Annotated in this window: 54 protein-coding genes, 6 tRNA genes and 3 rRNA genes (2 of these 63 running past the window's edge); 4 read left to right on the top strand and 59 right to left on the bottom strand. The window is 60.9% G+C overall.

From position 1 onward, the window contains the following. The 4 genes from msrP to BBJ41_RS11625 form a co-directional block, all read right to left on the bottom strand. Positions 1-849: the 5' portion of a protein-methionine-sulfoxide reductase catalytic subunit MsrP gene (gene msrP / locus BBJ41_RS11640; protein ID WP_069747668.1), read on the bottom strand. The gene continues 147 nt to the left of window position 1, outside the view; only the first 849 of its 996 coding nucleotides appear in the window; its start codon is at positions 847-849; its stop codon lies beyond the left edge, outside the window. A 159-nt stretch (positions 850-1008) separates the two neighbouring features. Next, complete coding sequence (ccsB, locus tag BBJ41_RS11635) at positions 1009-2199, bottom strand: c-type cytochrome biogenesis protein CcsB (protein WP_069746525.1); 1191 nt, start codon at positions 2197-2199, stop codon at positions 1009-1011. A gap of 4 nt (positions 2200-2203) precedes the next feature. Beyond that, on the bottom strand, positions 2204-4420 hold the full coding sequence (locus BBJ41_RS11630; protein ID WP_069746524.1) for a cytochrome c biogenesis protein ResB: 2217 nt from the start codon (positions 4418-4420) through the stop codon (positions 2204-2206). Positions 4421-4623: 203 nt separating this feature from the next. After that, positions 4624-5277, bottom strand: coding sequence for a c-type cytochrome (locus BBJ41_RS11625; RefSeq protein ID WP_069746523.1), 654 nt, complete (start codon positions 5275-5277; stop codon positions 4624-4626). 213 nt (positions 5278-5490) lie between these two features. On the opposite strand from BBJ41_RS11625, the gene yihA reads away from it, so the two are divergent. Further along, complete coding sequence (gene yihA / locus BBJ41_RS11620; RefSeq protein WP_069746522.1) at positions 5491-6150, top strand: ribosome biogenesis GTP-binding protein YihA/YsxC; 660 nt, start codon at positions 5491-5493, stop codon at positions 6148-6150. A 253-nt stretch (positions 6151-6403) separates the two neighbouring features. Beyond that, complete coding sequence (gene hemB / locus BBJ41_RS11615) at positions 6404-7402, top strand: porphobilinogen synthase (protein WP_069746521.1); 999 nt, start codon at positions 6404-6406, stop codon at positions 7400-7402. Positions 7403-7537: 135 nt separating this feature from the next. Here the strand turns inward: hemB and dsbD are convergent, their stop codons facing one another. The 49 genes from dsbD to BBJ41_RS11370 all read right to left on the bottom strand — a co-directional run bounded on the left by dsbD (position 7538) and on the right by BBJ41_RS11370 (position 45623). Next, on the bottom strand, positions 7538-9379 hold the full coding sequence (dsbD, locus tag BBJ41_RS11610; RefSeq protein WP_069746520.1) for a protein-disulfide reductase DsbD: 1842 nt from the start codon (positions 9377-9379) through the stop codon (positions 7538-7540). Further along, a complete protein-coding gene (gene cutA, locus BBJ41_RS11605) occupies positions 9372-9698 on the bottom strand; it encodes a divalent-cation tolerance protein CutA (protein ID WP_069746519.1) in 327 nt (108 codons plus the stop codon). Before cutA ends, dsbD begins: the two co-directional genes overlap by 8 nt. Positions 9699-9899: 201 nt before the next feature. Beyond that, positions 9900-10295 (bottom strand): 50S ribosomal protein L17, encoded by a 396-nt coding sequence (gene rplQ, locus BBJ41_RS11600; RefSeq protein WP_006477175.1) that lies wholly within the window; start codon positions 10293-10295, stop codon positions 9900-9902. 137 nt (positions 10296-10432) lie between these two features. Continuing rightward, positions 10433-11410 (bottom strand): DNA-directed RNA polymerase subunit alpha, encoded by a 978-nt coding sequence (locus BBJ41_RS11595; protein ID WP_006477176.1) that lies wholly within the window; start codon positions 11408-11410, stop codon positions 10433-10435. A 124-nt stretch (positions 11411-11534) separates the two neighbouring features. Next, on the bottom strand, positions 11535-12158 hold the full coding sequence (rpsD, locus tag BBJ41_RS11590) for a 30S ribosomal protein S4 (RefSeq protein ID WP_006752934.1): 624 nt from the start codon (positions 12156-12158) through the stop codon (positions 11535-11537). Positions 12159-12312: 154 nt separating this feature from the next. After that, positions 12313-12714, bottom strand: coding sequence for a 30S ribosomal protein S11 (gene rpsK / locus BBJ41_RS11585; RefSeq protein WP_069746518.1), 402 nt, complete (start codon positions 12712-12714; stop codon positions 12313-12315). 28 nt (positions 12715-12742) lie between these two features. Continuing rightward, positions 12743-13108: a 30S ribosomal protein S13 gene (gene rpsM, locus BBJ41_RS11580; RefSeq protein ID WP_006477178.1), complete on the bottom strand. Its 366-nt coding sequence runs from the start codon at positions 13106-13108 to the stop codon at positions 12743-12745. Positions 13109-13146: 38 nt separating this feature from the next. Continuing rightward, positions 13147-13263 (bottom strand): 50S ribosomal protein L36, encoded by a 117-nt coding sequence (gene rpmJ / locus BBJ41_RS11575; RefSeq protein WP_004199844.1) that lies wholly within the window; start codon positions 13261-13263, stop codon positions 13147-13149. Between the two features lie 20 nt (positions 13264-13283). Continuing rightward, positions 13284-13502, bottom strand: coding sequence for a translation initiation factor IF-1 (gene infA / locus BBJ41_RS11570; RefSeq protein WP_004521905.1), 219 nt, complete (start codon positions 13500-13502; stop codon positions 13284-13286). Between the two features lie 5 nt (positions 13503-13507). Next, positions 13508-14857: a preprotein translocase subunit SecY gene (gene secY, locus BBJ41_RS11565; RefSeq protein WP_006482915.1), complete on the bottom strand. Its 1350-nt coding sequence runs from the start codon at positions 14855-14857 to the stop codon at positions 13508-13510. A gap of 42 nt (positions 14858-14899) precedes the next feature. Then, a complete protein-coding gene (gene rplO, locus BBJ41_RS11560; protein WP_006482880.1) occupies positions 14900-15334 on the bottom strand; it encodes a 50S ribosomal protein L15 in 435 nt (144 codons plus the stop codon). A gap of 26 nt (positions 15335-15360) precedes the next feature. Further along, a complete protein-coding gene (gene rpmD / locus BBJ41_RS11555) occupies positions 15361-15543 on the bottom strand; it encodes a 50S ribosomal protein L30 (protein WP_006400644.1) in 183 nt (60 codons plus the stop codon). Positions 15544-15558: 15 nt separating this feature from the next. Further along, positions 15559-16077 (bottom strand): 30S ribosomal protein S5, encoded by a 519-nt coding sequence (rpsE, locus tag BBJ41_RS11550; protein WP_006482895.1) that lies wholly within the window; start codon positions 16075-16077, stop codon positions 15559-15561. A 14-nt stretch (positions 16078-16091) separates the two neighbouring features. Continuing rightward, the gene (gene rplR, locus BBJ41_RS11545) at positions 16092-16457 is read right to left on the bottom strand and encodes a 50S ribosomal protein L18 (RefSeq protein ID WP_006477183.1); all 366 of its coding nucleotides are present in this window, start codon (positions 16455-16457) and stop codon (positions 16092-16094) included. A 12-nt stretch (positions 16458-16469) separates the two neighbouring features. Continuing rightward, positions 16470-17000 carry a 50S ribosomal protein L6 gene (rplF, locus tag BBJ41_RS11540; protein ID WP_011350678.1) on the bottom strand — a complete coding sequence of 177 codons (531 nt, stop codon included), beginning with the start codon at positions 16998-17000 and terminating at the stop codon, positions 16470-16472. Positions 17001-17018: 18 nt separating this feature from the next. Further along, positions 17019-17414 (bottom strand): 30S ribosomal protein S8, encoded by a 396-nt coding sequence (rpsH, locus tag BBJ41_RS11535; protein ID WP_034183605.1) that lies wholly within the window; start codon positions 17412-17414, stop codon positions 17019-17021. A gap of 14 nt (positions 17415-17428) precedes the next feature. Continuing rightward, positions 17429-17734, bottom strand: a complete 306-nt coding sequence (rpsN, locus tag BBJ41_RS11530; RefSeq protein ID WP_011350676.1) for a 30S ribosomal protein S14 — start codon at positions 17732-17734, stop codon at positions 17429-17431. Between the two features lie 7 nt (positions 17735-17741). Further along, entirely contained in the window at positions 17742-18281 is a 540-nt protein-coding gene (gene rplE / locus BBJ41_RS11525; RefSeq protein WP_006477186.1) for a 50S ribosomal protein L5, read from the bottom strand. 16 nt (positions 18282-18297) lie between these two features. Then, positions 18298-18606, bottom strand: a complete 309-nt coding sequence (gene rplX, locus BBJ41_RS11520) for a 50S ribosomal protein L24 (RefSeq protein WP_006477187.1) — start codon at positions 18604-18606, stop codon at positions 18298-18300. 9 nt (positions 18607-18615) lie between these two features. Beyond that, the gene (rplN, locus tag BBJ41_RS11515) at positions 18616-18984 is read right to left on the bottom strand and encodes a 50S ribosomal protein L14 (RefSeq protein ID WP_006482918.1); all 369 of its coding nucleotides are present in this window, start codon (positions 18982-18984) and stop codon (positions 18616-18618) included. Between the two features lie 310 nt (positions 18985-19294). Further along, positions 19295-19567 (bottom strand): 30S ribosomal protein S17, encoded by a 273-nt coding sequence (gene rpsQ, locus BBJ41_RS11510; protein ID WP_006477189.1) that lies wholly within the window; start codon positions 19565-19567, stop codon positions 19295-19297. Continuing rightward, positions 19564-19758, bottom strand: coding sequence for a 50S ribosomal protein L29 (gene rpmC, locus BBJ41_RS11505; RefSeq protein ID WP_006400652.1), 195 nt, complete (start codon positions 19756-19758; stop codon positions 19564-19566). Before rpmC ends, rpsQ begins: the two co-directional genes overlap by 4 nt. A 9-nt stretch (positions 19759-19767) precedes the next feature. Then, positions 19768-20184 (bottom strand): 50S ribosomal protein L16, encoded by a 417-nt coding sequence (gene rplP / locus BBJ41_RS11500; RefSeq protein ID WP_006752927.1) that lies wholly within the window; start codon positions 20182-20184, stop codon positions 19768-19770. A 2-nt stretch (positions 20185-20186) separates the two neighbouring features. Beyond that, a complete protein-coding gene (gene rpsC / locus BBJ41_RS11495) occupies positions 20187-20987 on the bottom strand; it encodes a 30S ribosomal protein S3 (protein ID WP_006482899.1) in 801 nt (266 codons plus the stop codon). An 11-nt stretch (positions 20988-20998) separates the two neighbouring features. Further along, complete coding sequence (rplV, locus tag BBJ41_RS11490; protein ID WP_004199272.1) at positions 20999-21328, bottom strand: 50S ribosomal protein L22; 330 nt, start codon at positions 21326-21328, stop codon at positions 20999-21001. Positions 21329-21340: 12 nt separating this feature from the next. Continuing rightward, entirely contained in the window at positions 21341-21616 is a 276-nt protein-coding gene (rpsS, locus tag BBJ41_RS11485; protein ID WP_004199273.1) for a 30S ribosomal protein S19, read from the bottom strand. Positions 21617-21626: 10 nt separating this feature from the next. Then, a complete protein-coding gene (gene rplB, locus BBJ41_RS11480; protein ID WP_006482900.1) occupies positions 21627-22454 on the bottom strand; it encodes a 50S ribosomal protein L2 in 828 nt (275 codons plus the stop codon). A gap of 2 nt (positions 22455-22456) precedes the next feature. Beyond that, positions 22457-22771 carry a 50S ribosomal protein L23 gene (gene rplW / locus BBJ41_RS11475; RefSeq protein ID WP_004199275.1) on the bottom strand — a complete coding sequence of 105 codons (315 nt, stop codon included), beginning with the start codon at positions 22769-22771 and terminating at the stop codon, positions 22457-22459. After that, positions 22768-23388, bottom strand: coding sequence for a 50S ribosomal protein L4 (gene rplD / locus BBJ41_RS11470; protein WP_011350675.1), 621 nt, complete (start codon positions 23386-23388; stop codon positions 22768-22770). Before rplD ends, rplW begins: the two co-directional genes overlap by 4 nt. Next, positions 23388-24038, bottom strand: a complete 651-nt coding sequence (gene rplC, locus BBJ41_RS11465) for a 50S ribosomal protein L3 (protein ID WP_006482922.1) — start codon at positions 24036-24038, stop codon at positions 23388-23390. Before rplC ends, rplD begins: the two co-directional genes overlap by 1 nt. 177 nt (positions 24039-24215) lie before the next feature. Then, positions 24216-24527, bottom strand: coding sequence for a 30S ribosomal protein S10 (rpsJ, locus tag BBJ41_RS11460; RefSeq protein ID WP_004199280.1), 312 nt, complete (start codon positions 24525-24527; stop codon positions 24216-24218). A 287-nt stretch (positions 24528-24814) separates the two neighbouring features. Beyond that, a complete protein-coding gene (gene tuf, locus BBJ41_RS11455; RefSeq protein ID WP_011350666.1) occupies positions 24815-26005 on the bottom strand; it encodes an elongation factor Tu in 1191 nt (396 codons plus the stop codon). A gap of 39 nt (positions 26006-26044) precedes the next feature. Further along, complete coding sequence (gene fusA, locus BBJ41_RS11450) at positions 26045-28147, bottom strand: elongation factor G (protein WP_069746517.1); 2103 nt, start codon at positions 28145-28147, stop codon at positions 26045-26047. Positions 28148-28270: 123 nt separating this feature from the next. Then, on the bottom strand, positions 28271-28741 hold the full coding sequence (rpsG, locus tag BBJ41_RS11445; RefSeq protein ID WP_006477195.1) for a 30S ribosomal protein S7: 471 nt from the start codon (positions 28739-28741) through the stop codon (positions 28271-28273). A gap of 172 nt (positions 28742-28913) precedes the next feature. Beyond that, a complete protein-coding gene (gene rpsL, locus BBJ41_RS11440; RefSeq protein ID WP_006400662.1) occupies positions 28914-29294 on the bottom strand; it encodes a 30S ribosomal protein S12 in 381 nt (126 codons plus the stop codon). 227 nt (positions 29295-29521) lie between these two features. Next, positions 29522-31369 (bottom strand): DNA helicase RecQ, encoded by a 1848-nt coding sequence (recQ, locus tag BBJ41_RS11435; protein ID WP_069746516.1) that lies wholly within the window; start codon positions 31367-31369, stop codon positions 29522-29524. 318 nt (positions 31370-31687) lie between these two features. After that, the gene (gene rpoC / locus BBJ41_RS11430) at positions 31688-35935 is read right to left on the bottom strand and encodes a DNA-directed RNA polymerase subunit beta' (protein WP_069746515.1); all 4248 of its coding nucleotides are present in this window, start codon (positions 35933-35935) and stop codon (positions 31688-31690) included. Between the two features lie 21 nt (positions 35936-35956). Beyond that, on the bottom strand, positions 35957-40063 hold the full coding sequence (gene rpoB / locus BBJ41_RS11425; RefSeq protein ID WP_069746514.1) for a DNA-directed RNA polymerase subunit beta: 4107 nt from the start codon (positions 40061-40063) through the stop codon (positions 35957-35959). A gap of 377 nt (positions 40064-40440) precedes the next feature. Next, positions 40441-40815: a 50S ribosomal protein L7/L12 gene (gene rplL / locus BBJ41_RS11420; protein WP_069746513.1), complete on the bottom strand. Its 375-nt coding sequence runs from the start codon at positions 40813-40815 to the stop codon at positions 40441-40443. Between the two features lie 63 nt (positions 40816-40878). Beyond that, positions 40879-41376 (bottom strand): 50S ribosomal protein L10, encoded by a 498-nt coding sequence (rplJ, locus tag BBJ41_RS11415; RefSeq protein WP_040143029.1) that lies wholly within the window; start codon positions 41374-41376, stop codon positions 40879-40881. 295 nt (positions 41377-41671) lie between these two features. Further along, complete coding sequence (gene rplA, locus BBJ41_RS11410; RefSeq protein ID WP_006482906.1) at positions 41672-42370, bottom strand: 50S ribosomal protein L1; 699 nt, start codon at positions 42368-42370, stop codon at positions 41672-41674. Beyond that, positions 42371-42802, bottom strand: a complete 432-nt coding sequence (gene rplK, locus BBJ41_RS11405) for a 50S ribosomal protein L11 (RefSeq protein WP_006753591.1) — start codon at positions 42800-42802, stop codon at positions 42371-42373. A 140-nt stretch (positions 42803-42942) separates the two neighbouring features. Then, on the bottom strand, positions 42943-43500 hold the full coding sequence (nusG, locus tag BBJ41_RS11400) for a transcription termination/antitermination protein NusG (protein WP_006400672.1): 558 nt from the start codon (positions 43498-43500) through the stop codon (positions 42943-42945). 1 nt (position 43501) lies between these two features. Continuing rightward, complete coding sequence (secE, locus tag BBJ41_RS11395; RefSeq protein WP_006482892.1) at positions 43502-43882, bottom strand: preprotein translocase subunit SecE; 381 nt, start codon at positions 43880-43882, stop codon at positions 43502-43504. 43 nt (positions 43883-43925) lie between these two features. After that, positions 43926-44001, bottom strand: a tRNA-Trp gene (locus BBJ41_RS11390). A 59-nt stretch (positions 44002-44060) separates the two neighbouring features. Continuing rightward, positions 44061-45251, bottom strand: coding sequence for an elongation factor Tu (gene tuf, locus BBJ41_RS11385; protein ID WP_011350666.1), 1191 nt, complete (start codon positions 45249-45251; stop codon positions 44061-44063). Between the two features lie 65 nt (positions 45252-45316). Next, positions 45317-45391 (bottom strand) — tRNA-Thr (locus BBJ41_RS11380). 28 nt (positions 45392-45419) lie between these two features. After that, positions 45420-45493, bottom strand: a tRNA-Gly gene (locus BBJ41_RS11375). A 44-nt stretch (positions 45494-45537) separates the two neighbouring features. Then, positions 45538-45623 (bottom strand) — tRNA-Tyr (locus BBJ41_RS11370). A gap of 2068 nt (positions 45624-47691) precedes the next feature. Here BBJ41_RS11370 and BBJ41_RS11350 point away from each other — a divergent pair. After that, positions 47692-48809 (top strand): IS3 family transposase gene (locus BBJ41_RS11350; RefSeq protein ID WP_370512851.1). Its coding sequence is split into 2 segments (ribosomal slippage): positions 47692-47950 and positions 47950-48809, totalling 1119 coding nucleotides; the frame shifts between segments, so codons are not numbered across the junction. A 276-nt stretch (positions 48810-49085) separates the two neighbouring features. Here the strand turns inward: BBJ41_RS11350 and rrf are convergent. From rrf to BBJ41_RS11320, 6 genes are all read right to left on the bottom strand, one after another. Further along, positions 49086-49198: ribosomal RNA gene (gene rrf / locus BBJ41_RS11345) — 5S ribosomal RNA — on the bottom strand. 121 nt (positions 49199-49319) lie between these two features. Continuing rightward, positions 49320-52200 (bottom strand): 23S ribosomal RNA (locus BBJ41_RS11340). A gap of 299 nt (positions 52201-52499) precedes the next feature. Further along, positions 52500-52575 (bottom strand) — tRNA-Ala (locus BBJ41_RS11335). Positions 52576-52616: 41 nt separating this feature from the next. Next, positions 52617-52693: transfer RNA gene (locus BBJ41_RS11330), tRNA-Ile, on the bottom strand. Positions 52694-52756: 63 nt separating this feature from the next. Further along, positions 52757-54289 (bottom strand): 16S ribosomal RNA (locus tag BBJ41_RS11325). The 16S, 23S and 5S rRNA genes sit together here with 2 tRNA genes alongside, the layout of an rRNA operon. Before the next feature lie 572 nt (positions 54290-54861). Next, positions 54862-56127, bottom strand: a complete 1266-nt coding sequence (locus tag BBJ41_RS11320) for an SGNH/GDSL hydrolase family protein (protein ID WP_069746510.1) — start codon at positions 56125-56127, stop codon at positions 54862-54864. A gap of 199 nt (positions 56128-56326) precedes the next feature. Here BBJ41_RS11320 and paaA point away from each other — a divergent pair, with 199 nt between their 5' ends. Further along, positions 56327-57069, top strand: partial view of a 1,2-phenylacetyl-CoA epoxidase subunit PaaA gene (gene paaA / locus BBJ41_RS11315; RefSeq protein ID WP_069746509.1) — the 5' portion only. The gene runs 256 nt beyond the window's last position; the window shows 743 of its 999 coding nt (coding positions 1-743); its start codon is at positions 56327-56329; the stop codon falls past the right edge of the window.

Genomic DNA, 57069 nt, shown 5'->3' with positions numbered 1-57069 from the left:
GACGTTCGGGTTCACGTTCGAATAAAAGCCGTACTCGTTCGACGCGTACGTGTTCCAGCTCGTCTTCGGCTGCTTGTCGACGAAGCGGATCTTCACCAGCGACTTCGCGCTCTTGAAGCCGTATTTCCACGGCACGACGATCCGCACCGGCGCGCCGTTCTGGTTCGGCAGCACCTGCCCGTAGACGCCCATCGTCAGCAGCGTCAGCGGATTCATCGCCTCGTCCATCCGCAGCCCCTCCGAGTACGGCCAGTCGAGCACGGGCGTGGAGAGGCCCGGCATCTGCGACGGATCGGCCAGCGTGACGAACTGCACGTATTTCGCGTTGCCGGTCGGCTGCACGCGCTTGATCAGCTCGGACAGCGGCACGCCGATCCACGGGATCACCATCGACCATCCCTCGACGCAGCGCAGCCGGTACACGCGCTCCTCGAGCGGTGCGAGCTTCAGCAGTTCGTCGAGATCGAACACCTTCGGGTGCAGCACCTCGCCCTCGACGCTCACCCGCCACGGGCGCGGCCGCAGCGTACCGGCGTTCTGCGCCGGGTCGCTCTTGTCGGTACCGAATTCGTAGAAGTTGTTGTAGGACGTGATGTCCTTGAACGGCGTCACCTTGTCGGCCGCGACGAACTTCGGGTTCGTTTTCGCCGCGAGCTTCGCCGCTCGCGCATCAGGCGACGCATACGCGGCAAATGCCGCGCCGCTGCCGCCGAGCAGCCCGCCCGCCGCCGCGAGGCCGGCCGCCTGCAATACGCGCCGCCGGTTCTCGAACACCGCGCGCGGCGTGATCTCGCTGTGTGCGATATCGCCGCCGGTCAGTACGTTCCGCAAAGGGTGTTTGATCCACATCGTGCTGCTCCTCCTGCATGCGCCGCGCGCACGCTTCATGAGCGTTCGACCCGACCCGTCTTGCGCCGTTCGACGCCCGGCTCGCCCGCCCGTTACAAACAAAAACCGCCGGGCACGCAGTGCACCGGCGGTCTTGTAGTCGGACGAGCGGCGGAAATCTTACAGCTTGCCGTAGCTGTGCAGTCCGGACAGGAACATGTTGACGCCGAGGAACGCGAAGGTCGTCACGAGCAGGCCGGTGAGCGCCCACCAGGCGGCAACCGCGCCGCGCAGGCCCTTCATCAACCGCATGTGCAGCCACGCCGCGTAGTTGAGCCACACGATCAGCGCCCAGGTTTCCTTCGGGTCCCAGCTCCAGTAGCCGCCCCATGCTTCGGCCGCCCACAACGCGCCGAGGATCGTCGCGATCGTGAAGAAGGCGAACCCGACGGCGATCGACTTGTACATCACGTCGTCGAGCACTTCGAGCGTCGGCAGGCGATCGGCGAGCACGCCGCGTTCCTTCATCAGGTACGCGACCGACACCATCGCCGACAGCGCAAAGCTGCCGTAGCCGATGAAGTTCGCCGGCACGTGGATCTTCATCCACCAGCTCTGCAGCGCCGGCACGAGCGGCTGGATCTGCTGCGCATCGCGTGCGACCGAGTACCACATCAGGAAACCGACCGCCGCGCTGATGACCAGCAGCACGAACGCGCCGAGCGAGCGTGTGCCGTAGTGGCCTTCGTAATACAGATAAAGCAGCGCAGTGATCAGGCTGAACAGCACGAACACTTCGTAGAGGTTCGATACGGGGATATGCCCGACGTCGGCGCCGATCAGATAGGACTCGTACCAGCGCACCATCAGCCCCGTGAAGCCCATCAGCACGGCGACCCAGGTGAGCTTCTGGCCGATCGCGGCACCAGTTTCCGAGCGCGCGAGCAGGCCGATCCAGTAGAAGATCGTCGCGAGCACGAACAGCGCGCTCATCCACAGGATCGCCGACTGGCTCGACAGGAAGTACTTGAGGAAGAACGCCGAATCGGCGCGCGCGAGATCGCCCTGATAGATCTGGATCGACAGCAGCGAGAACACGGCGATCGACGCCATCATCAGCCGGGCCGGCTTCCAGCGCCAGCCGAGCGTGATGAGCGCCGGCACAGCGCCGATCATCACCGCCTTGTCGTAGTAATCCATGTGCGCGTTGTAGTGCACGAGCGCATAGCCCGCGCCCACCACGAGCGCCAGTGCGAACAGCCAGTCGACCAGCGACAGGCGCGCGAGGAACGGACGATCGTCGAACAGCGGCGCCGAAACCGGAGCCTGGGCCGACGCCCGATGGGAAGAGGAAACTTGCGTGAGATCCATGATGTTACCGGGTGGAATTCTCGGAATCGGAACCGCCGCCGGCAGGCGGGCGGGCCGTCGATGCCGCACCGGCAGGCGCGGCGTCGCGAGGTGCGGCGCGCAAGGCGGCGCCGGCCGCGTCGCGCGTCTGCACGAATTCTTTCTCGAAATCGAAGGTCTTGCGGGCCGTGGACATCGCCATCACCACATCGACGCCGGAACCTGCGTCCTTGAGCCAGAACCAGAGGCGCCGCTCGCGCACGTAGAACATCGAGAAGATGCCGGCGACCAGCAGCAGGCTGCCAAGATACACCAGATTCTTGCCGGGTGCGCGCGTCAACTGAAATACCGAAGCTTGCACCTGCTTGAATGAGTCAAGCTGCAGATAGACGGGAGATCCATACAAAAAGCTGTCGGATAGCGCATTGATCGCGTTCTGCACGAAGCGGATCGTGTCGGTGCCCTGCTGGGCCGCCGGCTCGCCGGCGCGTTCGCGCGCGATCTGCCAGACCTCCCACATCGAGCCCTCGAGCATCCGCAGCAGCAGGCTCGCGGCCTTCTCCTGCTCGGCCTTCGGCACCGAGCGGTCGATGAACGTCGCCACGGCCTGGAAGCCGCCGATCGGCTGGCCGTCGGCGCCGCGGCCGACGCTGTCGTCGCTTGCCGCAAAAAGGGTCAGCACCTTCGATGCGCTGTCCTGCAGGCGGCCGCGCAGCGATGCGTCGGTGCCCGGCAGCGAACGCTGCGCGAATCGCGCGGCGGCTTCGGCGCGCACGGCCGGATCCTCGAGCGCGGCACGCAGGCGCATCCATTCGCCGATCGAATCCTGGCTGTCGGCCGGAATCCGCATGTAGCGGAACGGGTCGTTCGGGCTCGCACGCACGCCGGCGAGGAACACGCGCTCGCCGGCCATGTCGACGGGCAGCATGTAGTTGTTGAATTCACGCGCCTGGCCGTCCTTGCCGCGGATCTTGTACTGCACGGACGGGCCGATGTTGTGGAGCTGCGTCGGCTTCGACGTCTTCGCGCCGGAGCCGAGCCGTTCGTCGAACGCCTCCCTCAGCGAACTCGTCGTCGCGACGCCGCGCACGTCCGGCTTGCCGTTCGCGTCGGCCATGTTCTCGACGTTGATCGCGCGGAAATCGGAGAACTCGATCGTGTCGCCGTCGGCGCCCGGCGCCTGCAGCGGCGCCGAACTGCCGATCGTGCCCTGCACGGGGAAAGTCTTCGCATTGCCGCCCGTCATCGGGTAGGCGGTCATCTGCATCTGCGAGCCGCCGTCCTGGAAGCTCGACTGGTAGATCGACACGCCCTTGTACGTGAACGGCTTGTTGACCTCGACGCGCGCCGGAATCTTCTGGCCGGTCTCGCGATCGATCACGACGATGTCGCTCGCGAACAGCTTCGGCATGCCCGTCGTGTAGTAGTCGACGATGAACTTGTTGAGCTGGATCGAGAACGGCAGGTCCTGGATCAGCGAACCGCTCGGCTGGTTCAGGATCGCGGTCGACACGAACTGGCCTTCGGGCACCCACGCGTAGCCGCGGAACGTCGGGTTCGACGCGGACAGCCGATGATCGGGCGAGATCTCGCTGATCGTCGCGCTCGTGTTGACCGGGCTCTTGCCGAACATCCACATCTGGAATTTGATCGGCAGGTTGCTGTCCAGCAGGCCGCCGATACAGATCACGACGATCGCGAGGTGGGCGGAGATGTAGCCCCACTTGGTCATCGCGCCGCGCTTCGCGGAGATCAGCGTCGCGCCGTCGGTTTCGCGCACGACGTGCTTGTAGCCGGCCTTGGTGACGAACGTGGAAAGCGTGGCGGCAACGGTCGCGCGCGTGCCGGAAGCCGTGTATTCGGCCTTGTGATGGAACGCGCGCAGGCTGCCTTCGCGAACCTTGTCCTTCCAGCTCTTCGCATCGGCGAGCATCTTCGGCGCGTTGCGGATCACGCACAGCGAGATCGACGTGACGAGGAAGATCAGGATCAGCATGAACCACCACGCGCTGTACACGTTGTACAGGCCGAGCGAGCGGAAGATGTCCGCCCAGAACGGCCCGAACTGGTTCACGTAGTTCGGATACGGATCGTCCTGGGTCAGGACCGTGCCGATGATGCTCGCGATCGACAGCACCACCAGCAGTGCGATCGCGAAACGCATCGAGCTCAACAGCTCGACCGCGCGCTTCGACGCACCCTGACCTGACTTCGACTGCAACCCCGACGTGGTAACGCTCATTCAAACTCCGACTAAGGGGAAACAACCCCCACGCTCACTATGTTCGCTGCCCCCAAGGGGGCGGTCAGCACGCTTGGGACGGCCCGGCGAGTGCCGACACAAAAAAGGGCGAGGCGACCGCAACGATGCGGCGCCCCACCCTTTTCTTGTTCTGACTCCGACCGCCCTTCGGGCGCCCGGTCATTCCATTCGCGACTGGCCGCTCAACGCAGGCCCGCGATGTAATCCGCGACGGCCTTGATCTCGTTGTCCGACAGGCGCGTGGCGATCTGATGCATCGCCTCGTTGTTGTTGCGCGCGCCAGCCCCTTGCTGGAACGCGGTCAACTGGGCGACGGTGTAATCCGCCCACTGCCCCGACAGACGCGGGTACTGGACCGGAAGGCCCTGCCCTGTCGGCCCGTGGCAGCTCGCGCAGGCGGGCACGCCCTTCTCCGCGATGCCGCCGCGATAGATCTTCTGGCCGATCGGCACGGTTGCCGCATCGCGTGCGGTACCGAGCTTTATCGTCTGCGACCCGTAGTACGCGGCGACGTTTCGCATGTCGTCCGCGCTCAACGCGCTCGCGAATCCGACCATCACCGCGTTGGTACGCACCGGCCCCTTCGCGCCCGGCTGCGTCTTGAAGTCGTTCAACTGCTTGACCAGATACTCGGGATGCTGGCCGGCAAGCTTCGGGAAACTGCCCGACGCGCTATTGCCGTCGGCGCCGTGACACGACGCACAGACCTGCCCGGCAATCGCCTTGCCGCGGTCGAGATCCGGCTTTGCCGCATCCGCCGCGTTTGCCTCTGCTACGAAACCTACGAACCCTGCTGCAACCTGAAGCACCATCAGAGACTTGCACAGTCGATTCATTCGCACACCCTGTTTCGTCTTGTGGGAATTTGAGGTTCTGCAAAAAACGACGGCGTTCAGTCTACCGCAGAAGCCACATAAAAGTGCGAGGCAGGCGCCCGGTGGCCTTCGGTAAACCGCCGTATTGTACAATATCGTGTTGAAAGCTCCCGCGCCTATCGGGGCTACCCCGCCTCCACCAAGCGGCTCGCGCCGCCCGTCCTTCCGGTTCCCATGGCCTTTCTGCTCCATCAAGCCCGCTTCTACACGACCGTCAACCATCTGCGCGACCTGCCGCCGACGGTTCAGCCGGAAATCGCGTTCGCGGGTCGCTCGAATGCCGGCAAGTCGACGGCGATCAACGTGCTGTGCAACCAGAAGCGGCTGGCCTTCGCATCGAAGACGCCCGGCCGCACGCAGCATATCAACTACTTCTCCGTCGGCCCGGCCGCCGAGCCCGTCGCGAACCTCGTCGACCTGCCCGGCTACGGCTACGCGGAAGTGCCCGGCGCCGCGAAGGCGCACTGGGAAATGCTGCTGTCGTCGTACCTCGCGACCCGCTCGCAGCTTTGCGGCCTGATCCTGATGATGGATTCGCGCCGTCCGCTGACCGACCTCGATCGCCGCATGATCGAATGGTTCGCGCCGACCGGCAAGCCGATCCACACGCTGCTGACGAAGTGCGACAAATTGACGCGGCAGGAAAGCATCAACGCGCTGCGGACCACGCAAAAGGGGCTGGATGCGTACCGCGATCAGGGCGTCCAGGGCAAGCTGACGGTCCAGCTGTTCTCCGCGCTGAAGCGCACGGGGCTCGACGAGGCGCATGAGCTGATCGAGAGCTGGTTGCGACCGTCCGTCGCCGACGAAAAAAGCGAGCCTGTAGCACAATGATCGGGCAACGCGCGGCCGGGATCGGCGGCGCGCTCCTGACGGCGCCTGCGGATTCGGCCGGCTCATAAAAAAACCCGCCGTTTAACGGCGGGTCAAACAGCCTAATCGAAAAACGACAGGCACCCGCTCAGGGAGGAGAAGCGGGGAGCAACACGCGACGCGTGCCGCTCGATCGCTATCATATACCAACGCTCCCGAAAATGACCTAAGGGTTCCGTAAGGTCCTTACTGCCCTGATTTCTGCCCAATCGCCATGAGCTTCCATCCGCTTCATCGTCCGCGCCGGATGCGCCGCGACGACTTCTCCCGCCGCCTGATGCGCGAAAACCGCCTGACCACCGACGACCTGATCTATCCGGTGTTCGTCGTCGAAGGCACCAACGAACGACAGCCGATTCCGTCGATGCCCGGCGTCGAGCGCGTTTCCGTCGATCTGCTGATGCACGTCGCCGAGCAATGCGTCGAACTGGGCGTGCCCGTGCTGTCGCTGTTCCCGGCCATCGAGCCTGCACTGAAAACGCCTGACGGCCGCGAAGCGGCCAATCCGGAAGGCCTGATCCCGCGCGCAGTGCGCGAGCTGAAGAAGCGCTTCCCGGAACTCGGCGTGCTGACCGACGTTGCGCTCGACCCGTACACGAGCCATGGCCAGGACGGCGTGCTCGACGAAAACGGCTACGTGATCAACGACGACACGATCGAGATCCTGATCGACCAGGCGCGTGCGCAAGCCGAAGCCGGCGTCGACATCGTCGCGCCGTCGGACATGATGGACGGCCGCATCGGCGCGATCCGCGAGATGCTGGAAAGCGACGGCCACATCCACACGCGCATCATGGCCTATTCGGCCAAGTTCGCGTCGGCGTTCTACGGCCCGTTCCGCGACGCGGTCGGCTCGGCGTCCAACCTGGGCAAAGGCAACAAGATGACCTACCAGATGGATCCGGCGAATAGCGACGAAGCGCTGCGCGAAGTGCGCCTCGACATCGACGAAGGCGCTGACATGGTGATGGTCAAGCCCGGCATGCCGTATCTCGACATCGTGCGCCGCGTGAAGGACGAGTTCCGCTTCCCGACCTACGTGTACCAGGTGAGCGGTGAATACGCGATGCTGAAGGCCGCCGCGATGAACGGCTGGCTCGACCACGACAAAGTCGTGCTCGAATCGCTGCTCGCATTCAAGCGCGCGGGCGCCGACGGCGTGCTCACGTACTTCGCGCTCGACGCCGCGCGTCTGCTGAAAGCGCAACGCTGATCACGCGCCGGCAGGCGGAAAGAAAAACGGCGGGACACCTCGGTGTTCCGCCGTTTTTTTATGACTGTCGATCGCGACCGCCTACCGGCGCCGGATCGTCAGCTCATGCCACCGAAACGCGTCCGACAGGCGCCGTCATACCGTCGGGACAGCCGCGCGATCGAGGCTGCGCAGGAACGTCTCCGCCGCCTGATAGCCGACCACACGCCCGATCTCGTTGCCGTTGCGATCGAAGAAGATGATGCCCGGCGGCCCGAACAGGTTGAAGCGCTTGAGCAGCGCCTGATCATCCGGATTGTTCGCGGTGACATCCGCACGCACGAGATGGAGTTGCGCGAGCCGCGCCTGCACACGCGCGTCGGTAAATGTCAGGTGCTCCATCTCCTTGCAGCTCACGCACCAGTCGGCGTAGAAGTCGAGCATCACGGGCTGGCCCGACGTCTTCAGCAGCGCGTCGAGCTCACCGCTGGAGCGCACCGATGCGAACGCCGGCCCGTCCTGCCCGGCAGTTGCCGCCGCGCCGCCCGATGCCACCGTGCGCGCCGCGAGTACGGCCAACGGTTTGACGGGGTCGGTCGATCCCGCGGCAAGGCCGACGAGCAGCGTCGCCGCCCAGATCGCGAGCGCGGCGCCCACGCCGCGGCCCAGCCGACGCCAGATCGACACGGCGCCGGCATTCGGCGTGAACAGGCCAAGCGCCGCGGCCGCGATGAGCAGCCACAACGCGGCGAGCACCATCTTCAGGCTGCCTGCCAGCACGGGCCACACGATCCACAGCGCGGCCGCGAGCAACACAATGCCGAAGAACACCTTCACGCCGTCCATCCACGCGCCCGCACGCGGCAGCACCGTCCCGGCGCCAATGCCGACGATCAGCAGCGGCACGCCGAGCCCCAGCCCCATCGCGAACAGCGCCGCACCGCCGAGCAGCGCATTGCCGGTGTGTGCGATGAAAGCGAGCACCGCGAACAGCGGCGCCGTCATGCAGGCGCCGACGACCAGCGCCGACAATGCGCCCATCGCCGCAACCGCCACGAAGTGGCCGCCCTGGCGCGCGCTCGACGCTCCGGCCGCACCGTTCTGCCAGCGCTCGGGCAGCGCGATGTCCTTACCCGAGATCAGCGACACCGCGAACGCTGTGAGCAGCACACCGAACGCGCCGAGCACCCACGGGTTCTGCAGCCACGCGCCGAGGCTCTGTCCGACCAGCGCCGCGGCAATACCGAGGACCGTGTAGACCAGCGCCATGCCAACCACATAGGTCAGCGACAGCGCGAAGCCGCGTGCGTGCGTCGCGCGCGTCCCCTGGCCGATGATGATCGCGGATACGATCGGAATCATCGGGTACGAACAGGGCAGGAGGCTCAGCACGACGCCCGCGACGAAATACAGCGCGATGATCGTGAAGAAGCCGTGCCCTTCGAGCAGCGACTGCGCGAAGTCGGCACTCGTGACCTTGTCGAACCAGCTGCCCGCGGCAGCCGCTTCGCCGGACGACGATACGGCCGCGCCGAGCGCGGCGCCGTCTACCTTCACGACGTGCTCGGCCGGCGGATAGCAGATCCCTTCGTCCGCACACCCCTGCGACGTCACCGTGAGCTCGAACGGCCCCGACGCCTGCTTGACGGGCACATGAACCACGACTTCGTCGCGATAGGTTTCGACTTCCTTCTGGAACGTCTGGTCGAACTTCACGTGGCCGGCCGGGAATTGCGGCTCGCCGAGCGTCGCCTGCCCGCTTTTCACTGCGAATGCGAACCGCTCTCGGTACAGGTAATAACCGTTGGCGACCTTGAAGCGGACGTCCACTTGCCCAGGCGCTTCGCTCGCACTGAACTTGAACGCCACCGACGGATCGAGGAAATCGTCCGCCGCGCGCGCGACCGACAGGCCGCCCAGCAGGAGCACGAACGACAACAGGACTGCAAGGAACCGCAGCGCGCGCACGCGCACCGGAAGCGTCATACCGTTAAACATGAAATAGACGTTGAGTTTCGCTGGTCACCCACTGGCCGTACGCGGCCGATGCCGTCGCCTGCCACGAGACGATTTCGGGCGTCTCGTAAGGATGATGCGCGAGAATAAATCGCTCCAGTTCGAGCGCCCGCATGGGGCTCGTTTTGAACAGCAACTGGATCTCGTCGGCCGTTTCGACCTTGCCCTGCCAGTGATAGCGCGACTTGATCGCGCCGAGCTCCGACACGCATGCCGCAAACCGCGCGTCGAGCGCGCCGTCGGCAAGCACCGCGGCCGTCGCCGCATCGGGCACCGTCGTCAGCATCAGCACCACTATCATCCGCGCCCTCCTGGCTGGTCGACCGGCTCCTGCCGACGCGGATTGCCCGTCCAGGGACCGCGCCGGCTGCCCTGTATCGTAGCGCAGCCCGCGCAACGCTGCCGGTGCCGGCCTGCGACAATCGATCGCAGCCGGATCTCAAAAACAAAAAGGGCCAAGCAATCGCTCGGCCCCTTTCAGATACTGCTGCGTACCGGAAGCTTATTCAGCTTCTTGCACGTTTTCCGTTTCGTCGACTTCCGGACGATCGAGCAGCTCGACCAGTGCCATCGGTGCGTTGTCGCCAACGCGGAAGCCGAACTTCAGCACGCGCAGGTAGCCGCCCGGACGGTTCGCGAAACGCGGACCGAGCACGTCGAACAGCTTCGCCACCGAGTCACGATCGCGCAGGCGGTTGAACGCCAGGCGACGGTTTGCCAGCGACGGCTTCTTGCCGAGCGTGATCAGCGGCTCGACGACTTTACGGAGTTCCTTCGCCTTCGGCAGCGTCGTCTTGATGACTTCGTGCTCGATCAGCGAGTTGGACATGTTACGGAGCATAGCCAGACGGTGGCTGCTCGTGCGGTTCAGTTTCCGCAGACCATGACGATGGCGCATTTCAGTTTCCTTGATTCAAAGTTTTGATCCAGCTCTTCTATCGCACCTCGAAGGGTGCACGGGCCGGTAGCGAAAAAAGCAAGATGCGGATTTTAAAGGAAAATCCGCATCTTTGCCAACTACAGCAACAACCGGGCTTACTTGTCGAGACCAGCCGGCGGCCAGTTCTCGAGCTTCATGCCCAGCGTGAGACCGCGCGAAGCGAGCACTTCCTTGATCTCGTTGAGCGACTTGCGACCGAGGTTCGGCGTCTTCAGCAGCTCGTTTTCCGTGCGCTGGATCAGGTCGCCGATGTAGTAGATGTTCTCGGCCTTCAGGCAGTTCGCCGAACGAACCGTCAGCTCGAGATCGTCCACCGGACGCAGCAGGATCGGATCGATCTGCGGTGCACGCGACGGCGCTTCGGCAGCCGTTTCCGTGCCTTCCAGCGCCGCGAACACGGACAGCTGGTCGACCAGGATGCGGGCCGATTGACGGATCGCTTCTTCCGGCGTGATCACGCCGCTCGTTTCGATGTTCATCACGAGCTTGTCGAGGTCGGTACGCTGCTCGACACGTGCGCTTTCGACTGCGTAGCTCACGCGGCGAACCGGCGAGAACGATGCGTCGAGGACGATGCGGCCGATGATCTTGGCCGTGTCTTCGCCGTAGCGACGGACGTTGCCGGGCACATAGCCACGACCCTTCTCGATCTTGATCTGAACGTCGAGCTTGCCGCCCTTCGACAGGTGTGCGATCACGTGATTCGGGTTGATGACTTCGCAGTCGTGCGCCAGCTCGATATCGCCGGCCGTGACGACGCCTTCACCTTCCTTGCGCAGCGTAACCGTCACTTCGTCGCGGTTATGCAGCTTGAACACCACGCCCTTCAGGTTCAGCAGCAGGTTGACGACGTCTTCCTGCACGCCATCAAGCGTCGAGTACTCGTGCACCACACCGGCGATCGTCACTTCGGTCGGCGCGTAGCCAACCATCGACGACAGAAGCACGCGGCGAAGCGCATTGCCCAAGGTATGGCCGTAACCGCGTTCGAACGGTTCCATGACCACCCTCGCGTGGTTCTCGCCAAGCGATTCCACGGCGATGATCTTGGGTTTCAGCAAACTGGTTTGCATGGGCTTTCCTTTTCAATACCCTCGGCTCGTTACACCGATAAGGCTGACCGGTAACAACCAGAAAATAAACAGCCGAGGCCCCTCCTTGCGCGACGCAATCGGGGTACCTCGGCCGTCAATCGGATTAACGCGAATACAATTCGACGATCAGGCTTTCGTTGATGTCGCCTGCGATGTCAGCGCGTTCCGGCATTTGCTTGAACGTGCCTTCGAACTTCTTCGCATCGACTGCAACCCAGCTCGGCATGCCGCCTTGCTCGGCCAGCGACAGCGCTTCGACGATACGCGCTTGCTTCTTCGCCTTTTCGCGGATCGCGACGATGTCACCCGCCTTCACTTGCTGCGACGGGACGTTCGCGACGACGCCGTTCACGGTGATCGACTTGTGGCTCACCAGCTGACGCGCTTCAGCGCGGGTCGAGCCGAAGCCCATGCGATACACGACGTTGTCGAGACGCGACTCGAGCAGTTGCAGCAGGTTTTCACCCGTGTTGCCCTTGCGGCGGTCGGCTTCGGCGAAATAGCGGCGGAACTGACGCTCCAGCACACCGTAGATACGCTTGACCTTCTGCTTTTCACGCAGCTGCGTACCGTAGTCGGACGTACGTGCGCCCGAGGTACGGCCGTGCTGACCCGGCTTGCTGTCGAGCTTGCACTTGTCGGCGAGCGAGCGGCGCGCGCTCTTCAGGAACAGGTCGGTGCCTTCACGGCGGGACAGCTTGGCTTTGGGGCCGATATAACGTGCCACTTTGCATTCCTTTATCAATCAGTCACGCGGATCGAAATCCGCGCTAGTCCGCTCCCTTTGGGGCGAACGGTGGGCTTAGTCAATCAAAAAAGCAACGCCCGTCGACGCTAGGCGGCGACAGGCAATGCGCTAGCACGAACGTGCCAGCACATCCTTAGATACGACGACGCTTCGGCGGGCGGCAGCCGTTGTGCGGAATCGGGGTGACGCCCGAAATCGCGGTGATCTTGATGCCGAGGCCGTGCAGTGCGCGCACTGCCGACTCACGACCCGGGCCCGGGCCCTTGATCCGCACTTCCAGATTCTTCACGCCGTATTCCATCGCGACGCGGCCAGCCGACTCGGCTGCGACCTGAGCAGCGAACGGCGTCGATTTGCGCGAGCCCTTGAAGCCCTGGCCGCCCGACGTCGCCCATGCCAGCGCGTTGCCTTGGCGATCGGTGATCGTGATGATCGTGTTGTTGAACGACGCGTGGACGTGAACCACACCTTCAGCGACGTTCTTCTTAACCTTCTTGCGAACGCGTTGCGCCGCGGTGTTCGAAGCCTTAGCCATTACGTTTTCCTGTAACTGTCAGTTCCGCTTACTTCTTCAGCGCTTGCGCTGCACGACGCGGACCCTTGCGAGTACGTGCGTTCGTACGCGTACGCTGACCGCGCATCGGCAGGCCCTTGCGATGACGGACGCCACGGTAGCAACCGAGGTCCATCAGGCGCTTGATGTTCATCGTCACTTCACGGCGCAGATCGCCTTCGACGACAAACTTGCCCACTTCTTCACGCAGCTTTTCCAGGTCTGCGTCGGTCAGATCCTTGACCTTCTTCGAAAAATCGACGCCAGCTGCCACGCAGATGCTGCGCGAACGGGTGCGGCCGACACCAAAGATAGCCGTCAGGCCGATCTCGGTGTGCTGGTGATTCGGGATGTTAACCCCTGCGATACGAGCCATTGTTTTTCCTCAAACAAAAAGCGCAAACAAACGCGCGGTCAGCCTTGGCGCTGCTTGTGGCGCGGATCCGAGCTGCAGATCACGCGAACGACGCCTTTGCGCTTGATGATCTTGCAATTGCGGCAAATGCGCTTAACCGATGCCATCACTTTCATGATAATACCCTTTTTTCAAATCACTTCGCCCGGAACACGATCCGCGCACGAGACAGATCGTAAGGCGTCAACTCAACCGTCACCTTGTCGCCCGGCAGGATGCGGATGTAGTGCATCCGCATCTTTCCGGAGATATGCCCCAACACGACATGGCCGTTTTCCAGCTTCACACGGAAGGTCGCATTCGGGAGGTTTTCAATCACCTCTCCCTGCATCTGGATTACATCGTCTTTGGCCATAGTCCTTAACGCATCGGGATGTTGCCGCCCTTGAAGTTCGCCTTCTTGAGCAGTGACTCATACTGTTGCGACATAACGTACGACTGCACCTGCGCCATAAAGTCCATCGTGACGACGACAATGATCAGCAGCGACGTTCCACCAAAATAAAACGGCACGTTCCAGCGCAGCACCAGAAATTCCGGCAGCAGACACACGAAGACGATGTAGATCGCACCGGCCAGCGTCAGACGCGTGAGGATGCGGTCGATATATCGTGCGGTCTGATCGCCCGGACGGATGCCCGGAACAAACGCGCCGCTTTTCTTCAGGTTGTCCGCGGTTTCCCTGCTGTTGAACACCAGCGCGGTGTAAAAGAAGCAGAAAAACACGATTGCCAGCGTGTACAGCAGCACATAGACCGGCTGGCCCGGTTTCAGCGCTTCCGCAACGTTATGCAACGTATTGGAAATCCAGCTTCCCGTCGGCTGACCGGTACTGAACCAGCCGAGAATCGTTGCCGGGAACAGGATGATCGACGATGCAAAGATCGGCGGAATCACGCCCGACATGTTCAGCTTCAGCGGCAGGTGCGACGACTGCCCACCGTAGATCTTGTTGCCAACCTGGCGCTTCGCGTAGTTCACGAGGATCTTGCGCTGACCGCGTTCGATGAACACGACCAGGTAAGTCACCGCGGCAATCAGAACGACGATGATGATCGCCGAAATGATGCTCATCGAACCCGTACGCACCAGCTCGAACAACCCACCGACGGCATTCGGGAACCCTGCTGCGATCCCGCCGAAGATGATGATCGAAATACCGTTGCCCAGACCACGCTCGGTAATCTGCTCGCCGAGCCACATCAGGAACATCGTGCCAGTAACCAGCGTCACGACCGTCGTCAGTCGGAACAGCATGCCGGGGTCGGTGACGAGGCCCGGCTGGTTTTCCAGCGCAGCCGCGATACCGAATGCCTGGAAGGTCGCGAGCACCACGGTGAAATACCGTGTGTACTGCGTGATCTTCCGTTGCCCTGCCTGCCCTTCCTTCTTCAGCGCCTCGAGCTGCGGCGAAACAATCGCCAGCAACTGCATGATGATCGACGCCGAAATGTACGGCATGATCCCCAGCGCAAAGATCGTGAAGCGGGAAAGTGCGCCACCCGAGAACATGTTGAACATGCCTAGGATGCCACCCGCCTGGCTCTGGAACAGCTTAGCCAGTTGATCCGGATCGATGCCCGGCACGGGAATGTGCGCGCCGATGCGATAGACGATCAGCGCCAGGAGCAGGAACATCGCTCGCCGACGCAGATCGCCGAATTTCGCCGTGCTTCGACCGGGTTTTGCAAGACTCGGGCTGTTAGCCAAGTACCTTCTCCGATGAATGCAAGTGACGACGCGCTACGCGTGTCACTCGGCGAACGAACCGCCAGCCGCTTCGATCGCAGCGCGCGCACCCTTGGTGGCACCGAGACCCTTCACGACGATCTTGCGCTTCAGTTCGCCCGTCGCGATGATCTTTGCGCTCTTCGTCAGCTCGCCGACCAGGCCGGCTTGCTTCAGTGCGAGCAGATCGATCTCGTCGACCGGCAGCTTCTCGAGGTCGCCCAGGCGCACTTCACCGACGAATTCCTTCGTCAGCGACGTGAAGCCGCGCTTCGGCAGACGACGTTGCAGCGGCATCTGACCGCCTTCGAAACCGACTTTGTGGAAGCCGCCCGAACGCGATTTCTGACCCTTGTGACCACGGCCAGCCGTCTTGCCGAGGCCCGAACCGATGCCACGGCCGACGCGACGCTTGGCGTGCTTGGCGCCAGCTGCCGGCTTCAGGTTATTCAATTCCATATCAACTCCTTGATCCGTAGGGCCGCTTACGCGATGACCTTAACGAGGTACGAGACCTTGTTGATCATGCCGCGGACCGCCGGCGTGTCCTGAAGCTCGCTGACCGAATTGAGTCGGCGCAGGCCCAGGCCACGCACGGTCGCGCGGTGCGATTCGCGGGTCCCGATCAGGCTCTTAACGAGCTGAACCTTGACAGTTTTTTCAGACATGGTGACCACCCGGGCTTAGCCCAAAATTTCTTCGACGGACTTGCCGCGCTTCGCCGCGATGTCTGCCGGGGTGGACTGCTTACGCAGGCCGTCCAGCGTGGCGCGAACGAGGTTGTACGGGTTCGTCGAACCGTGGCTCTTTGCCACAACGTTCTGAACGCCCATCACGTCGAACACTGCGCGCATCGGGCCGCCGGCGATCACGCCCGTACCTGCCTTCGCCGGAGCGAGGAGGACAGCCGATGCGCCATGCTTGCCGTGCACTTCGTGTTGCAGCGTGCCGTTCTTGAGCGGCACCTTGAACATGTTGCGACGAGCTTGTTCCATTGCCTTCTGGACGGCAACCGGCACTTCCTTCGCCTTGCCCTTGCCCATACCGATGCGGCCATCGCCGTCGCCAACCACGGTCAGTGCGGCGAAGCCGAGAATACGGCCACCCTTCACGACCTTGGTCACGCGGTTGACCGAAATCATCTTTTCACGAAGGCCGTCGTCGCGCTCGTCAGCCTGAACTTTCGCTTGCATCTTTGCCATGACGAATTCCTTCCTTAGAACTTGAGCCCAGCTTCACGAGCTGCCTCAGCCAGCGCCTTGACGCGGCCATGGTAGCGGAAGCCCGAGCGGTCGAAGGCGACGGATTCGATGCCGGCAGCCTTTGCCTTCTCGGCAATACGCTTGCCGATCAGCGTCGCGGCATTAACGTTGCCGCCCTTGCCCGACTTGTCGGCCAGTTCAGCGCGCACTTCTGCTTCGAGCGTCGATGCACTGGCGAGCACCTTGGTGCCGCAGGGCGAGAACACTTGAGCGTAGATGTGCGTGTTCGTGCGATGCACGGCGAGACGCGCGACCTGCAGCTCAGCGATCTTGATACGCGTCTGGCGAGCGCGGCGCAGGCGAGATTGAGTCTTATCCATGATTGCGCACCCTTACTTCTTCTTCGTTTCTTTGAGGATCACAACCTCGTCGGAATAGCGCACGCCCTTGCCCTTGTAGGGCTCCGGCGGACGGTAACCGCGGACTTCCGCAGCTACTTGACCGACTTGTTGCTTGTTGATCCCCTTGATCACGATTTCGGTTTGCGTCGGGGTTTCAGCCTTGACGCCTTCCGGCATCTGGTGCACCACCGGGTGCGAGAAACCCAGCGACAGGTTCAGCTTGTCGCCTTGCGCTTGCGCACGGTAACCGACGCCAACCAGCGTCAGCTTGCGCTCGAAACCCTTGGTCACGCCGTGCACGGCATTCGCGATGATCGCGCGCATCGTGCCCGACAGTGCATTTGCTTCGCGGCTTTCGTCGACCGGTGCCAGATTCAGCGTGCCGTCGTTGTTCGCCACGTTCACGAGCGGATTGATCGCTTGCGTGATGGTGCCCAGCGGGCCCTTGACGGTGATAGCACCGTCGGCCAGCTTGACTTCCGCGCCTTGCAGCGCGATCGGGCTCTTACCTACTCGAGACATGTTTCTCTCTCCTCGGCTTTAAGCGACGTAGCAGATGACTTCGCCGCCGACGCCGGTAGCGCGCGCCTTGCGGTCGGTCATCACGCCCTTCGGCGTCGACACGATTGCCACGCCGAGGCCATTCATGACCTGCGGAATGTCGTTACGACCGCGGTAGACGCGCAGGCCAGGCTTCGACACGCGCTCGAGGCGTTCGATGACCGGACGGCCAGCGTAGTACTTCAGCGCGATGTTCAGTTCTGCCTTCGCGCCTTCAGCCTTCACCGCGAAATCGTCGATATAACCTTCGTCCTTCAGGACTTGCGCGATTGCAACCTTGACCTTCGACGAGGGCATCGCGACCGATACCTTCTCGACCATCTGCGCGTTGCGGATGCGAGTCAGCATATCGGCGATAGGATCACTCATGCTCATTTACGTTTCTCCTATTACCAGCTCGCCTTGGTCAGGCCAGGAATCTCGCCACGGAATGCGATTTCACGAATCTTGTTACGCGCGAGGCCGAATTTACGGAACGTGCCGCGCGGACGGCCCGTGATCGCGCAGCGGTTACGCTGGCGGGTCGGGTTTGCGTTGCGGGGCAGTTGCTGCAGCTCCAGGCGTGCTTCGTAGCGCTCTTCTTCCGACTTGCTTTGGTCTTCGACGATCGCCTTCAGCGCATCGCGCTTTGCTGCGAACTTCGCGACCAGGCGGGCGCGCTTCTTTTCACGTTCGATCAGTGCCAGTTTAGCCACGGTAACCTCAGTTTCTGAACGGGAACTTGAAGCTGGCGAGCAGAGCCTTTGCTTCGTCGTCGGTCTTCGCAGTCGTCGTGATGCTGATGTTCAGCCCACGCAGTGCGTCGATCTTGTCGTAGTCGATTTCGGGGAAAATGATCTGCTCTTTCACACCGATGTTGTAGTTGCCGCGGCCATCGAAGGCACGACCCGACACACCGCGGAAGTCACGCACGCGGGGCAGGGCAACGGTCACGAAACGGTCGAGGAATTCATACATCGCCTGGCCGCGCAGCGTCACCATCGCGCCGATCGGGTAACCCTGGCGGATCTTGAAGCCCGCGATTGCCTTGCGTGCCTTCGTCACGACCGGCTTCTGACCAGCGATCTTCGTGAGGTCGCCAACGGCGTTCTCGATGATCTTCTTGTCAGCGATCGCTTCGCCAAGACCCATGTTCAGCGTGATCTTGGTGATGCGCGGCACTTCCATGACCGACTTGTAACCGAACTTCTCGATCAGGCCGGGCACAACCTTTTCTTTGTAAAACTCTTGAAAACGAGCCATTTTTTACTCCGCTGCGTCAGGCGCTCAGTACGGCACCGGTCGTCTTCAGGAAGCGAACCTTCTTGCCTTCCTCGACCTTGATGCCAACACGCGACGCCTTGCCATTCGCGTCGACCAGTGCGACGTTCGAAATATGCAGGGGCATCGTCTTCGCTTCCACGCCGCCCGTCGTACCCTTCATCGGGTTCGGCTTCACATGCTTCTTGACGAGGTTGATACCTTCAACCGTCACATGTTCAGCACCGACAGCCAGCACGACGCCGCGCTTGCCCTTGTCTTTGCCGGTGACGACGATCACTTCGTCACCCTTGCGAATCTTGTTCATCGCGACTCCTTACAGCACTTCCGGCGCCAGCGAAACGATCTTCATGAATCGTTCGCTACGCAGCTCACGCGTGACCGGCCCGAAGATACGGGTGCCGATCGGCTCGAGCTTGTTATTCAAAAGCACAGCGGCGTTGCCGTCGAACTTGATCAGCGAGCCGTCTTGACGACGCACGCCCTTGGCGGTGCGGACCACCACGGCGTTGTAAATTTCGCCTTTCTTCACGCGCCCGCGCGGCGTTGCCTCTTTGACGCTCACCTTGATGATGTCGCCAATGCCGGCATAACGACGCTTCGAGCCGCCGAGCACCTTGATGCACAGGACTTCACGTGCACCCGTGTTGTCGGCTACTTCGAGCCGAGATTCGGTCTGGATCATGGTTTGTCTTTCCCAACTTAATCCGGATGCACCACCATGATGCATTCGGTCAGTCTTGGTCCCGTCAGCCAATCGGCTGCTTGGGTTGGAACAGCAGCGACGGCAAACGAAACCCGCCATCGCAATTCGGTGAATCTTTCGGACAGGCAGGCGCCAGTCCGCTTCCCCCACCAACTTCGCCCGCGACGGGGCTCCCATAAAGAGGGAAGACCAGGATTATAACAAATAATCCTGGTCACGCAAGCAAAAACTTTGCGATTTCAAGCACTTCGTGGAGAAGTGCCTGTTACTGCCTACCGCACGGACCCGCTTAGATCACGCGAGCCGCTTCGACGAGGCGCGACACCGTCCAGGCCTTCGTCTTCGAAACAGGACGAGTTTCCTGGATTTCGACGAGATCGCCTTCGTTGTAGGTGTTCGCTTCATCATGCGCGTGGTACTTCTTCGAGCGCACGACATACTTGCCGTAGATCGGATGCTTGACGCGGTGCTCGATCAGCACGGTGACGGTCTTGTCCATCTTGTTGCTGACGACCCGACCGACCAGCGTCCGCTTCAGCGAGGTTTTCACGCTATCGTTCATTTCTGGTTCGCCTTCTGAGTCATGACGGTCCGCACACGTGCGATGTCGCGACGAACCTTCTTCAGCTGGCTCGTGTTCGTGAGCTGCTGGGTCGCGAGTTGCATGCGCAGGCCGAATTGCGCCTTCAGCAGGTCCGCCAGCTCCTTGTTGAGCGCGGCCTGGTCTTTCTGGAGAAGTTCGGAAGCCTTCATGTTTTCTCCTTAGGCGCCGAGCTGGCGCACGATGAATGCCGTCTTCAGCGGCAGCTTGGCTGCAGCCAGACGGAACGCTTCGCGTGCCAGTTCTTCGGTTACGCCGTCCATTTCGTACAGCATCTTGCCCGGTTGGATCTCAGCGACGTAGTACTCCGGGTTACCCTTACCGTTACCCATACGCACTTCCGCCGGCTTTTGCGAGATCGGCTTGTCCGGGAAGATACGGATCCAGATGCGGCCGCCACGCTTGATGTGACGCGTCATTGCACGACGCGCCGCTTCAATTTGACGCGCGGTCAAACGGCCGCGACCGATCGCCTTCAGGCCGAAGTCACCGAACGACACTGCGTTGCCGCGCGTCGCCTTGCCGGTGTTACGACCCTTCTGCTCTTTGCGATACTTCCTGCGTTTCGGTTGCAGCATCGTTATTCTCCAGTCTTGCCGTCTTCCGGCTTGCCGGCGCCACGGCGCGGTGCGCCACGACGAGCACCCGGAGCGCCGCCTTCGCCGTCACGGCGCGGACGACGATCGCCCGGACGCGCATTGCGACGCGGACGCTTGTCTTCGGCTACTTCTTCCACCACCGGCGCGTCGTTGCGGCCGAGCGTGTCGCCCTTGTACACCCACACCTTGACGCCGATGATCCCGTAGGTCGTCTTCGCTTCCGAAGTCGCGTAGTCGATGTCGGCACGCAGCGTGTGAAGCGGAACGCGACCTTCGCGATACCACTCCGTACGTGCGATTTCGATACCGTTCAGACGGCCTGCGCTCATGATCTTGATGCCTTGGGCACCCAGACGCATCGCGTTCTGCATCGCACGCTTCATCGCGCGACGGAACATGATCCGGCGCTCGAGCTGTTGCGTGATCGAGTCAGCGATCAGCTGCGCATCGGTTTCCGGCTTGCGGATCTCTTCGATGTTGACGTGGACCGGAACGCCCATGCGGCGTTGCAGTTCCGTCTTCAGCTGTTCGATATCCTCGCCCTTCTTGCCGATGACCACACCCGGACGCGAGCTGTAAATCGTGATGCGCGCGTTCTTCGCCGGACGCTCGATGACAACCCGACCGACCGAAGCGTTCTTCAGCTTCTTCTTCAGGTACTCACGAACACCGATGTCTTCCTGAAGCATCGCCGCGAAATTGTTGTTGTTCGCGTACCAGCGCGAAGCCCAATTGCGGCTGACAGCCAGGCGGAAGCCAGTCGGATGAATTTTCTGTCCCATCGTATGGCTCCTTAATTCCCGACCGTCACAGTGATGTGACAGGATTGCTTCTCGATGCGGTTACCGCGGCCCTTGGCGCGCGCGGTGAAACGCTTGAGCGATGCAGCCTTATCGACGTAGATGCTCTTGATCTTGAGCTCGTCGATATCGGCGCCTTCGTTGTGCTCCGCATTCGCGATTGCCGACAGCACAACCTTCTTCACGATGCCAGCCGCCTTCTTCGGCGAGAACGTCAGAACGTTCAGCGCCTTGTCGACCGGCAAACCGCGGATCTGGTCAGCCACAAGGCGCGTTTTTTGCGCCGAGATGCGGGCACCGCGATGAATTGCTTTCACTTCCATCTTGATTGCCCCTTATTTCTTGGCCTTCTTGTCGGCTGCGTGACCCTTGAACGTACGGGTCAGTGCGAACTCGCCAAGCTTGTGGCCGACCATGTTTTCCGAGATGTACACCGGAACGTGTTGACGGCCGTTGTGAACAGCGATCGTCAGGCCGATGAAATCCGGCAGAATCGTCGAGCGACGCGACCAGGTCTTGATCGGCTTTTTGTCGCGCGAAGCTGCAGCCGCCTCAACTTTCTTCAGCAAATGGGCGTCGCAGAACGGACCTTTTTTAACAGAACGTGCCATTGCCTACTCCTTAACGCTTGTGACGGCGCTGGACGATCATCGTCGTCGTGCGCTTGTTGCTGCGGGTGCGGTAACCCTTAGCCGGCGTACCCCACGGGCTCACCGGGTCACGACCTGCAGCCGTCTTGCCCTCACCACCACCGTGCGGGTGATCAACCGGGTTCATCGCAACGCCACGCACCGTCGGGCGGATACCGCGCCAGCGGTTCGCGCCAGCCTTGCCGATTTGGCGCAGGCTATGCTCTTCGTTGCCGACTTCACCGATCGTTGCACGGCACTCGATGTGCACGCGGCGGATTTCGCCCGAACGCAGACGAACCTGCGCGTAGACGCCTTCGCGCGCCAGCAGCATTGCCGACGTGCCAGCCGAACGCGCCATTTGCGCGCCCTTGCCCGGCAGCATCTCGATGCAGTGGATCGTCGTACCGACCGGAATGTTGCGGATCGGCAGCGTGTTGCCTGCGCGGATCGGCGCTTCCGAACCCGACATCAGCTGTTGGCCGACGGTCAGGCCCTTCGGGGCGATGATGTAGCGACGTTCGCCGTCTGCGTAGAGCACCAGCGCGATGTTCGCGCTGCGGTTCGGGTCGTACTCGAGACGCTCGACCTTTGCCGGGATGCCATCCTTCGTGCGACGGAAGTCGACGATACGATAGTGCTGCTTGTGACCACCACCCTTGTGACGCGTGGTGATACGACCGTTGTTGTTACGGCCGGCGGTCGAGCTCTGCGAGTCGAGCAGTGCCGCGAACGGCTTGCCCTGGTGCAGGTTCTTGTTGACCACCTTGACCATCGCGCGGCGACCCGGCGATGTCGGCTTAACTTTAACGATTGCCATGATTACTTGGCCTCCGCTTCAAAGTTGATTTCCTGGCCGGGCTTCAGGCAAACGTACGCCTTCTTCACGTCCTTGCGGCGGCCCATCGAACGGCCAAAGCGCTTTTGCTTGCCCTTCTGAACCAGCACGTTGACGGAATCAACTTCAACCTTGAACAGCAGCTCGACAGCTGCCTTCACTTCCTGCTTCGTGGCATCCGGTGCGACTTCGAACACGACTTGCTCGTTCTTGTCGGCAACCAGCGTCGCCTTTTCCGAGATCACCGGTGCGAGCAGGACCTGCATCAAACGATGATCGTTCTTGCGAATCTCGCTCATGACAGCAACTCCTCGATCTGGGCGACCGCAGCCTTCGTGACCAGCACTTTCTTGAAGTAGATCAGCGACAGCGGGTCAGCGTAGCGCGGCTCGACAATCGCCACGTGCGGCAGGTTGCGCGATGCCAGGTACAGGTTCTCGTCAACCGTGTCGGTGATGATCAGCACGGAATCGAGACCCATGGTCTTGAATTTTTCGGCCAGCAGCTTGGTCTTCGGCGCTTCGAGGATGATGTCCTCGACGACCGACAGACGGCCTTCACGGGCCAGCTGCGAGAAGATCGAGCAGAGACCTGCGCGATGCATCTTCTTGTTGACCTTGTGCGAGAAGTTTTCTTCCGGCGAATTCGGGAAGATACGACCACCGCCACGCCACAGCGGGCTCGACGACATACCGGCACGAGCACGGCCCGTACCCTTCTGGCGCCACGGCTTCTTGGTCGTGTGCTTGACCTGCTCGCGGTCCTTCTGCGCGCGGTTACCCTGGCGAGCATTCGCCTGGTAAGCGACGACGACCTGGTGGATCAGCGCTTCGTTGTAGTCACGACCGAACACGACGTCCGATGCGTTGACCACTGCACCTTCCTGACCATTTTCGTTCAGGAGCTTGAGTTCCATTATTTCGCCCCCTTGGTCTTGACGGCCGGCGTCACAAAAACCTTGCCGCCCTTCGCGCCCGGAATCGCGCCCTTCACGAGCAGCAGCTTGCGCTCTGCGTCGATACGAGCGATTTCGAGGTTTTGCACCGTCACCGTCACGTCACCCATGTGACCCGTCATGCGTTTACCCGGGAACACGCGACCCGGATCCTGCGCCATACCGATCGAGCCCGGCACGTTGTGCGAGCGCGAGTTACCGTGCGTAGCACGGCCGGAGGAGAAGTTGTAACGCTTGATCGTACCGGCGTAGCCCTTACCGATCGACACGCCTTGCACGTCGACTTTCTGGCCCACTTCGAAAAGATCTGCACCGACCACGGCGCCATTCGACAGCTCGGCTGCCTTGGCCGCGTCAATGCGGAATTCCTTGAGGATTTCACCGGCTTCGACACCGGCTTTGGCGAGATGACCTGCCAGCGGCTTCGTCACGCGCGATGCGCGGCGGGAGCCGAATGCAACCTGCACGGCCGTGTAGCCGTCGGTTTCAACAGTCTTGATCTGCGTCACGCGGTTGTCCGACACGTCCAGCACGGTGACGGGAATCGAATCCCCTTCCGCCGTGAAGATACGGGTCATGCCAACCTTGCGACCTACGAGTCCAAGGCTCATCATTTTCTCCATTCCCGACTGCGATTGGTCGGGGCTGATTTACAAAATGCCGGGCACGCAAGGCCCAACTTTTTTACGCGAATACGCGAAAAGCCAAGCAGTATAGCCCGATTCTTCGTTTTCCGCAAGCAATCAAAGACTTAGCGCCGCCCGGCGAGCCGTTTGGCGCTGGAAGCCTTACTGCAGCTTGATTTCCACGTCGACGCCAGCCGGCAGATCGAGCTTCATCAGCGCGTCAACCGTCTTGTCGGTCGGATCGACGATGTCCATCAGGCGCTGGTGGGTACGGATTTCGAGCTGATCGCGCGACGTCTTGTTGACGTGCGGCGAACGCAGGATGTCAAAACGCTGAATGCGCGTCGGCAGCGGCACCGGGCCACGGACGATTGCGCCAGTCCGCTTCGCGGTATCGACGATCTCGGCAGCCGATTGATCGATCAGACGATAGTCGAATGCCTTCAGACGAATGCGGATTTTCTGTTGCTGCATGACGATTCCTTGAAAAGAGCGAGGCGATGTTGCATCGCCGGACACTAAAAGAACGCGAAACCATGACGCCTGCGGAGAGCGAGACACCCGGTTCCGAACGGTACTTCCACTGCTAAGCCCGCGATTCTACACGAAATTGTCGAGCGGTGGTGCAGGTTTATTGCTCCACGCAACGGAGGCCCCGGAAAAACAAAACCGGGTGCCAGCGCAAGCTGGACACCCGGTTTCGACGGTACAACTGCATACCGCGGAATCGCGGATCCCGAGGGATCCGCGGATCGTCGATATTACTCGATGATCTTGGCGACGACGCCGGCGCCGACGGTACGGCCACCTTCGCGGATTGCGAAGCGCAGACCTTCTTCCATCGCGATCGGAGCGATCAGCTTCACCGTGATCGACACGTTGTCGCCCGGCATCACCATTTCCTTGTCCTTCGGCAGCTCGATCGAGCCCGTCACGTCCGTCGTACGGAAGTAGAACTGCGGACGGTAGTTGTTGAAGAACGGCGTGTGACGGCCGCCTTCGTCCTTGCTCAGCACGTACACTTCAGCCGTGAAGTGCGTGTGCGGCGTGATCGAACCCGGCTTCGCCAGAACCTGGCCACGCTCCACGTCTTCACGCTTCGTGCCGCGCAGCAGGATACCAACGTTGTCGCCTGCTTGACCTTGGTCCAGCAGCTTGCGGAACATTTCAACGCCCGTGCAGGTCGTCTTCACCGTCGGCTTGATACCGACGATTTCGATTTCTTCGCCAACCTTCACGATGCCGCGCTCGACACGACCCGTCACCACCGTACCACGGCCCGAGATCGAGAACACGTCTTCCACCGGCATCAGGAACGCGCCGTCAACTGCACGCTCCGGCGTCGGGATGTACGTGTCCAGCGCGTCGGCCAGGCTCATGATCGCCACTTCGCCCAGCTCGCCCGTGTCGCCTTCCAGCGCCAGCTTCGCCGAACCCTTCACGATCGGCGTGTCGTCGCCCGGGAAGTCGTACTTCGACAGGAGTTCGCGAACTTCCATCTCGACCAGCTCGAGCAGTTCGGCGTCGTCCACCATGTCGCACTTGTTCAGGAACACGATGATGTACGGAACGCCAACCTGACGCGCCAGCAGGATGTGCTCACGCGTTTGCGGCATCGGGCCGTCTGCTGCCGAGCAAACCAGGATCGCGCCGTCCATCTGCGCCGCGCCCGTGATCATGTTCTTCACATAGTCAGCGTGGCCCGGGCAGTCGACGTGTGCGTAGTGGCGGTTAGCCGTTTCGTACTCGACGTGTGCCGTGTTGATCGTGATGCCGCGCGCCTTTTCTTCCGGTGCCGCGTCGATCTGGTCGTATGCCTTCGCTTCGCCGCCGAACTTCTTCGTCAGAACCGTCGTGATCGCTGCCGTCAGCGTCGTCTTGCCATGGTCAACGTGACCAATCGTACCAACGTTCACGTGCGGCTTGGTCCGCTCGAATTTACCTTTTGCCATGATTCTCTTCTTTCAAAAATAATCGATTGTGATAGCGAATTACTTCGACTTAGCGCTGATGATCGCTTCTGCAACGTTCTTCGGAGCTTCAGCGTAGTGCTTGAACTCCATCGTGTACGTTGCGCGACCCTGCGTCAGCGAACGCAGCGACGTGGAATAGCCGAACATTTCCGACAGCGGCACTTCGGCGCGCACGATCTTGCCGCCGCCAACCATGTCGTCCATGCCCTGGATAATGCCGCGACGACCCGACAGGTCGCCCATCACGTTACCCATGAAGTCTTCCGGCGTTTCCACTTCCACAGCCATCATCGGCTCGAGCAGCACCGGATCCGCGCGGCGCATTGCTTCCTTGAACGCCATCGAACCGGCCATGCGGAACGCATTTTCGTTCGAGTCAACGTCGTGGTACGAACCGAACGTCAGCGTGACCTTCACATCGACGACCGGGAAGCCTGCCAGCACGCCGCTCTTCAGCGTTTCCTGGATACCCTTGTCAACCGACGGGATGTATTCACGCGGAATCACGCCGCCCTTGATCGCGTCGATGAACTCGTAGCCCTTGCCCAGTTCGCTGCGCTCGAGCGTGATGACCGCATGGCCATACTGACCACGGCCGCCCGACTGCTTGACGAACTTGCCTTCGACGTCCGCAGCCGACTTGCGGATGGTTTCGCGGTACGCAACCTGCGGCTTGCCGACGGTCGCTTCCACGCCGAATTCACGCTTCATCCGGTCGACGAGAATTTCGAGGTGGAGCTCGCCCATGCCCGAAATGATCGTTTGACCCGATTCTTCGTCGGTCTGCACGCGGAACGACGGATCTTCCTGAGCCAGACGGTTGAGCGCCAGGCCCATCTTTTCCTGGTCAGCCTTGGTCTTCGGCTCGACTGCCTGCGAAATCACCGGCTCCGGGAAAATCATGCGTTCGAGCACGATCGGGTGAGCCGGATCGCACAGCGTGTCGCCCGTGGTCGCTTCTTTCAGGCCGACCGCAGCAGCGATGTCGCCTGCGCGAACTTCCTTGATTTCTTCGCGCTGGTTCGCGTGCATCTGCAGAATACGGCCGAGACGTTCCTTCTTGTCCTTGGTCGCATTGAGCAGCGTGTCGCCCGAATTGACGACGCCCGAGTAGACGCGGAAGAAGATCAGCTGGCCGACGAACGGGTCGGTCATGATCTTGAACGCGAGTGCCGCGAACTTCTCGTCGTCGGCAGCACGGCGCTCGGTCTTCTCGCCATTTTCGAGTTCACCCGTAACCGGCGGAATGTCGACCGGCGACGGCAGGAAATCGATCACGGCGTCGAGCATACGCTGCACGCCCTTGTTCTTGAACGCGGTACCGCACAGCATCGGCTGGATTTCGCACGCGATCGTACGGTCACGCAGCCCCTTCACGACCTCGGCTTCGCTCAGCTCGCCTGCTTCCAGGTACTTGTTCATCAGGTCTTCGCTCGACTCTGCAGCCGCTTCGACCATCTTTTCGCGCCACTCGTTGCACGTGTCGACGAGTTCCGCCGGGATGTCAACGTAGTCGAACTTGGTACCTTGCGATGCCTCGTCCCAAATGATCGCCTTCATCTTGATCAGGTCGACGACGCCCTTGAAGCCTTCTTCTGCGCCGATCGGCACCACGACCGGAACCGGGTTCGCCTTCAGGCGCAGACGGAGCTGGTCATAGACCTTGAAGAAGTTCGCGCCGGTACGGTCCATCTTGTTGACGAACGCGAGACGCGGCACCTTGTACTTGTTCGCCTGGCGCCACACCGTTTCCGACTGCGGCTGCACGCCGCCCACTGCGCAGTACACCATGCACGCGCCGTCGAGCACGCGCATCGAACGCTCCACTTCGATCGTGAAGTCGACGTGACCCGGGGTGTCGATGATGTTGATGCGGTGTTCCGGATAGTTGCCGCCCATGCCCTTCCAGAAGGCCGTGGTAGCAGCGGACGTGATCGTGATGCCACGCTCCTGTTCCTGCTCCATCCAGTCCATCGTTGCTGCGCCGTCGTGGACTTCACCGATCTTGTGGTTCACACCGGTGTAAAACAGAATGCGCTCGGTCGTCGTCGTTTTGCCGGCGTCGATGTGAGCGCTAATACCGATATTGCGGTAGCGCTCGATAGGAGTCTTGCGAGCCACTTTGATCCTCTACTGGGATGACGCGACGCAGCCCTGCTGCATCACGCTTCAACACAAACGGGCGAGGCGCCTGAAAAGCGCACCCGCCCGGAATTTATTTCCGCTAACAGCCCAGCCAGGCGCTTAGAAACGGAAATGCGAGAACGCGCGGTTGGCTTCTGCCATGCGGTGAACTTCGTCGCGCTTCTTCATCGCGCCGCCACGGCCTTCGGCCGCTTCGGAGAGTTCACCTGCCAGGCGCAGAGCCATCGACTTCTCGCTGCGCTTCTTCGCAGCCTCACGCAGCCAGCGCATCGCCAATGCCATACGACGCGACGGGCGCACTTCGACCGGAACTTGATAGTTGGCACCACCAACGCGGCGGCTCTTCACTTCGACCACCGGCTTGACGTTGTTGAGCGCAACCGTGAACACTTCCAGCGGGTCCTTGCCACCCTTGGTCTGGATCTGTTCGAATGCGCCATAAACGATGCGTTCTGCGACCGACTTCTTGCCGGACAGCATCAGCATGTTCATGAACTTGGCTACATCAACGTTGCCGAACTTCGGATCCGGCAACACTTCCCGCTTGGGGACTTCGCGACGACGCGGCATGATTCTTCCTTTACTTGTTCAGTTGGAGCTGTATCCAGCCCCGCGGCCACCAACAAACCCGATCACATCTTCACGACTAACCAGCTTGGCCGGGTGACCACTTACTCGACAGCACCGGCAATCCGGCACCACCGCCTTGACCGCCCTGCGGCGATCCCTGATCAAAAACTGCTTACTTGGCAGCCTTTGCACGCTTCGCGCCGTACTTCGAACGCGCTTGCTTACGGTCTTTGACGCCCTGGGTATCCAGCGAGCCGCGAACCATGTGGTAACGCACACCCGGCAAGTCCTTCACACGGCCGCCGCGGATCAGCACAACCGAGTGTTCCTGCAGGTTGTGGCCTTCACCACCGATGTACGAAATCACTTCGAAGCCGTTCGTCAGACGAACCTTGGCAACCTTACGGAGTGCCGAGTTAGGCTTCTTCGGCGTCGTCGTGTACACACGGGTGCACACGCCGCGACGCTGGGGGCAGTCCTGCAGGGCCGGGCTCTTGCTCTTCGTCGTTTCCGACTGACGGCCTTTGCGAACCAGTTGGTTGATGGTTGGCATTGTTTATTCCTGAAATTGAACAAAATCTGCACACCGATTTCGGGCAAAGCGAGAATCGGCGCACAGTTGACTTCCGAACCGGCGAAACGGGCGCGACCTTTCGAACGCGACTCGGCCCTCCGAATACCGGAACCCAGCATCATATTCCGGAAATGCCAACTAAGTCAACGGCTTGCGTGATTCGCCGGCCGGCGGGGTGGTTTACCGGAAGGGTCGGAACACCTGTGTCAGGCCGACTCGACGACGTCGATGATCTCGTCGCCGAAGCGCTCGAGCTTGCGCACGCCCATGCCGGGGATATGGCGCAGGTCGTCGATCGACTCCGGCGCGTTGCGCGCGATTTCAGCAAGCGTCGCGTCGTGGAAGATCACGTAGGCCGGCACCCCGTCCGTTTTCGCGGTTTCCGCACGCCACGCGCGCAGTGCATCCCACCGTGCGCGCTCGCGCGCGCCCATGCCGGCCGTCGGATCGACACGCGTGCCGCTGCGGCTCGACGACTGGCGCGTGCGCTGCGGCTTCACATAGCGGCGCAGCGTGACCTTCTCCTCGTTCTTCAGCACCGGTTTTGCCGCCTCGGTCAGCACGAGCGCGCCGAAACCGCCGTGATCGACGGTCAGGTAGCCGTACGCGACGAGTTGCCGGAAAATCGCACGCCACTCGGGCTCGGACAGCGACGCGCCGATCCCGAACGTCGTGAGCTGGTCATGGCCGCGCTGCAGCACCTTCTCGGTGCGCCCGCCGCGCAGGATCTCGATCAAATGGCTGGAACCGAAATTGAAGCCGCTCGCGCGCTGCGCACGGAATACGCACGACAGCGCCATCTGCGCCTCGCGCGTCGCGTCCCACGAATCGGGCGGCTCGATGCACGTATCGCAGTTGCCGCACGGCTGGCTCGCCTCGCCGAAGTAGTTCAGCAACCGCACGCGACGGCACGAGATCGTCTCGCACAGCCCCAGCAGCGCGTCGAGCTTCGACGTCTGGACGCGCTTGTGCGCATCGTCCGCATCGGACTCGTCGATCATCTTGCGCTGCTGGACGACGTCGCCGAGGCCATACGCCATCCACGCATTCGCGGGCATCCCGTCGCGGCCCGCGCGCCCGGTTTCCTGGTAATAGCCTTCGACGCTCTTCGGCAGATCCAGGTGGGCGACGAAGCGCACGTCCGGCTTGTCGATCCCCATGCCGAACGCGATCGTCGCGCACATCACGATGCCTTCCTCGCGCTGGAACATCTCCTGGTGCTTCTGCCGCACCTCGAACTCCATGCCCGCGTGATAAGGCAGCGCGCGCACGCCCTGCGCCTTCAGCCACTCGGCCGTTTCCTCGACCTTGCGGCGCGACAGGCAATAGACGACGCCAGCGTCCGTCGTGCCGTCCGCATTCGTGTGTTCGGCCCGGATGAAATCGAGCAACTGCGAACGCGCGTTGTCCTTCTCGACGATCCGGTAGCGGATGTTCGGGCGGTCGAAGCTCGACACGAATACGCGCGCATCGTCGAGCGCGAGACGATGGATGATCTCGTCGCGCGTGATCGCATCGGCCGTGGCGGTCAACGCGATGCGCGGCACCGACGGGAAGCGCTCGTGCAACACCGACAACTGGATGTATTCCGGGCGGAAATCGTGCCCCCATTGCGACACGCAGTGCGCTTCGTCGATCGCGAACAGGCCGATCTTCGCGCGCTCCAGCAGATCGAGGAAGCGCCCCGTCATCAGCCGTTCTGGCGCGACATACAGCAGATCGATTTCGCCTTCGCGCAACGCACGCTCGGTGGCGGCAGCTTCGGCGCCCGACAGCGTCGAATTCAGGTACGCCGCACGCACACCGACTTCGCGCAGCGCGGCGACCTGGTCCTGCATCAGCGCGATCAGCGGCGACACGACGATGCCGGCGCCCTGCCCGGTCTCGCGGCGCAGCAGCGCCGGGATCTGATAGCACAGCGACTTGCCGCCGCCGGTGGGCATCAGCACGAGGCAATCGCCGCCGCCAGCGACGTGTTCGACGATCTCGCCCTGCTGGCCGCGAAATGCGGAATAACCAAAAACTTCGTCGAGAATTTCGAGGGCGCGGGACATGAATGAGAGCGAGGACGGCAGAACGATGACCGCAAGTTTAACAACCCGCTCGCGCAACGCGTGGCGAATCGTGCAATGTTGGCCAATCGGACAGGGTTCGTTCGCGCGCATGACGGGCCTGCAGCGGCCGCGCCGCAAGCAATCGCGGGGCATGCCGCGGCGCCCGCAGCCATGCGACGCATCACTCGCAGGCAGCCGGTGCCGGTGATACGCAAGCGCGTCATGCGCGTGAACGGATAAAAAAAACCGCCCGGCAGAACCGGGCGGTCTCGATGACAGCGATGACAGCAAGGCAAGGCGGCTTGCGCCGCCCGCGCCTTACTCGGCTGCCGGATGCTGTTGCGGCTCTTCCGCGGCAGGCGCGCTCGGCGTGCCGAAGTCGAATGCCTCTTCCGCAGCGATCTGGTCGAAACGCTCGCGATCCGACGATTCCTTCGCCTTGCGTGCCTTGTGGAACGCGAGACCCGTACCGGCCGGAATCAGACGGCCGACGATCACGTTTTCCTTCAGACCGCGCAGATCGTCGCGCTTGCCCATGATCGCCGCTTCGGTCAGCACGCGGGTCGTTTCCTGGAACGATGCCGCCGAGATGAACGAGTCGGTCGACAGCGACGCCTTCGTGATACCGAGCAGCACGTTGTCGTACGAAGCCGGACGCTTGTCTTCGGCGATCATGCGATCGTTTTCGTCAAGCATGTCGGAACGTTCGACCTGTTCGCCCGGGATGAAGCGCGTATCGCCGTTGTCGGTGATCTGCACACGACGCAGCATCTGGCGAACGATCACCTCGATGTGCTTGTCGTTGATCTTCACGCCCTGCAGACGATACACGTCCTGCACTTCGTCGACGATGTAGCGCGACAGCGCCTCGATACCCTGCAGACGCAGGATGTCGTGCGGATCGGCCGGACCGTCCACGATCATTTCGCCCTTGTTGACGACCTGAGCATCGTGGACCAGAACCTGCTTTTCCTTCGCGATCAGGAACTCGTGCTGGTTGCCCTCGAGATCCGTGATGACGAGACGCTGCTTGCCCTTCGTGTCCTTACCGAACGACGTCGTACCGGTGACTTCCGCGAGAATGCCGGCATCCTTCGGCGAACGCGCTTCGAACAGTTCCGCCACCCGCGGCAGACCGCCGGTAATGTCACGCGTCTTCTGCGCTTCGGTCGGGATACGTGCGAGCACTTCACCGACCTGCACCTGCTGGCCATCCTTCACGGTGATCAGTGCGCCGACCTGGAAGCCGATCTGCACCGCGTGCTCCGTGCCCGGGATCTTCACTTCGTCGCCGTTCGCGTCGAGCAGTTTCACCTGCGGACGCACGCTCTTCGAAGCTTGCGAACCACGACGCTTCACGTCGATCACGACCAGCGTCGACAGGCCGGTCACGTCGTCGATCTGCTTCGCGACGGTCACGCCTTCCTCGACGTTCTCGAACTTCACCGTACCACCGTACTCGGTGATGATCGGACGCGTCAGCGGATCCCACGTGGCGAGCTGCGTGCCTGCCTTGATGGTCGCGCCGTCGAGCTGCAGCAGCGTCGCGCCGTACGGCACTTTGTGACGCTCGCGCTCGCGACCGAAGTCGTCGGTGATCATCGCTTCGCCCGAACGGGAAATGACGATCTGCTCGCCCTTCGCGTTCGTGACGTAGCGCATCGTCGCCGTGAAGCGGACGATACCGTTGCTCTTCGCTTCCACCGACGAAGCCACTGCCGCACGCGATGCCGCACCACCGATGTGGAACGTACGCATCGTCAGCTGCGTGCCCGGTTCACCGATCGACTGTGCCGCGATCACGCCGACTGCTTCGCCGACGTTCACGAGCGAGCCGCGGCCGAGGTCGCGGCCATAGCAGGCCGCGCACAGGCCGTAACGCGTTTCGCAGGTCAGCGGCGTGCGCACGCGCACTTCGTCGATGCCGAGGCGTTCGATTTCCTCGACCGCCGTTTCGTCGAGCAGCGTGCCCGATTCGTACAGCGTTTCCTGCGTTTCCGGGTTCACGACGTCCGCCACCGCGACGCGGCCGAGGATACGGTCGCGCAGTGCTTCGACGACTTCACCGCCTTCGACCAGCGCCTTCATCGCGACGCCGTTCGACGTGCCGCAATCGTCTTCCACCACGACCAGATCCTGCGTGACGTCGACGAGACGACGCGTCAGGTAACCCGAGTTCGCGGTCTTCAGTGCCGTATCAGCCAGACCCTTACGTGCACCGTGGGTCGAGATGAAGTACTGCAACACGTTCAGACCTTCGCGGAAGTTCGCGGTAATCGGCGTCTCGATAATCGAGCCGTCCGGCTTCGCCATCAGGCCACGCATACCGGCCAGCTGACGAATCTGCACCGCCGAACCCCGGGCGCCCGAGTCGGCCATCATGTAGATCGAGTTGAACGACTCCTGGCGCGTCTCGTTGCCGTCGCGGTCCGTCACCGGCTCCGTCGACAGCTGCTCCATCATCGCCTTGCCGACCGCTTCCGACGTCGCCGACCAGATGTCGACCACGTTGTTGTAGCGTTCCTGCGCGGTGACGAGACCCGACATGTACTGGCGGTCGTACTCCTTCACCTTCTTCGCGGCGTCGCCGACGATCGTTTCCTTCTGCGGCGGCACGAGCATGTCGTCCACGCAGATCGAAATGCCGGCGCGCGTCGCGAGACGGAAACCCGACTGCATCAGCTGGTCGGCGAACACCACCGTCGCGCGCAGACCGCACTTGCGGAATGCCGTGTTGATCAGGCGCGAGATTTCCTTCTTCTTCAGCGGCTTGTTCAGCACCGAGAACGGCAGGCCGTGCGGCAGGATCTCCGACAGGATCGCGCGACCGACGGTCGTCGCGTACAGCGAGATCTTCGGCACGAACGGCGGTGCGCCTTCCGACGTGTCTTCGTTGTGGACCATTTCGGTGATCCGCACGTTGACGCGCGATGCCAGCTCGACTTCCTTGTTCTCGTACGCGCGGATCACTTCCGACACGCCCGTGAACGACAGGCCTTCGCCCTTGCCGTTGATCGCTTCGCGGGTCGCGTAGTACAGACCCAGCACGATATCCTGCGACGGCACGATCGACGGATCGCCGTTGGCCGGGAACAGCACGTTGTTCGACGCGAGCATCAGCGTGCGCGCTTCCATCTGCGCTTCGAGCGACAGCGGCACGTGAACGGCCATCTGGTCACCGTCGAAGTCGGCGTTGAACGCCGCGCAGACGAGCGGGTGCAGCTGGATTGCCTTGCCTTCGATCAGCACCGGCTCGAACGCCTGGATACCGAGACGGTGCAGCGTCGGCGCACGGTTCAGCATCACCGGGTGCTCGCGGATCACCTCTTCGAGGATGTCCCACACCACCGGCGTCTGGTTCTCGACTTCCTTCTTCGCAGCCTTGATGGTCGTCGCGACGCCCATCACTTCCAGCTTGTTGAAGATGAACGGCTTGAACAGCTCGAGCGCCATCAGCTTCGGCAGACCGCACTGGTGCAGCTTCAGCGTCGGGCCGACCACGATGACCGAACGGCCCGAGTAGTCGACGCGCTTGCCCAGCAGGTTCTGACGGAAACGACCGCCCTTACCCTTGATCATGTCGGCGAGCGACTTCAGCGGACGCTTGTTGGCGCCCGTCATCGCCTTGCCGCGACGACCGTTGTCGAGCAGCGAGTCGACGGCTTCCTGCAGCATCCGCTTTTCGTTGCGGACGATGATTTCAGGCACCTTCAGCTCGAGCAGACGCTTCAACCGGTTGTTACGGTTGATCACGCGGCGATACAGGTCGTTCAGGTCCGACGTCGCGAAACGGCCGCCGTCCAGCGGCACGAGCGGGCGCAGTTCCGGCGGCAGCACCGGCAGCACTTCGAGGATCATCCACTCGGGCTTGATGCCCGAGCGCTGGAATGCCTCGAGGACCTTCAGGCGCTTCGCGTACTTCTTGATCTTCGCTTCCGAGCCGGTGTTCTTCAGCTCGGTGCGCAGCGTCTCGACCTGCTCGTCGATGTTGATCGCGCGCAGCAGTTCACGCACGCCTTCCGCGCCCATCTCGGCACGGAATTCGTCGCCGTATTCCTCGACCTTGTTGTAGTAATCCTCTTCGGTCATGATCTGCCGCGCCTTCAGCGGCGTCATGCCCGGTTCGATCACCACATAGGCTTCGAAGTACAGCACGCGTTCGATGTCGCGCAGCGTCATGTCGAGCACCATGCCCAGACGCGACGGCAGCGACTTCAGGAACCAGATGTGCGCGACCGGCGAGGCCAGTTCGATGTGGCCCATCCGTTCACGACGCACCTTCGCCAGCGTCACTTCGACGCCGCACTTCTCGCAGATCACGCCGCGGTGCTTCAGGCGCTTGTACTTGCCGCACAGGCACTCGTAGTCCTTGATCGGCCCGAAGATCTTCGCGCAGAAGAGACCATCGCGTTCCGGCTTGAACGTACGGTAGTTGATGGTCTCCGGCTTCTTCACTTCGCCGAACGACCACGAACGGATCTTGTCAGGCGAAGCCAGACCGATCTTGATCGCGTCGAAAACTTCTTCCTGTTGGACTTGCTTGAATAGATCGAGCAGAGCTTTCATTGCTTTCTCTCCGTAGTCCGATTAATTGCGGTCGAGATCGATATCGATACCGAGCGAGCGGATTTCCTTCACGAGCACGTTGAAGGATTCCGGCATGCCTGCATCGATGACGTGATCACCCTTGACCAGGTTCTCATAGACCTTGGTCCGGCCGTTCACGTCGTCCGACTTCACCGTCAGCATTTCCTGCAGCACGTAGGACGCGCCGTACGCTTCGAGTGCCCACACTTCCATTTCACCGAAACGCTGGCCACCGAACTGCGCCTTACCACCCAGCGGCTGCTGCGTGACGAGCGAGTACGGGCCGGTCGAACGCGCGTGCATCTTGTCGTCGACCAAGTGGTGCAGCTTCAGGTAGTGCATGTAGCCAAGCGTCACGCGACGTTCGAACATTTCACCCGTGCGGCCGTCGTACAGACGGACCTGGTTCTTCGACGGGTTCATGCCGAGCTGTTCGGCGATGTCGTCCGGGAACGCGAGGTCGAGCATCTTGCCCATTTCTTCCTCGGTCGCACCGTCGAACACCGGCGTTGCGAACGGCACGCCTTCGCGCAGGTTCTTCGCGAGTTCGAGGATCTCGTCGTCGGTGAAGCTTTCCAGATCTTCCTGGCGGCCCGAGTCGTTGTAGATCTTCGTCAGGAACACGCGCATTTCCTCGATCTTCGCCTGACGCTGCAGCATTTCGCCGATACGCCAGCCGAGGCCCTTCGCGGCCCAGCCGAGGTGCACTTCCAGAACCTGACCCACGTTCATCCGCGACGGCACGCCGAGCGGGTTCAGCACGACGTCTGCCGGACGGCCATCGGCCATGTACGGCATGTCTTCGATCGGGACGATCTTCGACACGACACCCTTGTTACCGTGACGGCCTGCCATCTTGTCGCCAGGCTGCAGACGGCGCTTGACCGCGAGGTACACCTTGACCATCTTCAGCACGCCCGGCGGCAGTTCGTCGCCTTGCGTGAGCTTCTTGCGCTTCTCTTCGAACGCGAGGTCGAACTGGTGACGCTTCTCTTCGATCGAGTTCTTGATCGCTTCGAGCTGCGCCGCTGCTTCGTCGTCCGCAAGGCGGATGTCGAACCAGTGGTAGTGGTCGAGGTCTTCCAGGTAAGCCTGGTCGATCTTCGTGCCCTTGGCGAGCTTCTTCGGACCGCCGTTCGCGACCTTGCCCACGAGCATGCGTGCGAGACGCTGGAACGCGTCGCCTTCCACGATGCGCAGCTGGTCGTTCAGGTCGAGACGGTAGCGCTTCAGTTCGTCGTCGATGATCTGTTGCGCACGCTTGTCGCGCTGGATGCCTTCACGCGTGAAGACCTGGACGTCGATCACGGTACCGCTCATGCCCGACGGCACGCGCAGCGACGTGTCCTTCACGTCCGACGCCTTCTCGCCGAAGATCGCGCGCAGCAGCTTCTCTTCCGGCGTCAGCTGGGTCTCGCCCTTCGGCGTGACCTTGCCGACCAGCACGTCGCCTGCTTCGACTTCAGCACCGATGTACACGATGCCCGATTCGTCGAGACGGCCGAGCTGGACTTCCGCCAGGTTCGAGATGTCGCGCGTGATTTCTTCCGGCCCGAGCTTCGTGTCGCGTGCAACGACGTTCAGCTCTTCGATGTGGATCGACGTGTAGCGATCGTCGGCCACGACCTTCTCCGAGATCAGGATCGAATCCTCGAAGTTGTAGCCGTTCCACGGCATGAACGCGATCAGCATGTTCTGGCCGAGCGCGAGCTCGCCCAGGTCCGTCGAGGCGCCGTCGGCCAGCACGTCGCCGCGCGAGACCTTGTCGCCCATCTTCACGATCGGACGCTGGTTGATGTTCGTGTTCTGGTTCGAACGCGTGTACTTGATCAGGTTGTAGATGTCGACACCGACTTCACCTGCGACCGCTTCGTCGTCGTTCACGCGAATCACGATACGGCCTGCGTCGACGTAATCGACGACACCGCCGCGGAACGCCTGAACCGTCGTGCCCGAGTCGACCGCGCAGGTACGCTCGATGCCCGTACCGACGACCGGCTTTTCCGGACGCAGACACGGCACGGCCTGACGCTGCATGTTCGAACCCATCAGTGCACGGTTCGCGTCATCGTGCTCGAGGAACGGAATCAGCGAGGCTGCGACCGACACGATCTGCGACGGCGCCACGTCCATGTACTGGATACGGTCCGGCGTGACCATCATCGTTTCGCCGGCTTCACGCGACGACACGAGTTCGTCGATCAGCGTGCCGTTCTCGTCGATCGCGGCGTTCGCCTGCGCGATCATGTAGCGGCCTTCCTCGATCGCCGACAGGTAATCGATCTGGTCGGTCACCTTGCTGTCCACGACCTTGCGGTACGGCGTCTCGAGGAAGCCGTATTCGTTCAGGTGCGCATACAGTGCGAGCGAGTTGATCAGGCCGATGTTCGGACCTTCCGGCGTTTCGATCGGGCACACGCGACCATAGTGGGTCGGGTGCACGTCGCGGACTTCAAAGCCTGCGCGCTCGCGCGTCAGACCGCCCGGGCCCAGTGCGGAAACACGGCGCTTGTGCGTGATTTCCGACAGCGGGTTGGTCTGGTCCATGAACTGCGACAGCTGCGACGAACCGAAGAACTCGCGGATCGCCGACGAAATCGGCTTCGAGTTGATCAGGTCGTGCGGCATCAGGTTTTCGCTTTCGGCCTGGCCGAGGCGTTCCTTGACCGCGCGTTCGACACGCACGAGACCCGCGCGGAACTGGTTTTCCGCCAGTTCGCCGACGCAACGCACGCGACGGTTGCCGAGGTGGTCGATGTCGTCCACTTCGCCCTTGCCGTTGCGCAGCTCGACGAGAATCTTGATCGTCGCGAGGATGTCGTCGTCCTGCAGCGTCATCGGGCCGGTGATCTCGTCACGGCTGACGCGGCGGTTGAACTTCATACGGCCGACCTTCGACAGGTCGTACGCTTCTTCGCTGTAGAACAGACGATTGAACAGTGCCTCGACCGCTTCTTCGGTCGGCGGCTCGCCCGGACGCATCATGCGGTAGATCGCGATGCGCGCGGCGGTGCGGTCGGTCGTTTCGTCGACACGCAGCGTCGACGAGATGTACGGGCCCTGGTCCAGATCGTTCGTGTAGAGCGTCTGGATGTCCTTGATGCCCGCTTCGCGCAGCTTCTCGAGCACGCTTTCCGTGACTTCGTCGTTCGCGCTCGCGATCACTTCGCCGGTATCGCCGTCGACGACGTTCTTCGCCAGCACGCGGCCGAGCAGATAGTCTTCCGGCACCGAGATGAACTTGGTCTTTGCGGCTTCGAGGTCGCGAATGTGCTTCGCGTTGATCCGCTTGTCCTTCTGGACGATGACCTTGCCATCACGATCCGTGATGTCGAAACGCGCGACTTCACCACGCAGACGCTCGGGCACGAACTCGAGTTGCGCGCCTTCGTCCATCAGCGTGAAGTTGTCGAACACGAAGAAGTTCGCGAGGATCTGTTCCGGCGTGAGGCCGATGGCCTTCAGCAGGATCGTGACCGGCATCTTGCGGCGACGGTCGACGCGGAAGTACAGGATGTCCTTCGGATCGAATTCGAAGTCGAGCCACGAGCCGCGGTACGGAATGATCCGTGCCGAAAACAGCAGCTTGCCCGAGCTGTGCGTCTTGCCCTTGTCGTGTTCGAAGAACACGCCCGGCGAACGGTGCAGCTGCGAGACGATGACACGCTCGGTGCCGTTGATGACGAACGAGCCCGTCGGCGTCATGAGCGGAATTTCGCCCATGTACACTTCCTGCTCCTTCACTTCCTTGACGACCGGCTTGTTCGGCGATTCCTTGTCGAGGATGACGAGGCGGACCTTCGCGCGCAGCGCGGAGCAGTACGTCAGGCCACGCTGCTGGCATTCCTTGATGTTGAATGCCGGCGCGGACAACGCATAGCTCACGAACTCGAGGCGCGCGAAACCGTTGTGCGAAACAATGGGAAATACCGATGTGAAGGCGGCCTGCAAACCTTCAGGCTTGCGTTGCGTCGCCAGTACATCGGCTTGCAGAAACGTGCTGAATGATTCAAGCTGGGTAGCCAGCAAGAAAGGAACTTGGTGAACGATGGGGCGCTTCGCGAAACTCTTGCGAATGCGCTTCTTCTCGGTGAAGGAATATTGCATACGATCTCCGAATCACGGCGGGTGCTATCGAGGCGGAATACCTGGACGTTTCAAACCCGAGTGTTCACCGACTGAGACCCGATGGCCGTCCAACGGCTTGAACGAGCCGAGAAGCTTGGTGGTTGGCCGCTACCAACCGCTGGCTGACGGCAGCGGATGCCTGTGTTGCCCGCTACCCGACCAAACTTGCCTTCTGCAGTCGCTTCAGAAGACAAAGAAAAACGCCAATCGTGATCAATGACAACGATTAGACGATTTTCTTTGGCTTCTGGGACCGATTATTCGGGCTCCCGAATGAGTGCCAGAATAACGTTCCCACAAAGCACAAAAAGGCCGGCGGTGAAAATACCGCCAGCCTTCGCACAGCGCGTCGAAACTTACTTGATTTCGACCTTCGCGCCTGCTTCTTCCAGCTTCTTCTTGGCTTCGTCAGCAGCAGCCTTGTCGACACCTTCCTTGACAGGCTTCGGTGCACCGTCAACCAGGTCCTTCGCTTCCTTCAGGCCCAGGCCCGTCAGTTCGCGAACGGCCTTGATCACGCTGACCTTGTTGCTGCCGGTTTCAGCCAGAACGACCGTGAATTCGGTCTTCTCTTCAACAGCAGCAGCAGCGCCGCCGCCTGCCGGGCCAGCGACTGCCACTGCAGCTGCCGACACGCCAAACTTCTCTTCGAACGCCTTGACCAGTTCGTTCAGTTCCAGGACGCTCATCCCTTCGACTGCGGCCAGGATGTCTTCTTTTGCGATTGCCATTTGAAATACTCCTAAATTGAATTCGGATACAGCCAGCGATCAATGACGCTGATGCACGCTCGATTACGCAGCTTCCGCTTGCTTCTTCTCGGCCAGCGCGGCGAGAGCGCGCGCGAAGCCCGAAACAGGCGCTTGCATAACGAACAGCAGCTTCGAGAGCAGTTCTTCGCGGCTCGGGATGCTTGCCAGCGCTTGCACGCCAGCCTTGTCCATCACCTTGCCATCGAACGAACCAGCCTTGATGACCAACTTGTCATTGCTCTTGCTGAAGTCGTTGACGACCTTAGCAGCAGCAATTGCATCTTCCGAGATGCCGTAGATCAACGGGCCAGTCATCTGCTCTGCCAGCGGAGCAAACGGCGTACCTTCAACAGCGCGACGCGCCAGCGTGTTCTTCAACACGCGCAGGTAAACCTGTTGCTCACGCGCTTTCGCGCGCAGCTTGGTCAGATCGCCAACCGCAATTCCACGATACTCAGCCAGCACAACGGTCTGGGCCTTCGCGACTTGCGCGGAAACCTCAGCGACGACGGCTTGCTTGTCTTCTCTATTAAGCGGCACGGTTAGCCTCCAGAAACGATACGTTCGGCACGAAACCTCACGTACCTCGTTCAACAACGGCGTCCGACCTCGTTAGGAGTATTTCCACCTCACGCCGCGAATCGCTTCACGGCCTGCGGCTTCACCACTGCAAAACTTTTTCGGGTTCGCCATCTGCGTTGGCTTGAATTAAGGGATCACCTGACTGCTGCGCCCCACCAACGGTCTTTGATAACCGGTTGCCCGCCTTGCTGCACGAACAACCGCCCAAAGCCCATGAGGGCCGCTTCGCGAGCGAAGCGGCCCGAATACTTGCTTACTGTGCTGCCAGCGTAGCCTGGTCGACACGCACGCCGACGCCCATCGTGCTCGACAGTGCGATCTTGCGCAGGTACACGCCCTTGCTCGTTGCCGGCTTCGCCTTCTGCAGCGCTTCGATCAGCGCCGACAGGTTCGAACGCAGCGCGGTCGGCTCGAACGATGCACGGCCGATGGTCGCGTGGATGATACCGGCCTTGTCGACACGGAATTGCACCTGACCCGCCTTCGCGTTCTTGACGGCGGTTGCGACGTCCGGCGTGACCGTACCGACCTTCGGGTTCGGCATCAGGCCGCGCGGGCCGAGGATCTGACCCAGCGTACCGACGATACGCATCGTGTCCGGCGAAGCGATCACGATGTCGAAGTCCATCTGGCCAGCCTTGATCTGCTCAGCCAGGTCTTCCATACCGACGATTTCTGCGCCTGCTGCACGAGCTTGCTCAGCCTTTTCACCTTGCGCGAACACAGCAACGCGAACCGACTTGCCCGTACCTGCCGGCAGAACGACCGAACCACGAACGACCTGGTCCGACTTCTTTGCATCAATGCCGAGCTGGACTGCGACGTCGATCGACTCGTCGAACTTCGCGCTCGCGCATTCCTTCACGAGGCTCAGTGCGTCTTCGATCGCGTACAGCTTCTGGCGATCAACCTTGGCGGCAAATGCCTGACGGCGCTTGGAGATCTTAGCCATTTACACACCCTCCACGGTGATGCCCATCGAGCGTGCGCTACCAGCGATGGTGCGAACGGCTGCGTCCAGATCAGCTGCCGTAAGGTCAGGCATCTTGGTCTTCGCGATTTCTTCGGCTTGAGCGCGCGTGATCGAACCGACCTTGTCGGTGTGCGGCTTGCTCGAGCCCTTGTCCACCTTCGCCGCCTTCTTGATCAGGACGGTCGCCGGCGGCGTCTTCATCACGAACGTGAAGCTCTTGTCAGCGAATGCCGTGATGACCACCGGCACCGGCAGACCCGGCTCCATGCCTTGAGTCTGCGCGTTGAACGCCTTGCAGAACTCCATGATGTTCAGGCCGCGCTGGCCCAGTGCCGGACCGACCGGCGGCGACGGGTTGGCTTTACCTGCAGGAATCTGCAGCTTGATAAAGCCGACAATCTTCTTTGCCATTTGAAAACCTCGTTGGAACGCCAAGCGGCGTTCGGTGAGTGATAACGCGCTTTCGCCGCTGGCTACTGACGCTCCTCAACGGCCATGACGCGGGCCGTAAGCGCGAAGGTGGGCAGCCGAGGCTGCCCACCGAATCGGGATCAAACTTTTTCGACCTGGCCGAACTCGAGCTCGACCGGGGTTGAGCGGCCAAAGATGGTGACCGACACACGCACGCGCGATTTCTCGTAGTTGACCTCTTCGACGGTGCCATTGAAGTCCGTGAACGGGCCTTCCTTGACACGCACCATCTCGCCAACTTCGAACAGGGTCTTCGGGCGCGGCTTTTCGACGCCTTCCTGCATCTGCGACATGATCTTTTCGACTTCCTTCGGGGAAATCGGGGTCGGGCGGTTACGCGCACCGCCAACGAAACCTGTAACCTTCGCAGTGTTCTTCACGAGGTGCCACGTTTCGTCCGTCATTTCCATTTCCACCAGCACGTAGCCGGGGAAGAAACGACGCTCGGTCACAGCCTTGTGACCGCCTTTGACTTCGACCACTTCTTCGGTCGGAACCAGGATCTGACCGAATTTGTCCTGCATGCCAGCACGTTCGATGCGCTCCTGAAGCGCACGTTGCACGCTCTTCTCCATACCGGAGTAGGCGTGCACGACGTACCAACGTTTTCCGCTCGGGGATGCCGGAGTATCGCTCATATCATTTCCAACCCAGAATCGCCGAGAAAATTACCCACTCGATCGATTTGTCACTCAACCAGAGGAAAATCGCCATCACGAGCACGAAACCGAACACGACGAGTGTTGTTTGCGTTGCTTCCTTGCGGGTGGGCCAAACGACCTTCCGGACTTCTTTGTACGAATCCTTGGCAAAGGCGATGAGGCTCTTGCCAGGTGCGGACATCAGCCCGACGGCCACGCCAGCGATGATACCTACCGCCAACGCGGCACCGCGGACATACCACTGCTGATTGGCCAGCCAGAAGAAGCCCACGAATCCGGCCAACACCAGCAATACGCCCAGGGCCAGCATCAGCTTATCGCCGGAGGTATTTACAGTTTCGACGGATGGATTCGCCATAACACCTTAAAACAAATGCCACGTAGAACACGTGGCTATTTTTTGGCAGGGGCAGAGGGAATCGAACCCCCAACCTTCGGTTTTGGAGACCGACGCTCTGCCAGTTGAGCTATACCCCTAAACCATGTTGGGGCCGGCTGTTGCCAGCCCCAAAACTGTCGATCAACGAATAACTGGCTTACTCGATGATCTTGGCGACGACGCCGGCGCCGACGGTACGGCCACCTTCGCGGATTGCGAAGCGCAGACCTTCTTCCATCGCGATCGGAGCGATCAGCTTCACCGTGATCGACACGTTGTCGCCCGGCATCACCATTTCCTTGTCCTTCGGCAGCTCGATCGAGCCCGTCACGTCCGTCGTACGGAAGTAGAACTGCGGACGGTAGTTGTTGAAGAACGGCGTGTGACGGCCGCCTTCGTCCTTGCTCAGCACGTACACTTCAGCCGTGAAGTGCGTGTGCGGCGTGATCGAACCCGGCTTCGCCAGAACCTGGCCACGCTCCACGTCTTCACGCTTCGTGCCGCGCAGCAGGATACCAACGTTGTCGCCTGCTTGACCTTGGTCCAGCAGCTTGCGGAACATTTCAACGCCCGTGCAGGTCGTCTTCACCGTCGGCTTGATACCGACGATTTCGATTTCTTCGCCGACCTTCACGATGCCGCGCTCGACACGACCCGTCACCACCGTACCGCGGCCCGAGATCGAGAACACGTCTTCCACCGGCATCAGGAACGCGCCGTCAACTGCACGCTCCGGCGTCGGGATGTACGTGTCCAGCGCGTCGGCCAGGCTCATGATCGCCACTTCGCCCAGCTCGCCCGTGTCGCCTTCCAGCGCCAGCTTCGCCGAACCCTTCACGATCGGCGTGTCGTCGCCCGGGAAGTCGTACTTCGACAGGAGTTCGCGAACTTCCATCTCGACCAGCTCGAGCAGTTCGGCGTCGTCCACCATGTCGCACTTGTTCAGGAACACGATGATGTACGGAACGCCAACCTGACGCGCCAGCAGGATGTGCTCACGCGTTTGCGGCATCGGGCCGTCTGCTGCCGAGCAAACCAGGATCGCGCCGTCCATCTGCGCTGCGCCCGTGATCATGTTCTTCACATAGTCAGCGTGGCCCGGGCAGTCGACGTGTGCGTAGTGGCGGTTAGCCGTTTCGTACTCGACGTGTGCCGTGTTGATCGTGATGCCGCGCGCCTTTTCTTCCGGTGCCGCGTCGATCTGGTCGTACGCCTTCGCTTCGCCGCCGAACTTCTTCGTCAGAACCGTCGTGATCGCTGCCGTCAGCGTCGTCTTGCCATGGTCAACGTGACCAATCGTACCAACGTTCACGTGCGGCTTGGTCCGCTCGAATTTACCCTTGGCCATTTTCGACTCCCAAAAGGAATTTCACAGGTTGCGCCGCGCGCACACAGACGCTGACTTTTTACTGCTGGTGCCCATGGGCAGGATCGAACTGCCGACCTCTCCCTTACCAAGGGAGTGCTCTACCACTGAGCCACATGGGCGCTTTTTCTGCGCTTCAACTTCACGGTCTGGAGCGGGTGAAGGGAATCGAACCCTCGTCGTAAGCTTGGAAGGCTTCTGCTCTACCATTGAGCTACACCCGCACGGGCTACCAACGATTCCCTACCGCTCTTTCAGCTGATGTTCTTGGTGGAGGAGGTTGGATTCGAACCAACGTAGGCGTAAGCCAACAGATTTACAGTCTGCCCCCTTTAGCCACTCGGGCACCCCTCCGTAGAGAACTGACGATTATGGGGGTGCATCGCACTCCTGTCAAGCACATCCGGAAGATTATTTTCACTCTCTTCCCGAACCCTGCTCACCTACCGATCTCCGCCCTCGCCCGGCTAAGGCAAGCACGAGATTTACTGATCGGCGCCACATCTTCGTCAGACTCCGTTTTCAGCACTGAACTTCATCTGCGCTGAAAACGAAAGACCGCCATCATACGGCCTCTTGCACACAATGCCAAGTGGGTAGGCATAAATTTCGCAAATTTCGTGCCGGGCGGCTTCGACGATCCTGTTTTCAGTGTTTTTGAAGGCTCCGGTTCGACGACTCGCGAAAGGCCGCGACTTCACGATCCGCACCGCAGAATCGCCCGACTGTGACCGAAGGACGATACCCGCGATGGGGTTTCGCAAGCACCAGGCGGTCACGCCGGTCTCTGGGCTGAATTCGTGGCCGGCCCGACATGCTTGCCGGCGCCGACTTCAGCGGAATGCGCGATACCATCCCGAATCGCTTTCTGGCGTCCCGCACGAATCCTCATGCGTTTGCTCTTCAGTTGCGTTGGCCTCCATCGCTTTGACCGCAAATTCCGCGGGGCGACAGAAGCGCTGCGGCGCTCGAGTGCGATCGCGGCCATCCGTCAGCAGGCACTGGCCAACGGTCAAGCACCGGGACTTCCGAAGGCAGCCGCAGTGCTCGCAGCGTAAGACACGCTGAAGCCGGCTCTTGATGCCGGCCGCATCGGTTTCGCACGCGGCGGTTCGTTCGTGGCACACCCCATGAGTAACGATGCGACGGCGTATACGTGGCAGCTCAGCGATGTATCCGCCTACCTCACGGCCGCAAATGCCAGCAACGACGCACCGCAAGATGGACCCGACAGCCAGGCCTGTCTCGACGTGTTGCAGCCGTTGCTTGGCGCCGACATGCGCCCGCTCCCGGGGTTGCCTCGCACTCTCAAGGCGGCCATCTCGTAGAACGTCCGGCGGCGCGGCGCCAATTGCGCCTCACCCTCGTGCGAACCAACCAACGTCAACATTTGGTCGGCCTATTGCAGCGAGTCCGCTGCGTACGGACGAAACTCCGTGTGCCCGTACGTCGCCTGCCTCGTTCAGCTGAGCGCGGACGCCTGCGTCGGGTTCGACTCAAGAGCCTTCGGTGCGCCCCATACGTCCGAAGACGCCGACGAACTGGCATGCGACGCTCAATCGTCGACGTCTGCCAGACATTGCCCGGCGATGCTCGCAATGACTCGAGGCCAAAGCCGGGGCACGACGCACCGGTTTCCGCCGGCTGAGCACTCCGCGCTCGCCGATCTGAGTGCCGCGTGCACGGTGCGATCGATCGGTGTCGATGCGGGCGGCACAAGCTTCGCGTTAGTGGGCGAAGGGCGAGATTGCTTCGGCAGTACAGTCTATTCGCTCATCGAGGAAATCTACGTGTTATGAGACGGCAAGCCCACGGTCATCACAAGGAACAGAGCGGATTTCTGACCGCCCCCGCTCTACGAGTTCACATACGTCCCTATTGGTCCGGCAGCCAGGGCTTTCTTGTAGCTGAACACGCGCCCGTTCGCTTCGAGTGAGCTGTTTTGGAGAAGATGCCGAAAATAAGAAGAAAGATGGCGATTGATAGCAACACGAAATCTTAGCGGAAGCATCTCGGCTGCTTGGTGCTGCTTGGTTTCAATGGGCGGCGATCGTTCAGAGCTTGTGACAAAAACACGTCGAACGCGAGGCACACGATACGCCGCATTCGATCGTATGAGCAGTAGATGCGGTGACCTCGGTCACGGAATGATGATCGTGATTTTGATAGAAGATGCGCTCAATACGCCAATGAACGGAACCAGATGGCAATCATTGAGCGGCAGGGTAACGCTCCGCCAGGCTACCCTGCATGACGAGAAAATTCATGTCCGAATGGTGGCAGGGAGCAGTTGCTGAGCGCTTGGTCCACCGGTTACCGACCAGACGACTCTTGCTTCGAACAGAGGGGCGTTGTGACCTGCTCCCCGTAAACCGGGCCAGTCGGAATCTAGTAAAGTCCGTTTTCGGAGAGGAAGACGGACATGAAGAAGCGCTTTTCGGAAGAACAGATCATCGGCTTCCTGAAGGAAGCGGAGGCGGGCCTGCCGGTGAAGGAGCTGTGCAGGAAGCATGGGTTCAGTGACGCCTCGTTCTACACGTGGCGCGCGAAGTTCGGCGGCATGGAGGTGTCGGAAGCCCGTCGGCTCAAGGAGCTGGAAGCCGAGAACGCGAGGCTGAAGAAGCTGCTGGCCGAGGCGATGCTCGATATGGAAGCCCTGAAGGTGGTCGTGAAGGGAAAGCCCTGAGCCCGCAGGCCAGGCGCGAGGCGGTCGCGGCGATTCGGCAGAAGGTCAATGTCTCCGAGCGCCGTGCCTGCCGGCTTGTCGGGCTTTCGCGCAGCGTGCTGCATTATGAAGCGCAGCCGGACCACGAGAATGAGGCGCTCAAGGCGCGCCTCATCGAGCTGGGGCACCAGAGGCGGCGTTTCGGCTATCGGCGGCTACACGCGCTGCTGGCGCGCGAAGGAAGGCACGTAAACCACAAGCGCGTGCACCGGCTGTATCGCGAGGCCGGACTGGCCGTGCGGCGCCGGCGACGGCGCCACGGCGTGATGGTCGAGCGCGAGCAGCTGGCTTTGCCGAGTACGCCGAACGAGGTGTGGTCCCTCGATTTCGTGATGGACGCATTGTCCAACGGGCGTCGCCTGAAGTGCCTGACCATTGTCGACGACTTCACCAAGGAAGCGGTCGAGATCGTGGTGGACCACGGCATCTCGGGTCGGTATGTGACGCGCGTGCTGGACCGGGTGGCGCGCTTCAGGGGCTACCCGAAAGCGTTGCGCACGGACCAGGGACCCGAATTCACGAGCCGCGCGCTGGACCAGTGGGCCTACGCCAACGGCGTGACGTTGAAATTGATTCAGGCGGGCAAGCCGACGCAGAATGCGTACATCGAGTCGTTCAATGGCAAGTTTCGTGACGAGTGTCTGAACGAGCACTGGTTCACGACGCTCGCCCACGCCCGGGCCGTGGTGTCGGCATGGCGCCGGGACTACAACGAGGCACGGCCGCACAGCGCATTGAACTACCAGTCGCCGGCCGAATTCGCGGCGAAGCATCCGGCACCAGTAGGCGCTCCTGTCTTGCAGGAGCATGTTTGAACAGGACTTTACTAGAAGCTCCGTGGCCCTATCGAAGGGGGCAGGTCAGTTGGGTGTCAGTCACGCCAGCCCCCGTTACCGTTACGCAGTTGACCTGGGTAGTTCGAGCGCGTCTCGCGGACCTCGCGAATGGCGGGTTCTGATCTGAAGGTAACGTCTGAAAGGAGCGACTTGGAAGAAGGGCAAAGACCGAGCGGCCCTCCTCTGGCGCGTGCATTTCCATCGCTGAAATGCAAAAACCCCCGCCTGGTTGGGCGGGGGTTTCTGGCTTAGGGAGCCTGACGATTACCTACTTTCACACGGGAATCCGCACTATCATCGGCGTAGAGTCGTTTCACGGTCCTGTTCGGGATGGGAAGGGGTGGGACCGACTCGCTATGGTCATCAGGCAAAGAGGGTTGTCGCGTTGCTTCGCAACGCAACCAATCAGGAAGAAGCAGTAATTTTTGAGGTTGTGCGTATCAGCACATCGCGGTCACTCAACCGCTGTCTGTAAAACAGACTTGTTATAGGATCAAGCCTTACGGGCAATTAGTATCAGTTAGCTGAACGCATTACTGCGCTTACACACCTGACCTATCAACGTCCTGGTCTCGAACGACCCTTCAAGGGGATCTAGTCCCCAGGGATATCTCATCTTAAGGCGAGTTTCCCGCTTAGATGCTTTCAGCGGTTATCTCTTCCGAACATAGCTACCCGGCGATGCCACTGGCGTGACAACCGGTACACCAGAGGTTCGTCCACTCCGGTCCTCTCGTACTAGGAGCAGCCCCCTTCAAATATCCAACGCCCACGGCAGATAGGGACCAAACTGTCTCACGACGTTTTAAACCCAGCTCACGTACCTCTTTAAATGGCGAACAGCCATACCCTTGGGACCGGCTACAGCCCCAGGATGAGATGAGCCGACATCGAGGTGCCAAACACCGCCGTCGATATGAACTCTTGGGCGGTATCAGCCTGTTATCCCCAGAGTACCTTTTATCCGTTGAGCGATGGCCCTTCCATACAGAACCACCGGATCACTATGACCTGCTTTCGCACCTGCTCGACTTGTCGGTCTCGCAGTTAAGCACGCTTATGCCATTGCACTATCAGCACGATTTCCGACCGTACCTAGCGTACCTTCGTACTCCTCCGTTACGCTTTGGGAGGAGACCGCCCCAGTCAAACTGCCTACCATGCACTGTCCCCGACCCGGATCACGGGCCAAGGTTAGAACCTCAAACAAACCAGGGTGGTATTTCAAGGACGGCTCCACCGAAACTAGCGTTCCGGTTTCATAGCCTCCCACCTATCCTACACAGATCGGTTCAAAGTCCAATGCAAAGCTACAGTAAAGGTTCATGGGGTCTTTCCGTCTAGCCGCGGGTAGATTGCATCATCACAAACACTTCAACTTCGCTGAGTCTCGGGAGGAGACAGTGTGGCCATCGTTACGCCATTCGTGCAGGTCGGAACTTACCCGACAAGGAATTTCGCTACCTTAGGACCGTTATAGTTACGGCCGCCGTTTACCGGGACTTCAATCAAGAGCTTGCACCCCATCATTTAATCTTCCGGCACCGGGCAGGCGTCACACCCTATACGTCCACTTTCGTGTTTGCAGAGTGCTGTGTTTTTATTAAACAGTCGCAGCCACCAGTTTATTGCAACCCCTTCACCCTTTGCCCGCAGGGGCATCAAGCTACAAGGGCGTACCTTATCCCGAAGTTACGGTACCAATTTGCCGAGTTCCTTCTCCCGAGTTCTCTCAAGCGCCTTAGAATACTCATCTCGCCCACCTGTGTCGGTTTGCGGTACGGTCATCGTTAGACTGAAGCTTAGAGGCTTTTCTTGGAACCACTTCCAATTGCTTCGCTCCCTAAGGAGCTCGCGCCACACCCTTGAATTCCGCGCCCGGATTTGCCTAAGCGCCTTCTCCAATGCAGCGACCGGGACTTCCAACACCCGGACAACCTTCCGCGATCCGTCCCCCCGTCGCATCTAACAATGGTGCAGGAATATTGACCTGCTTCCCATCAGCTACGCATTTCTGCCTCGCCTTAGGGGCCGACTCACCCTACGCCGATGAACGTTGCGTAGGAAACCTTGGGCTTACGGCGAGGGGGCCTTTCACCCCCTTTATCGCTACTCATGTCAGCATTCGCACTTCTGATACCTCCAGCATCCCTTCCGAGACACCTTCGCAGGCTTACAGAACGCTCTCCTACCATGCGAGCATAGCTCGCATCCGCAGCTTCGGTATATAGCTTAGCCCCGTTACATCTTCCGCGCAGGACGACTCGATCAGTGAGCTATTACGCTTTCTTTAAAGGGTGGCTGCTTCTAAGCCAACCTCCTGACTGTTTTAGCCTTCCCACTTCGTTTCCCACTTAGCTATATTTGGGGACCTTAGCTGGCGGTCTGGGTTGTTTCCCTCTTGACACCGGACGTTAGCACCCGATGTCTGTCTCCCGTGATTGCACTCTTCGGTATTCGGAGTTTGCTATGGCGGGGTAATCTGCAATAGACCCCCCAACCATGACAGTGCTCTACCCCGAAGGTGAGACACGAGGCACTACCTAAATAGTTTTCGGAGAGAACCAGCTATTTCCAAGTTTGTTTAGCCTTTCACCCCTATCCACAGCTCATCCCCTAACTTTTCAACGTTAGTGGGTTCGGACCTCCAGTACGTGTTACCGCACCTTCATCCTGGCCATGGATAGATCACTTGGTTTCGGGTCTACGCCCAGCAACTGAACGCCCTATTCGGACTCGCTTTCGCTACGCCTGCCCTATACGGTTAAGCTTGCTACTGAACGTAAGTCGCTGACCCATTATACAAAAGGTACGCCGTCACCCCTTACGAGGCTCCGACTGTTTGTATGCATGCGGTTTCAGGATCTATTTCACTCCCCTCCCGGGGTTCTTTTCGCCTTTCCCTCACGGTACTGGTTCACTATCGGTCGATCACGAGTATTTAGCCTTGGAGGATGGTCCCCCCATCTTCAGACAGGATTTCACGTGTCCCGCCCTACTTGTCGCACACCTAGTTCTTTCATACTGTTTTCGCCTACGGGGCTATCACCCGCTATGGCCGCACTTTCCAAAGCGTTCGGCTAACAATACAAATAAAGAGTGCAAGGCTCATCCCATTTCGCTCGCCACTACTTTGGGAATCTCGGTTGATTTCTTTTCCTGCGGTTACTTAGATGTTTCAGTTCACCGCGTTCGCTTCTCATGGCCTATGTATTCAGCCATGGATACTCCAAAAGGAGTGGGTTTCCCCATTCGGACATCTACGGATCAAAGCTCGTTTGCCAGCTCCCCGTAGCTTTTCGCAGGCTACCGCGTCCTTCATCGCCTGTGATCGCCAAGGCATCCACCACATGCACTTGTTCGCTTGACCCTATAACGAGTCTGTCTCTCCGACAGTCGTTACAGGTTGAGTTTTCGCGTTGTGCCGTATTCCAATTGAGTCAAACATAGAGTTCGAATCATCTTGAGATACATCGATACAATCACAACCCGGATAACTTTCACGTCCATCTCAAGACGCTTCCGCTATCCAAATTACTTACTTCTTCCAGATTGTTAAAGAACGACAGCCGATATCTTTTGATATCACTCTGACTGGCTCAATCGCCAATGGCAAATGCTCGTCTCACACGTCACTTTCGTGTGATCCAAACGCTTCCCATTGAAGATTGGTGGAGGCAGACGGGATCGAACCGACGACCCCCTGCTTGCAAAGCAGGTGCTCTCCCAGCTGAGCTATGCCCCCATGAGTACAGATTCCTCAGGTACTACCGCCAGACAAGACAATGGTGGGTCTGGTTGGATTCGAACCAACGACCCCCGCCTTATCAAGACGGTGCTCTAACCGACTGAGCTACAGACCCCTGAGTCTGTCTTTAATTTACAGCCGATAAGCGTGAGCGCTCAACTTTGCGAGATAGCTCTGGAAAGGAGGTGATCCAGCCGCACCTTCCGATACGGCTACCTTGTTACGACTTCACCCCAGTCATGAATCCTACCGTGGTGACCGTCCTCCTTGCGGTTAGACTAGCCACTTCTGGTAAAACCCACTCCCATGGTGTGACGGGCGGTGTGTACAAGACCCGGGAACGTATTCACCGCGGCATGCTGATCCGCGATTACTAGCGATTCCAGCTTCATGCACTCGAGTTGCAGAGTGCAATCCGGACTACGATCGGTTTTCTGGGATTAGCTCCCCCTCGCGGGTTGGCAACCCTCTGTTCCGACCATTGTATGACGTGTGAAGCCCTACCCATAAGGGCCATGAGGACTTGACGTCATCCCCACCTTCCTCCGGTTTGTCACCGGCAGTCTCCTTAGAGTGCTCTTGCGTAGCAACTAAGGACAAGGGTTGCGCTCGTTGCGGGACTTAACCCAACATCTCACGACACGAGCTGACGACAGCCATGCAGCACCTGTGTATCGGTTCTCTTTCGAGCACTCCCACCTCTCAGCAGGATTCCGACCATGTCAAGGGTAGGTAAGGTTTTTCGCGTTGCATCGAATTAATCCACATCATCCACCGCTTGTGCGGGTCCCCGTCAATTCCTTTGAGTTTTAATCTTGCGACCGTACTCCCCAGGCGGTCAACTTCACGCGTTAGCTACGTTACTAAGGAAATGAATCCCCAACAACTAGTTGACATCGTTTAGGGCGTGGACTACCAGGGTATCTAATCCTGTTTGCTCCCCACGCTTTCGTGCATGAGCGTCAGTATTGGCCCAGGGGGCTGCCTTCGCCATCGGTATTCCTCCACATCTCTACGCATTTCACTGCTACACGTGGAATTCTACCCCCCTCTGCCATACTCTAGCCTGCCAGTCACCAATGCAGTTCCCAGGTTGAGCCCGGGGATTTCACATCGGTCTTAGCAAACCGCCTGCGCACGCTTTACGCCCAGTAATTCCGATTAACGCTCGCACCCTACGTATTACCGCGGCTGCTGGCACGTAGTTAGCCGGTGCTTATTCTTCCGGTACCGTCATCCCCCGGCTATATTAGAACCAAGGATTTCTTTCCGGACAAAAGTGCTTTACAACCCGAAGGCCTTCTTCACACACGCGGCATTGCTGGATCAGGCTTTCGCCCATTGTCCAAAATTCCCCACTGCTGCCTCCCGTAGGAGTCTGGGCCGTGTCTCAGTCCCAGTGTGGCTGGTCGTCCTCTCAGACCAGCTACTGATCGTCGCCTTGGTAGGCCTTTACCCCACCAACTAGCTAATCAGCCATCGGCCAACCCTATAGCGCGAGGCCCGAAGGTCCCCCGCTTTCATCCGTAGATCGTATGCGGTATTAATCCGGCTTTCGCCGGGCTATCCCCCACTACAGGACATGTTCCGATGTATTACTCACCCGTTCGCCACTCGCCACCAGGTGCAAGCACCCGTGCTGCCGTTCGACTTGCATGTGTAAGGCATGCCGCCAGCGTTCAATCTGAGCCAGGATCAAACTCTTCAGTTCAAACCTGTTACTGTTTTCGGTTCTGTTAAGAACCGGTCGCTCACTCAAAGCTGACAGGTATATGAATTGCTTCATAAACCTGACTTACTTTAGTGTGAGACTCTTGATACTTTCGCTTTCTGATCCGAAGATCAGCTCGCTTCCATCAAGCGCCCACACTTATCGGCTGTTAATTTTTAAAGAGCATTTCTGCGAGAAACCGTTGATTTCTCAGCAGCGCCGCGTTTTCAGCAGCAGAGAAGCGAGATTATGAACCGTGTTTCGCAGTTCGTCAACAACTTTTTAACTACTTCGTTGCGACTGCGGGGCCCATCTTCCTGCGCCAGCCGCGCGCCTGACCTGCTGCGCACCACCGACTTCGCTTCCCCTTCCGCACCGCGTTTCCGTTAGCGCGAAAGAGGCGTGATTCTATGCACCGCGCACCATCCGCGCAAGCCCCTTTGTGAAAATATTTTGAAAAAGCCCCCGTGCGCTGCCGCGCACGGGGGCTTGGGGCTCGGTGGGCCAGGGAGCTTCGCTGGCTTGGTGACCGCCGGCAGCATGCGCGCTCTATATATAGAGCGCGCGTGACATCACTTACCGCCCACGGCAGCCTGCAACTGCTCGATCTGCACCGCGTCGGCCATCGCCGCATAACCTGCGTCGCTCGGATGGATGCCGTCGCCGCTGTCATATCGGCGCTGCAGTACGCTCGGGCGCGCCGGATCGCGCAGCACCGCATCGAAGTCGACCACACCGTCGAACCCGCCACCGCTCCGGATCCACCGGTTCACCTCGAGCCGTATCGCCTCGCGTCCGGCCGGCAACCCGGCCGGCGTGAGCGTCGCGCCGAAGACCTTCACGCCCTGACGGTGCGCCACCTCGATCAGCCGGCGATAGCCGTCAATCAGCGACGCAGCGGTCACCTGCGTATGCGGGTGATCGCAATCGAGCCCCGCGCGCGGCGGCATCGCCGCGAAATTGATGTCATTGATCCCGATCAGCACGATCGCCGCCTTCACGCCCTCACGCGACAGCGCATCCCGTTCGAACCGCGACGCCAACGACGTGCCGTAGCACGCAGAATCACTGAGCAGCCGATTCCCGCTGATGCCGAGATTCACGACACCGACCGAATCCGCGCCCGACGCCGTCAGCCGACGCGCCAGCGCATCCGGCCAGCGGCGGTTCCGGTTCAGGCTCGAGCGCAGGCCATCGGTGATCGAATCGCCGATCGCCGCCACACTGGCCCGCGCGGAACCGGCTTCGACGGCCAGCTCGGTCACCCACGCATATTGGGTAAAACGGGTGCGGAACACGGCGGCGTCCGGATCGCTCACGTGATCTCCCGGCGCCGATACATAGTTGAACTGGTTCGACACGCGGTGCCAGACCGTCATCCGTTGGTTCGGTCCCATCTGGAGGCTGACCGCATACGGCCGGCCGGCCGTCACGTCGATCGCCACCGGATCGCTTTCGAGTTCCTGGCCCGGTGCGAGCGTCGCCGAGGCCTTACCGCCGAACCGCACCGGCACGGCCGCACCGCCGGCGAGCGCCGCACCGTCACCGGCGCGCGCGAGGCTCGCTGCCTCGACGACCAGCGGCACACGACCGTATGCGTTACTGACACGAATCCGCGCGGCCCGCCCCGACACCGTCGGATAGACGATCTGGCGCACGGTCCGCCCTGCCACGTCGGGCGCACGATAGAGCGGCGGCGGTGCGGCAAGGTCGGGAATCGGCTGCAGCGCGGTCGCCCACGCGGCCACCCATCCGGCCGGCGCAGCCGATGCCGCGAGCGGCGATACGAAAACGGCCGCACCCAGCACGGCCGTGGCGATACTGCTTCGGAATGACATCGGCAAAATCCTCATCGGAAAGCGGGCATTGTGCCGCAGAAGACGCGGAACCCACGCGCGGGACCGCGCTCGCACCGTTCGATCCCACCCCGACGTCCCTCGTTTACCCGCGTCTCACGGCAAATCCGCAAGAAATTTATTAACCGACCGGTCGGTTGGTTTATACTTCGCACACATTCAACCGGACGAGAGCCTCGCCATGTACACGCAATCCCTCGACATCCCCGGCAACGTCGCGCCGCTGGACGCCGCAGCCGAGTCGCCCGAGCAGGCGCGGTTCGATGCAGTCATGGCCGCGGACGGCAAGATCGAACCGCAGGACTGGATGCCCGACGCCTATCGCAAGACGCTGGTTCGCCAGATCTCGCAGCACGCGCATTCGGAAGTCGTCGGCATGCTGCCCGAAGGCAACTGGATCTCCCGCGCGCCGAGCCTGAAGCGCAAAGCGATCCTGCTCGCAAAGGTCCAGGACGAAGCCGGCCACGGCCTCTATCTATATAGCGCAGCCGAAACGCTCGGCGTTTCGCGCGATTCGCTGATCGACGCGCTGCACGCCGGCAAGGCGAAATACTCGAGCATCTTCAACTACCCGACGCCGACCTGGGCCGACGTCGGTGTGATCGGCTGGCTGGTCGACGGCGCCGCGATCATGAACCAGATCCCGCTGTGCCGCTGCACGTACGGCCCGTACGCGCGCGCGATGATTCGCGTGTGCAAGGAAGAGTCGTTCCACCAGCGCCAGGGTTTCGACGCGCTGCTGTCGATGATGAAGGGCACCGACGCGCAGCGCGCGATGGTCCAGCAGGCCGTGGACCGCTGGTGGTGGCCGGTGCTGATGATGTTCGGCCCGAGCGACGCCGATTCGGTCCACAGCAGCCAGTCCGCGAAATGGGGCATCAAGCGGATCTCGAACGACGACCTGCGGCAGAAGTTCGTCGACGC

The sequence above is a fragment of the Burkholderia stabilis genome (genome assembly GCF_001742165.1).
Lineage (GTDB): Bacteria > Pseudomonadota > Gammaproteobacteria > Burkholderiales > Burkholderiaceae > Burkholderia > Burkholderia stabilis.
The sequence above is the reverse complement of the archived record's forward strand: the minus strand, read 5'-3'. Positions and strand labels throughout refer to the sequence as shown.

Coding starts and splice junctions, on each gene's coding strand:
- rpsL (WP_006400662.1), bottom strand. CDS start 29,294: ATGCCAACCATCAACCAACTGGTTCGCAAAGGCCGTCAGTCGGAAACG.
- rpmC (WP_006400652.1), bottom strand. CDS start 19,758: ATGAAGGCTTCCGAACTTCTCCAGAAAGACCAGGCCGCGCTCAACAAG.
- rplX (WP_006477187.1), bottom strand. CDS start 18,606: ATGAACAAGATTCGCAAGGGTGACGAAGTGATCGTCGTCACCGGCAAA.
- rplF (WP_011350678.1), bottom strand. CDS start 17,000: ATGTCTCGAGTAGGTAAGAGCCCGATCGCGCTGCAAGGCGCGGAAGTC.
- BBJ41_RS11320 (WP_069746510.1), bottom strand. CDS start 56,127: ATGTCATTCCGAAGCAGTATCGCCACGGCCGTGCTGGGTGCGGCCGTT.
- tuf (WP_011350666.1), bottom strand. CDS start 26,005: ATGGCAAAAGGTAAATTCGAGCGGACCAAGCCGCACGTGAACGTTGGT.
- ccsB (WP_069746525.1), bottom strand. CDS start 2,199: ATGGATCTCACGCAAGTTTCCTCTTCCCATCGGGCGTCGGCCCAGGCT.
- rpmD (WP_006400644.1), bottom strand. CDS start 15,543: ATGTCTGAAAAAACTGTCAAGGTTCAGCTCGTTAAGAGCCTGATCGGG.
- hemB (WP_069746521.1), top strand. CDS start 6,404: ATGAGCTTCCATCCGCTTCATCGTCCGCGCCGGATGCGCCGCGACGAC.
- BBJ41_RS11595 (WP_006477176.1), bottom strand. CDS start 11,410: ATGCAAACCAGTTTGCTGAAACCCAAGATCATCGCCGTGGAATCGCTT.
- rpsS (WP_004199273.1), bottom strand. CDS start 21,616: ATGGCACGTTCTGTTAAAAAAGGTCCGTTCTGCGACGCCCATTTGCTG.
- cutA (WP_069746519.1), bottom strand. CDS start 9,698: ATGATAGTGGTGCTGATGCTGACGACGGTGCCCGATGCGGCGACGGCC.
- rpsK (WP_069746518.1), bottom strand. CDS start 12,714: ATGGCTAAGGCTTCGAACACCGCGGCGCAACGCGTTCGCAAGAAGGTT.
- rplR (WP_006477183.1), bottom strand. CDS start 16,457: ATGGATAAGACTCAATCTCGCCTGCGCCGCGCTCGCCAGACGCGTATC.
- tuf (WP_011350666.1), bottom strand. CDS start 45,251: ATGGCCAAGGGTAAATTCGAGCGGACCAAGCCGCACGTGAACGTTGGT.
- rpsM (WP_006477178.1), bottom strand. CDS start 13,108: ATGGCTCGTATCGCAGGGGTTAACATCCCGAATCACCAGCACACCGAG.
- rplL (WP_069746513.1), bottom strand. CDS start 40,815: ATGGCAATCGCAAAAGAAGACATCCTGGCCGCAGTCGAAGGGATGAGC.
- rpoB (WP_069746514.1), bottom strand. CDS start 40,063: ATGCAATATTCCTTCACCGAGAAGAAGCGCATTCGCAAGAGTTTCGCG.
- rplB (WP_006482900.1), bottom strand. CDS start 22,454: ATGGCAATCGTTAAAGTTAAGCCGACATCGCCGGGTCGCCGCGCGATG.
- rpoC (WP_069746515.1), bottom strand. CDS start 35,935: ATGAAAGCTCTGCTCGATCTATTCAAGCAAGTCCAACAGGAAGAAGTT.
- rpsG (WP_006477195.1), bottom strand. CDS start 28,741: ATGCCGCGTCGTCGCGAAGTCCCCAAGCGGGAAGTGTTGCCGGATCCG.
- rplO (WP_006482880.1), bottom strand. CDS start 15,334: ATGGAATTGAATAACCTGAAGCCGGCAGCTGGCGCCAAGCACGCCAAG.
- yihA (WP_069746522.1), top strand. CDS start 5,491: ATGGCCTTTCTGCTCCATCAAGCCCGCTTCTACACGACCGTCAACCAT.
- rplN (WP_006482918.1), bottom strand. CDS start 18,984: ATGATCCAGACCGAATCTCGGCTCGAAGTAGCCGACAACACGGGTGCA.
- rpsJ (WP_004199280.1), bottom strand. CDS start 24,527: ATGCAGCAACAGAAAATCCGCATTCGTCTGAAGGCATTCGACTATCGT.
- rplE (WP_006477186.1), bottom strand. CDS start 18,281: ATGGCTCGTTTTCAAGAGTTTTACAAAGAAAAGGTTGTGCCCGGCCTG.
- recQ (WP_069746516.1), bottom strand. CDS start 31,369: ATGTCCCGCGCCCTCGAAATTCTCGACGAAGTTTTTGGTTATTCCGCA.
- rpmJ (WP_004199844.1), bottom strand. CDS start 13,263: ATGAAAGTGATGGCATCGGTTAAGCGCATTTGCCGCAATTGCAAGATC.
- rpsQ (WP_006477189.1), bottom strand. CDS start 19,567: ATGAACGATAGCGTGAAAACCTCGCTGAAGCGGACGCTGGTCGGTCGG.
- rplA (WP_006482906.1), bottom strand. CDS start 42,370: ATGGCTAAGATCTCCAAGCGCCGTCAGGCATTTGCCGCCAAGGTTGAT.
- rpsE (WP_006482895.1), bottom strand. CDS start 16,077: ATGGCAAAGATGCAAGCGAAAGTTCAGGCTGACGAGCGCGACGACGGC.
- rplC (WP_006482922.1), bottom strand. CDS start 24,038: ATGAGCCTTGGACTCGTAGGTCGCAAGGTTGGCATGACCCGTATCTTC.
- secE (WP_006482892.1), bottom strand. CDS start 43,882: ATGGCGAATCCATCCGTCGAAACTGTAAATACCTCCGGCGATAAGCTG.
- rpsC (WP_006482899.1), bottom strand. CDS start 20,987: ATGGGACAGAAAATTCATCCGACTGGCTTCCGCCTGGCTGTCAGCCGC.
- rplP (WP_006752927.1), bottom strand. CDS start 20,184: ATGCTGCAACCGAAACGCAGGAAGTATCGCAAAGAGCAGAAGGGTCGT.
- BBJ41_RS11625 (WP_069746523.1), bottom strand. CDS start 5,277: ATGAATCGACTGTGCAAGTCTCTGATGGTGCTTCAGGTTGCAGCAGGG.
- BBJ41_RS11630 (WP_069746524.1), bottom strand. CDS start 4,420: ATGAGCGTTACCACGTCGGGGTTGCAGTCGAAGTCAGGTCAGGGTGCG.
- rplD (WP_011350675.1), bottom strand. CDS start 23,388: ATGGAACTCAAGCTCCTGAACGAAAATGGTCAGGAAGGTGCAGTGGTC.
- rplV (WP_004199272.1), bottom strand. CDS start 21,328: ATGGAAGTGAAAGCAATTCATCGCGGTGCCCGCATCTCGGCGCAAAAA.
- nusG (WP_006400672.1), bottom strand. CDS start 43,500: ATGAGCGATACTCCGGCATCCCCGAGCGGAAAACGTTGGTACGTCGTG.
- rpsH (WP_034183605.1), bottom strand. CDS start 17,414: ATGAGCATGAGTGATCCTATCGCCGATATGCTGACTCGCATCCGCAAC.
- rplW (WP_004199275.1), bottom strand. CDS start 22,771: ATGAGCGAGATTCGCAAGAACGATCATCGTTTGATGCAGGTCCTGCTC.
- rplQ (WP_006477175.1), bottom strand. CDS start 10,295: ATGCGCCATCGTCATGGTCTGCGGAAACTGAACCGCACGAGCAGCCAC.
- infA (WP_004521905.1), bottom strand. CDS start 13,502: ATGGCCAAAGACGATGTAATCCAGATGCAGGGAGAGGTGATTGAAAAC.
- dsbD (WP_069746520.1), bottom strand. CDS start 9,379: ATGTTTAACGGTATGACGCTTCCGGTGCGCGTGCGCGCGCTGCGGTTC.
- rplK (WP_006753591.1), bottom strand. CDS start 42,802: ATGGCAAAGAAGATTGTCGGCTTTATCAAGCTGCAGATTCCTGCAGGT.